This is a genomic window from Pseudomonas sp. NFACC32-1 (assembly GCF_900101215.1).
Lineage (GTDB): Bacteria > Pseudomonadota > Gammaproteobacteria > Pseudomonadales > Pseudomonadaceae > Aquipseudomonas.
This window is the reverse complement of the sequence record NZ_FMUL01000001.1, coordinates 403,201-459,480: the sequence shown is the minus strand read 5'-3', so window position 1 is coordinate 459,480 and position 56,280 is coordinate 403,201. Positions and strand designations below refer to the sequence as shown.

Below are 56,280 nucleotides of genomic sequence, written 5' to 3'. Positions count from 1 at the left end.
TGGCGGTCGACCAGGGCATCCCCGCCGATCAAGGCAATCTGCTGGGTATCCAGCCCGAGCTCTTCCCCACGGATTACCAGAGCCCCGAGCGACTGCATCGCAAACTCGCGGCCTATCTGCAGGCTGCTCGCGACCAGGGCTTTGTCAACGAAAAAACCATCGTGGTCCTGCCCGAGCACATCGGTACGTGGCTGATGATCAGCGGTGAAAAGGACGAGCTGTATCAGGCTGGGACATTGAAGGAAGCGATGAACTGGCTGGCCGTCAGCAACCCGTTGGCCTTTATCCGGGCCTTGCTCGCTGCCGAGGGCGATAAACGACTGGACGATGCGTACTTGCGCATGAAGGCCCAGGGCATGGCCCATGAGTACCAGGCGCTGTTTGGCGGCCTGGCCAAGGAGTTTGGCGTGACCCTGGTGGCCGGCTCCATCGTACTGCCCGAGCCCAGCGTCAGCGAGGGCGAACTGCGGATAGGTCCGGGCGCGCTGTACAACAGCAGCCTGGTGTTCGGTCGCGATGGCCGACCGCTCGGGCAACCTCAGCGCCAGCAGCATCCTGTATTCGATCAACACGAGGTACTGGGTAGCGAACGCTCCGACACACCTCGCGTCATCGACACCCCGGCCGGACGCCTGGGGGTGCTGATCGGCAGCGACAGTTGGTACCCGGTCTATTATCGACAACTCAACGAACAGGGCGCACAACTGATCGCCGTCCCCGCCTTTGTCCTGGGACGAGACACCTGGAACGAACCCTGGAGCGGCTATAAAGGCCTCTCCACCCCCAGCGAGGTCAGCCTCAAGCCAGGAGAAGTGAGCGAAGGCCAGGCCTGGCATCGCCTGACCCTGACCAGCCAGCTGCCCATCAGCCAGGCCAAGGGCGGCGTCAGCGTGTTCCTGCGGGGGCAGTTCTGGGACAACGGAAGCGCCGGCCAAAGCTTTATCAGCCACGGCGGCCAGCATTTCCCTGACGGCGAAGCCCGTGGCGCGCGCTTGCTGAACCTGTGGTTGTAGCATGAAACCGCAGCCGATGCGCCTGGGGGACCTGTCAGTGGCTTTCGTCCATAGCCTGGCCGATGCGGTCGCCAGCCACGGACAGGATCCCCAGCCCTTGCTGGAACAATATGGCCTCGATGCCGCACGCCTCGCGGAGCCTGGGGCACGGTTGTCGATTCCACGCTACATGCGCCTGGGCCATGCCGCGATCCAGCAGACGGCAGACCCGGCCCTGGGCCTGCGCATGGGGCGCCTCAGCCGCTTGAGCCAGGCTGGCCTGGCCGGTGTCACCGCGGCCCAGGCCCCGACGGTCCGCGAAGCCGCACGCTGCATGGTTCGCTTCGAGCCGCTCTACGGCTCCAACTACCGTGGTCAATCGAGCTTTCACGAAGATGCCCAGGGCGCCTGGGTACGGTTCTATTCCATCAGTCCGTATAACGCCTATAACCGCTTCGTCGTGGACTCGATCATCGCCGGCTGGCTCCAGCAGCTCTCCAGCGTGAGCGGCAACCCGCTGCGAGCCGAGCGCATAGAGATCGAATTCGAAGCGCCGGCCTACCTGGAAGCCTACCGGGCACTCGGTGATTGCCCGATCATATTCGGGGCCGAACAGAACCAGTTGCGCCTGGGCCTGGAAAGCCTCGCCCAGCGCAACCCACAGCACTGCCCCAGCACTTGGCGGCACCTGCTGCAACTGTGTGAACGGGAACTGGAACAACTCACCCGCACCCGCAGCCTGCGCGAGCGCATCATCCAACTGCTGGGGCCGTTGCTCAGCGGTGGCCGTGAACCCGGCCTGGAAGAAGTGGCGGCACGCCTGAAGCTACCGACCTGGACGCTACGCCGAAAACTGGCGGAAGAAGGCACACAATTTCGCGCCATTCTCAACGACACTCGGCGCGACCTGGCCATGACCTACATTCGCGACACTGAACTGGCGTTCGGTGAAATCGCCTATTTGCTGGGGTTTGCCTCAGCCGAAGCATTTCAACGCGCGTTCAAGCGCTGGAATGGCCAGACGCCCGGAGAGTTTCGTCGCAGTCATCGGAACAAATGAGCCTCGAGCCCGCCGCCTGCTGCCTTCCTACAGCTCGGTGGCGTCCTCGGCGGGTTCCGGCGGATCCAGCTCATACGCCTGATATTCCAGCAGCTCTTCCTGATAGTCGTCCATTGCGAATCCTTCCCCTGTTCGTTGAAACCGATGCCTGATGGCGCTGGTATCAGCATAAAGCTGCTTTATGAATAAAACATGAAGCAAAAGCTTCATGAATTAAACGTAGCACAACGGCAGGAAATTAAAGGGTGATCTGTGGCAAGGTATTTCAACCTCGCCACAAGGCTTCACGAGGCAGGCAGCGGCTGGATGGGTTCAGAGGGAGGCGGCAGGTCACTGGGCGGGGGCGGCGTGATGGGCTCCTGGGTCGGCTCCGGCGCTGTAACGGGCACGGCCTCCCCTGATGGCGCTACTTCACTGGGCGCGATCGGTGCAGGTTCCGCAGGAGGCACCACTGGTTCCGAGGCCGCTGGGAGGACCTGAGCCGGGGCTGGCGCAGCTTCCTGCTGCGTCGGCGCTACGGGCGCCGGGGCTGACGGCTCCGGCATCGGCGCAGGCGTCAACGCGGCAGGCTCTACCCTGGTTTCCGGAACGCCCAGCTCAGCTTTCGGTTTATCGGCACTTTCAGCGCCCTTCTTCGCTTCCGCTGGCAGGAATGCCTCCACCAGCGCAAAGAAACGCTCATAGAACTTGGCCGCCGATACCGTTTCACTGGCGACCTTGACCATCGAATCATCCGACGAACCGATGGGCATCGACACCGACCCCAGCACTCCCACGCCCAGGCTGGCGGAGTTGTTGATCTTCTTCAGCGCGTAACGGTCCTGCAGCGCGTTGGCGAACATGGTCGAACGGTGTCCGGTGCCGCTGTCCTGCGCGCAGACCAGGTTGAAGCTGATCTCCATGTGAGTATCACCGGTCTGCTGGAAGCTCTTGTGGCCGCTGACCAGTTTCGGATCGCTGCTGGTAATGATGTAGCCCTGGCTGAGCAGCGCACGGCGCCCGGCCTCGCAGGTCGCTGCATCGCTCACCGGATAGGTCCGGGAATAGGTACCGGAGTCATCGAAGTTCTCATGCTCGTAAATGGCGGCTTTCTTCGACGAGCAACCGGCTGCGACAGCCAGCATCAGTGCCAGCCCGACGGTGCGCATGTGAAATGATCTGAACATTGAACATCCTGAAGAAAACGGTCCGGGGCGCATTGTGCAACACAACGCTTCCGGTGATGTGGGGATTCGTGTCTCAAAGGGGTTACAAGTCTACCGGGGGATGTTTATCGGAAAAAGACGCAAACCCGGCGGATCGATGAACATCCTGTTAATCGCAACGCGCAGAAACAAAAAACCCCGACTTTCCAGTCGGGGTCTTTGTGAAGCGAACTACCGGAGCATCAGTACCGCTTGATGTCCGCTTCGCTCTCCAGCTGCTTGCGATAAGCCGCGAAGTCCTGCTGACCAATTCGGGAGGCCAGGTAGCGACGGTATTCGGCTTTCTCTGCGTCGGTCGGCGCCGCAGCCTCGTTCACCCCGTTCAGGCGCACGATCATCAGGCTTCCATCAGGCAAGGTGACGCTGGTGAACGTCGGCTTGTCCTTGGATTCCGGCTTGGGCATGCGGAACAGTGCCTGCAGGACGGCTGGATCGATGCCTTCCTGGCTGCGAGTCGCCGCCTCGGTGACTTTCCAGCCCTGGCCATCGACAGGCTTGTCCAGTGCGGTCTTGCCTTCGCGCAGGCTAACGATCAATTCGTCCGCCCGGGTCTTGGCTGCCGCGCTGGCATGCTCCTTCGTCAACTGGGCGCGAATGGCCGTTTCGACGCGCTCCAGGGGAAGCTGCTCGGGCTTGCGGTGTTCCTTGGCGCGCAGCACGACGACGGTTTCCGGGTCCAGTTCGATGGCGGTGCTGTTGGCGCCATCATCGAGTACTTCCGGGCTGAACGCGGCGGTGACAACGGCGCGGTTGGCCGCGATCCCTTCCCCACCTTCGCGACCGAACGGCGCGGACGTATGAACGGTCAGTTTCAGGTCCTGGGCCGGCTGGGCCAGATCGGAGGCTTCGAAAGAGGCATCTTCCAGTTGCTTGGTCGCCTCCACGAAACGCTGCTCCACTTGCTGAGTCTTCAGTTCGCGGGTCAGCTTGTCCTTGAGGCTGGCAAAACTCGGCACCTCAGGCGCCTCGACGCCCAACAGCTTGATCAGGTGGAAACCGAAATCGGTACGCACCGGCGCGGACACCTGATCCTTGTTCAAGGCATACAGGGCCTTTTCGAATTCCGGGTCATAGACACCCGGACCGGCATAGCCGAGATCACCGCCATTGTTCGCCGAACCCGGATCCTGGGAGAACTCCTTCGCCAGGGCTTCGAACGATTCGCCCTTGGCCAGGCGAGCCTGGATGTCCTCGATCCTGGCCTTGGCCTGGGCCTCGGTGACCTTGTCATTGACCTCGATCAGGATATGCGCCGCCCGACGTTGCTCGGACAGGTTGGCGATTTCCTTCTGGTAAGCCGCCTGCAGGTCTTCATCCTTGACGCTGACCTGATCGAAGAACGAGGCCTTCTTCAGTTCAAGGTAATCGATCACCACCTGATCGGGAGTCATGAACTCCTTGGCGTGCTTGTCGTAATAAGCCTTGACCTCGTCATCGGTCAGCTTCACCGCCGACGCGTCGCTCTTGATGGTGAGGGTGGCGAAATCACGGGTCTGTTTTTCCAGGCGGGCGAATGCCAGCACCTGGGCATCGGTGACAAAGCCACTGCCGGCCAGGCCGGCGCGCAACTGGCCGATCAGCATTTCCTGGGCCAGCATCTGGCGGAACTGCATACGGCTGTAGCCCAGTTGGCGAATCACCTGGTCGAAGCGCTCGGCGCTGAATTTGCCGTCGACCTGGAACTCAGGTGTCTGCAGGATTACCTGGTCCAGCGCGGCTTCGGAGAAAGCGAATTTCGCGTCATGGGCGCCTTGCAGCAGCAGCTTGCGGTCGATCAGCCCCTTGAGGGCCGAGTCGCGCAGCATTTTTTCGTCCAGCAAGGAGGCGTCGAAATCCTTGCCCAGCTGTTGCATGAGCTGGCGACGTTGCATATCGACAGCCTGGCTCAGCTCGTTCTGGCTGATTTTCTCGCCGTTGACCTTGGCCGCTTCATTGCTGTTGCTGGTGGCTTGAAAAATGGCATCGAAACCGGTCAACGCCATCAGTGCGACGATGACTCCGATGATGGTCTTGGCAATCCAGCCCTGTGAATTGTCCCTGATATTCTGCAGCATGCGTCCCCCAGAAACGGTTGAACTTCAAAAATTAGGCAACCGTGGAGCGTGGGTAGAATCCGGATAGAAGAAAGGCGCATCCGAGGATGCGCCTTCTCGTTACTGGCGGAGCGGACCGGGCTCGAACCCGCGAGCCCTGGCACGACAGGCCGTTTGAAAACCGACCGTGTTACCGCTCCGCTGCCAAGCCAGGCATGACCCCGACCCGGATAAACTCAATGAAACCTTAGTTGACGGCGTCTTTCAGTGCTTTACCAGCCTTGAAGCTTGGCTTCTTGGCGGCCTTGATTTGCAGAGCCTGGCCAGTCTGAGGGTTGCGACCGGTACGAGCCGGACGATCAGTGACGGAGAAGGTGCCGAAACCAACCAGAACAACGGAGTCGCCAGCCTTGAGAGCGCCAGTGACGGATTCGATTACAGCGTCCAGCGCACGGCCAGCAGCAGCTTTCGGGATATCAGCGGATGCAGCGATAGCATCAATCAGTTCCGACTTGTTCACTCTAAGTCCCCTTATATCTATTTGAGATGATTCTAAGTTTTTTTGGTGAAAGCAAAAACGAGTGCTGAATGGCCTACAGACACTTAAGAGCCGCTTTATAACAAGGGCTCTAAAAAACTGTCAAGGAAGCCCCCCAGGCAAATGCGTGTTAATGCGTGCTAATTCTTTCCTTAGAGTCAGACTCTCGCTTTTCGTCCTTCGCGACTATCTCCGGAGCCACATCCGGCAAGGGCTCCGGCGCGTATTGCAGCGCAATTTGCAGGACTTCGTCAATCCATTTAACCGGTTTAATCTGAAGATCCTGCTTGATGTTGTCGGGAATTTCCTTGAGATCACGAACATTCTCTTCGGGAATGATCACGATCTTGATCCCACCGCGATGCGCCGCCAGCAGTTTTTCCTTGAGCCCACCAATGGCCAGTACCTGGCCACGCAGGGTGATTTCGCCGGTCATCGCCACATCGGCGCGCACCGGAATGCCGGTCAGGGCCGAAACCAGGGCCGTGCACATGCCTACGCCAGCGCTGGGGCCGTCCTTGGGCGTCGCCCCTTCCGGCATGTGGATATGGGTGTCGCGCTTCTCGTGGAAGTCCACGGGGATGCCCAGGCTACGGGCCCGGCTGCGCACGACGGTCTGGGCCGCGGTGATCGATTCGACCATCACATCGCCCAGGGAACCGGTCTTGATCAGTTGCCCCTTGCCCGGTACGACTGCCGCCTCGATGGTCAGCAATTCGCCACCGACCTGGGTCCACGCCAGCCCGGTCACCTGACCGATCTGATCCTGCTGCTCGGCCAGGCCGTAACGGAACTTGCGTACGCCCAGGAAGTGCTCCAGCAGGTCCGAAGTAACCTTGACCGCGAAGCGTTTTTCCAGCGCATGCTCCTTGACCGCCTTGCGGCAGACCTTGGCGATCTGCCGCTCCAGACCGCGCACGCCCGCTTCGCGAGTGTAGTAACGGATGATGTCGCGGATCGCCTCCTCGTCGAACTCCAGCTCGCCTTTTTTCAGGCCATTGGCCTGGATCTGCTTGGGCGAAAGGTATTTGACGGCGATATTGATCTTCTCGTCCTCGGTGTAGCCCGGCAGACGAATCACCTCCATCCGGTCCAGCAGCGCTGGCGGAATGTTCATGGAGTTGGAGGTGCAGAGGAACATCACGTCCGACAGGTCGTAGTCGACCTCAAGGTAGTGATCGTTGAAGTTGTGATTCTGCTCGGGATCGAGGACTTCCAGCAATGCAGAGGCCGGATCGCCCCGCATATCGCTGCCCATCTTGTCGATTTCGTCCAGAAGGAACAGCGGATTGCGCACGCCGACCTTTGTCATCTTTTGAATCAATCTTCCCGGCATCGACCCGATGTAAGTCCGGCGATGCCCGCGGATTTCCGCCTCGTCACGCACGCCACCCAGAGCCATGCGAACGAATTTACGGTTGGTCGCGTGGGCAATCGACTCCGCAAGGGAGGTTTTACCGACCCCGGGAGGACCGACCAGGCAAAGGACCGGGCCACGAATCTTTTTCACGCGTTTCTGTACGGCGAGGTATTCGAGGATGCGCTCCTTGACCTCCTCCAGGCCGTAATGGTCGGCATCGAGGATATCTTCGGCGCGAGCCAGGTCCAGACGCACCTTGCTCTGGGCTTTCCATGGCACCTGGACCAGCCAGTCGATATAGGAGCGCACCACGGTGGCCTCAGCGGACATCGGCGACATCTGCTTGAGCTTGTTCAGCTCGGCCTGGGCCTTGGCAAGGGCGTCCTTCGGCAGGCCGGCAGCATCGATTCGCTTCTTCAGCTCTTCGATCTCGTTATGGCCTTCGTCTCCGTCACCCAGCTCCTTCTGAATGGCCTTCATCTGCTCATTCAGGTAGTACTCGCGCTGACTGCGCTCCATCTGCTTCTTGACCCGACCGCGGATGCGTTTTTCGACCTGCAGCAGGTCGATTTCGCCGTCGAGCAACGCCAATACATGCTCGACACGGGCGGACAGGTCGATGATCTCGAGGATTTCCTGCTTCTGCTCGATCTTGAGGGCCATATGCGCGGCCATGGTATCGACCAGGCGCCCAGGTTCATCGATGCTGTTGAGCGACGACAGGACCTCTGCCGGCACCTTCTTGCCCAACTGCACGTACTGCTCGAATTGAGACAGCAGGCTGCGGACAAACACCTCGGACTCACGCTCAGGCACCTCGGCTTCGTCGATCAGCGACACTTCGGCACGGCAATGGCCGTTTACTTCGCTGAAGCGCTCGACCGCACCCCGTTGCTCGCCTTCGACCAGAACCTTGACCGTGCCGTCAGGCAGCTTGAGCAGTTGCAGAACCGTTGCAATCGTACCTACGCGATAAAGTGCGTCTTCGCCGGGATCATCGTCAGCAGGATTTCTCTGAGCCAGCAGAAGGATCTGCTTGTCACCCGTCATCGCAGCCTCGAGGGCTTCGATGGACTTCTCGCGCCCCACGAACAGCGGGATAACCATGTGCGGATACACCACGACATCGCGCAATGGCAGGAGAGGCAATTCGATGGTTGTCTTCATGATTTCGCCTCTACGGCGGCACTAAGGCCGGAAACAGATGAATGTAAGCTTGAAACCAAGATGGGGGCAGCCTTGAAAAAAAACAAGCGCTAAGACACGTCTAAATCACGCTAAAAGCAAAGGGGCCCGAAGGCCCCTCCTTTATTCCGGCGACCGGACGCTCAGGCGTCCGGGGCAGCCTTGGCAGCCGGCTCACTGTTTTCGTAGATATACAGCGGCTTGGACTTGCCTTCTATGACGCTTTCATCGATCACGACTTTACTCACATCGGACTGCGAGGGAATCTCGTACATCGTGTCGAGCAATACGCCTTCGAGAATCGAGCGCAACCCACGGGCACCGGTCTTGCGTTCCAGGGCACGTTTGGCAACCGATTTCAGCGCGTCGGAACGGAACTCCAGGTCTACACCCTCCATTTCGAACAGCTTGGCATATTGCTTGGTCAGGGCGTTCTTCGGCTCGGTCAGGATCTGCATCAATGCAGCCTCGTCCAGCTCGTCCAACGTCGCCAGGACCGGCAGGCGACCAACGAACTCCGGGATCAGACCGAACTTGACCAGATCGTCAGGCTCGACTTCACGCAGGGACTCGCCAACCTTCTTGCCCTCTTCCTTGCTGCGGACCTCGGCATTGAAACCGATGCCCCCACGGGTGGAACGGTTCTGGATGACCTTTTCCAGGCCGGAGAACGCGCCGCCGCAGATGAACAGGATGTTACGGGTATCGACCTGCAGGAATTCCTGCTGCGGGTGCTTGCGCCCGCCCTGGGGCGGAACGGAAGCGACCGTGCCTTCGATCAACTTGAGCAAGGCCTGCTGCACGCCCTCGCCGGAAACATCCCGGGTGATGGACGGGTTGTCGGACTTGCGGGAAATCTTGTCGATTTCGTCGATGTAGACGATGCCCATCTGGGCTTTTTCCACATCGTAGTCGCACTTTTGCAACAGTTTCTGAATTATGTTCTCGACATCCTCACCCACGTAGCCCGCCTCGGTAAGGGTGGTCGCGTCGGCGATGGTGAAGGGAACATTCAGCAAACGAGCCAGTGTCTCGGCAAGCAGGGTCTTACCCGAGCCTGTCGGGCCGATCAGCAGGATGTTGCTCTTGCCGAGTTCGACCTCGTCATTTTTTTTGTCACGTTGGTTCAGGCGCTTGTAGTGGTTGTACACCGCTACGGCCAGTACCTTTTTCGCGCGCTCCTGACCAATTACATACTGGTCGAGGATGCCGCTGATTTCTTTGGGCGAAGGCAACTTATGCGCGCTGCTTTCGGCCTGGGCTTCCTGCACCTCCTCGCGGATGATGTCATTGCACAGGTCGACGCACTCGTCGCAAATGAAGACCGAGGGACCGGCAATCAATTTGCGTACTTCATGCTGGCTTTTGCCACAGAAGGAGCAATAAAGCAGTTTGCCGTTGTCCTCGCCGTTGCGGGTGTCAGTCATTCGATCGATCCAAATCCGATAGGCTTGCAACACAAGATGAAGGCAATTGCGGGCTTTTTCAAGCCCGCAGGCGGCCGGTCATCCCAACCACCTGCATTTTGAACGACTCAGGCAGGCATCTGACGCTTGTTAATCACGGAGTCGATCAGGCCGTACTCGGCCGCACGCTCGGCGCTCATGAAGTTGTCACGCTCGGTGTCTCGCTCAATGGTTTCAAGGCTTTGGCCGGTATGATGGGCCAGCAGCGAGTTCAGACGCGAACGGATATGGAGGATTTCCTTGGCATGGATGTCGATGTCCGACGCCTGGCCCTGGAAGCCGCCCAACGGCTGGTGGATCATCATGCGCGAGTTAGGCAGGCAGTGACGCTTGCCCGCTGCGCCGCCGGCGAGCAGGAAAGCACCCATGCTGCAGGCCTGGCCGATGCAGATGGTGGAGACGTCCGGTTTGATGAACTGCATGGTGTCGTAGATCGACATGCCAGCCGTCACCGAACCGCCAGGTGAGTTGATATACAGATGGATATCCTTGTCCGGGTTTTCCGCTTCAAGGAACAGCAGTTGTGCCGCCACGAGGTTGGCCATGTAGTCTTCGACGGGCCCGATCAGGAAAATGACGCGTTCCTTGAGCAGGCGCGAATAGATGTCATAGGCACGTTCGCCACGAGCGGACTGCTCGATAACCATCGGGACCAGGCCGCCTGCGGCCTGGATGTCAGAGCTCTGCTGATAAAAAGAATTGCGGGACATGTCTCGCAGTCACTCCCAAATAGTTATGTCTTGAATACGCATAAGCCAGCGCGAAGGCTGGCTTATGGTGTGTATTTCTTACCGCAGAAAAATCAATCGGCTTGTGCAGCTTCCACCGGCTTGACCGCTTCTTCGTAAGAGACCGCTTTATCGGTCACGCTAGCTTTCTGCAGAACAGTATCCACAACTTGTTCTTCCAGCACAACCGAACGGACTTCGTTCAGCTGCTGCTCGTTCTTGTAGTACCAGGACACGACTTGCTCAGGCTCCTGGTAAGCCGAAGCCATTTCCTGGATCAACTCGCGAACGCGGGCGTCATCAGGCTTGAGTTCGTACTGCTTGACCACTTCGGCTACGATCAGACCCAGCACGACGCGGCGCTTGGCCTGCTCTTCGAACAGCTCGGCTGGCAGTTGGTCCGGCTTGATGTTGCCACCGAATTGCTGGACGGCCTGCACGCGCAGACGATTCACTTCGTTGTCCAGCAGCGCCTTCGGCACTTCGATCGGATTGGAGGCCAGCAGACCGTCCATGACCTGGTTCTTGATCTTGGACTTGATGGCCTGACGCAGCTCACGCTCCATGTTCTTGCGAACTTCGGCGCGGAAACCGTCGAGGCCGGTTTCCTTGATACCGAACTGGGCGAAGAACTCTTCGTTCAGTTCAGGCAGCTTCGGCTCGGAGACACTGTTGACGGTCACGGTGAACTCGGCGGCCTTGCCGGCCAGGTCCAGGTTCTGGTAGTCCTCAGGGAAGGTCACGTTCAGAACGCGCTCCTCGCCCGCTTTCGCGCCGACCAGGCCATCTTCGAAGCCTGGGATCATGCGACCGGAGCCCAGCACCAGCTGGGTAGCCTTGGCGGAACCGCCGGCGAACACTTCACCGTCGACTTTGCCGACGAAGTCGATGTTCAGCTGGTCTTCGTTCTGCGCAGCACGATCGGTCACTTCGAAACGGGTGTTCTGCTTGCGCAGGATGTCCAGCATCTTGTCCAGGTCGGCGTCCGATACTTCGGCGCTCAGGCGCTCGACAGCGATGGACTCGAAGCCGGCAACGGTGAACTCAGGGAACACTTCGAACGTGGCGACGAACTCCAGGTCCTTGCCTTTTTCCAGCACTTTAGGCTCGACGGATGGAGCACCGGCCGGGTTCAGCTTCTGCTCGACAACCGCTTCGTAGAACGAAGACTGGATCACATCGCCCACTGCTTCCTGGCGCGCATCAGCTTCGTAACGCTGACGGATCACGCTCATCGGCACTTTGCCTGGACGGAAACCTGGGATTTTGGCCTTTTGTGCAGTCTGCTGCAGACGCTTGTTGACCTGAGTCTCGATGCGATCAGCAGGCACGATGATGCTCATGCGACGCTCAAGAGCAGAAGTACTTTCAACAGAAACTTGCATGGATATTCCTCGTTGCACAGACGTTGGCCGGGTGTTTCCGACCCCAGAATCAAGGGCATGCATTCTAGTAGGTCAAACTCAAGAAGTCACCCTACTGAAAACAACCGGAAAACAAGCACCGACATTAAGGGGAGACAAACGGTCATGCCTCGCCCGGATTGCAAATTCAGCCAGTCAAGCCAGGAGCTCTGGACCAACGCTTCTATATATAGAAGCGAGCACTCGTCGCTCTTCGGTACTCAGCCCCGCCGGAAGACCAACGGCATGCCGTGTATCATCACGAAACACAATCACCGCGAACCGCCAGCCGCGCCGAGCGAGACCGGACCGGACATGAACAGCCGATCGCCAGAAACAAAAACGGCGCAGTCCTCTTCAGGTACTGCGCCGTTCTCTGCTAATTGAATAGCGATTTGTATGGTGCGGACGGAGAGACTCGAACTCTCACACCTTGCGGCGCTGGAACCTAAATCCAGTGTGTCTACCAATTCCACCACATCCGCATGTCCAGCGACTTGTATAAACGACCCGGACATCTGGATCAGTTTGAAGCCCCTGGCTTTTAAAGCAAAGGCGCCAGACTGTTAGATCTGGCGCCTTTTAGAATATGGGGTGGACGATGGGGATCGAACCCACGACAACGGGAGTCACAATCCCGTGCTCTACCAACTGAGCTACGCCCACCATATTGCCTTGTTGCGTTACTTGTGCCAAAGCTGCCTAATGGCGCACCCGGCAGGACTCGAACCTGCGACCATCCGCTTAGAAGGCGGATGCTCTATCCAGCTGAGCTACGGGCGCCTTTTTAATCTGTATTCTTTGACGATTACAAACTAAGTGCTTTCAGCTTTGCCGAATTGAAACAACCAACTCCGCTCAACCTACTTAACCAGTGCTAGGCTGTGCCCGACAAGTGCGACGAATGTTATAGACGGCCTGACAGGTCGTCAACTCTTTTCTAAAAAAAATTCATTTAATTAAAGGGGTTAGGGGAATTTGCAGACCAAGCGCCTTTGCCCTCACGCCTCGGCATGCGAGAATGCGCTCTCTTTTTTTCCCCTCTCGATGGTTAACCACGCGCAATGACTGCACAACTTATCGACGGCAAATCGATCGCCGCCAGCCTGCGCCAGCAGATCGCCCAACGCGTTACCGAGCGTCGCCAGCAAGGCCTGCGCACCCCCGGTCTTGCGGTGATCCTGGTCGGCAGCGATCCTGCCTCTCAGGTTTATGTCTCGCACAAGCGTAAAGACTGTGAAGAGGTCGGCTTCCTTTCCCAGGCCTACGACCTGCCTTCCGAAACCACCCAGCAAGCGTTGGCCGATCTGATCGATCGTCTCAACGATGACCCGAACATCGATGGGGTCCTGCTCCAGTTGCCCCTGCCTGAGCACCTCGACGCTTCCAAGCTGCTGGAGCGTATCCGCCCGGACAAGGACGTCGACGGTTTCCACCCTTATAACGTCGGCCGCCTGGCCCAGCGCATCCCGCTGCTGCGGCCCTGCACGCCCAAAGGCATCATGACGCTGCTGCAAAGCACTGGCGTGGATCTCTATGGGCTCGATGCCGTGGTCGTGGGCGCATCCAACATCGTTGGTCGCCCGATGGCCATGGAATTGCTGCTGGCCGGCTGCACGGTCACTGTGACCCACCGCTTCACCAAGGACCTGGCCGGCCACGTCGGACGCGCCGACCTGGTGGTCGTGGCCGCCGGCAAACCCGGCCTGGTGAAGGGCGAGTGGATCAAGGAAGGGGCCATCGTCATCGACGTGGGCATCAATCGCCAGGATGACGGCAAGCTGGTGGGCGACGTGGTCTATGAGACCGCACTGCCGCGCGCCGGCTGGATCACACCGGTGCCTGGCGGAGTGGGCCCGATGACCCGTGCATGCCTGCTGGAAAACACCTTGTACGCGGCGGAAACCCTGCATAGCTGATCGCAGCTTCAGCCGCCTGCCCCCTGCGGAAGCCAGTGGCGCTTTCGCAGGCGTTTCTGCGCCTGATCGAACGACACGCACGCCCTCCCTCATCGCCACTCGATGACATATTTTTCAGGTTCGATCCTGCAGGATCGCACCCGATTAAATTTTATTCATTCACTCGCACCCGCGGCGCAGGCATGTAGCGCGGTTGTCACCCATACTCATAAAATGCAGCGCTTTTTTCAAAGCCGTTGCCGAACGGTACCTTACAACTCCATCGAGTCTACTCGCGTGAAAATCCGTCTTTCGATCCTCAGCCTGTTCTTCGCTTTCTCAGGCGCCCTTGCCACCCAGGATGTCCACGCGCAGGAAACCATCGCGACCCCACGAGACACCTCGAAACTGCAAGTCGCGTCGGGCAGCGCGATGCTGTTGGACCTGCAGACGGATAAAGTCGTCTACTCCAGCAACCCGGACGTGGTGGTTCCGATCGCGTCGGTGACCAAATTGATGACTGGCCTGATCGTGCTGGACGCCAAACAGAACCTGGACGAATACATCTCCATCACGATTGCCAACACACCCGAGATGAAAGGTGTGTTTTCCCGGGTCAAGCTCAACAGTGAACTGTCGCGCCGCGACGTACTGCTGATCGCCTTGATGTCTTCGGAGAACCGCGCCGCCGCCAGCCTCGCCCACCACTACCCGGGCGGTTACGCGGCCTTCATCGCCGCCATGAACGCCAAGGCCAAGGCCCTTGGCATGACCAGCACTCATTATGTCGAGCCCACTGGCCTGTCGATCCATAACGTCTCCACCGCCCGGGACCTGACGAAGCTGTTGATCGCCGCTCGCAAATATCCGCTGCTCAGCGAATTGAGCACCACCAAGGAAAAGACCGTCACCTTCCGCAAGCCGGTCTACAGCCTGGGCTTTCGCAACACCGATCACCTGGTCCACAGGGGCAACTGGGATATTCAGCTGACCAAGACCGGCTTTACCAACCAGGCCGGACATTGCCTGGTGCTGGTGACGAAAATGGGCAATCGCCCGATGGCGCTGGTCATCCTCGATGCCTTCGGCAAATACACACATTTTGCCGACGCAAGCCGGATTCGCAGCTGGGTCGAAACCGGCAAGAGCACCAGCGCTCCGGCCGTGGCCCTGCAATACAAGGCAGCAAAAAACCTGAAAAGCCGCCAGACCGGTGTGGTGGAAGCCTCCCAATAAGCGTGCGGCAATAAATGAACAGCCCCGGATATCCGGGGCTGTTTGCGTTCAGGGCTTGAGATTGCCCAACGGATCATAGGCCTTGGAAGAAGGCGGATCCTGCTCTTTCCTGTCGTCCCGCGGGGCCTTGGCCGGTCCTATCGGGTCGACCTGGGGATCGTCGAGATCCGGCGAATCCGGATCGAATCCCAGGTCGTCTTCGGCGGACGAGTGTTCGGAAGAATGGGGCCCTGTGGGGGTTTTCGACTGTGCCATACGTGCCTCCTCGAATCAGGGCCCGAACGTCGGAACCCTGACGATAAGAGCCCCTGGCAGCTCAGGTCGTGCCCGGCAGGTGACGAACGGGGCAGGCACTCAATGGGCCGCACCCAGGGCCTTGCTGGCCCGAGCCGCCGCTTGCTCCTGCCCTGCCCCGGCCAGCTCGTCGGCAGCCTTCAGCCAGCGCCGCGAGTCAACGTTGGCCGGCAGTTGCGTCGGTCGCTGGAGCAATACAGCCCAGCCACCGGCGTCCTTCAGGGCAGACTCGAACCCACTGAAACTCATCGACAGCCGGCGGTTCATGCCCGAACGCAGCAAGACCGTCTGCTTCTGCCGGTTGTAGCCGGCAAGGATTGCGTACCGAGGCCCGGACCAGAATGCGGAGCCTTCGGTGTAACGCAGCAATACGGGGTTGCCCGCCGCAACCTGCTCCAGCAGTGCGTCCAGGCGACTGTCGAGCGGGTACACCACCAGCCCGTACTCACGCGCCAACGTCTGCATGTTCTGCTGCAGATGGGCTTCGCCGCCCGGCAAATGCAGCGGTTTCTCCAGCAGTCCTGGCGTGATCACCGTGCCTTGCAGGGTCAGCAGGGCCGCCAGGGACTGCGGCGCGCCCAGGTAAAGCTCGCCGCGATAGAACGGCACGCTATTGAGCTCGACCCGTTCGGGCAGGCGCTGGATCTGGGGCGACACCCCACCGGCGCAACCCGCCAGGGCCACCAGACAGGCAACGGCAGATACCAATGATCGGATAGAGGGAATGACCGACGACATGATGACTCTCTTGTTCAGGCACCCGGCATCCGGGCCAGGCTTGGGGCGTCGATCATAAGATGCCCGCGCCTCCCTGGTATAGCCTTTAACCGCAGTCTGGTCGCCGCAATAGAACGATCCGGTCCGACGCCAAGGGATGCGTTCGACTGCTTGCAATACTTGAACAGCTAAACTGTCCATTGAACAGAGTGCGTTGCCCCGATCCGGGGTTGAGGAGGCCCTATGAGCCTGACGACCACCATTGTGATGCTTGTATTCGGCTGGCTGAGCGTAGCGACGGCCATGCTGTGGGGGGTCCTGCGGATCACCCGCCGTCATCATCACGCACCGCCACAAACGGAAAAAACCGCGAAACCCGCCAGGCGCCACGTCGCCGCACACTGACCGATCACTATCCAGCATGAAAAAAAACCGCCCGGGCATGGACCCGGGCGGCTTGTTCATGACCTCGTGGAATCAGGCGTTTTCGGCTTCGACCGAAGCCTTTTGCCGGGCACGGCGGGCCATCATGTTCAGCACTTCAATCGCAGCCGAGAACGCCATGGCCGCGTAGATGTAGCCCTTGGGCACGTGGGCCCCGAAGCCTTCGGCGATCAGCGTCATACCAATCATGATCAGGAAGCCCAGGGCCAGCATGACCACCGTCGGGTTGTCATTGATGAACTTGGCCAGCGGCTCCGCAGCCAGCAGCATCACCAGCACCGACACGACCACTGCGATGATCATGATCGGCAAGTGCTCGGTCATGCCCACGGCCGTGATGATGCTGTCGATGGAAAACACCAGGTCCAGCATCAGGATCTGACCGATCGCGGCAGCAAATCCGAGGGTCACGCCAGAGGTGGCCGACTTGGGATCATCCGGCGCAGGGTCCATGCTGTGGTGAATCTCGGTGGTGGCTTTCCACAGCAGGAACAGACCGCCGGCAATCAGGATCATGTCCTTCCAGGAGAAGGCCTGGCCAAGGATCTCGATGACCGGTTCCGTGAGCTGCACGATGAACGCGATGGTACTCAACAGACCCAGACGCAGGAGCAACGCCATGCCGATACCGATCCGCCGAGCCTTGGCGCGATGCTGTTCGGGCAGCTTGTTGGTCAGGATCGAAATGAAGATCAGGTTATCGATGCCCAGCACGATTTCCATGACGACCAGGGTCGCCAGGGCGATCCAGGCTGTAGGGCTGGCGACGAGTTGTAAAAGATAATCCATAGGTCAGTCCTGACTCGATATGACGGGTTAGATGGCTTGGGTGGAAGATTTGGGTTCAGCTGCCGATTCGTCAGCCTCGTCCGCTGGTTCTTTCTTTGGACTGATCAGGCCGCCCGTGGCCTCGTTCAGCGCCTGCTCGGCGGCCTTGTGGGTGTCGTCGATGGCCTTTTTGGCGGTTTCCACTGCCTGTTCCTTCAACTGCTCGGCCAGGTGCTGGGCGCTTTTTTCGGCCTGCTCGCAGCCTGCCAGCGTAAGGGAAGACATCGCAAACAGGGCTACAAGCCCCAAGGATCTGAATGTCATTGGATAAAGTGCCTCTCAGGGTAGAGGGAGCACGAAGATGCCCCACCGATGGAGCAGCATTCTAGAGAGACCGATAGTTCAGGGAAATTCGTATTTTCAGCGGTTATACTTCGGTTTTTCCGAATCGGTGCTTCCATGCTCAATTACCGGCAACTGCATTACTTCTGGGTCGTGGCCAAGACAGGCAGCATCGTACGGGCCTGCGAACAACTGAACCTGACTCCACAGACCATCAGCGGGCAGATCTCCCTGTTCGAGCAGACGTACCACATCAAGCTGTTTCGCCGCGTAGGACGTCAGCTGGAACTGACACAAGCCGGTCGCCAGGCTCTGCCCTATGCCGAACAGATGTTCCAGTTGGGAGGCGAGCTGGAGCTCATGCTGCGGGCCCAGCCCAACGAACAACAGGCGCTGTTCCGGGTCGGGGTGGCGGATGTGGTGCCCAAGTCCATTGTCTATCGGCTGTTGGCACCGACCATGGAGTTGAGCGTGCCCCTGCGCATCACTTGTCGCGAAGACAAACTCGAACGGCTGCTGGCGGACCTGGCGATCCAGCGTCTGGACATGGTGATTTCCGATAGCCCGATGCCGACCCACCTGGACATCAAGGGTTACAGTCAGAAACTGGGGGAATGCGGCATCAGCTTCTTTGCCACCACCGCCCTGGCCGAACAGTACGGGCAGGACTTCCCTCGCGGCCTGCAAGACGCCCCCTTGCTGATTCCCGGTCCGGAAACCGTGGTGCGCAGCCGCCTGCAACGCTGGTTCGCCGAGCAGCAGATCCAGCCACGTATCGTCGGCGAATTCGACGACAGCGCGCTGATGCAAGCCTTCGGTCAGTCAGGCAGCGGGATCTTCATCGGCCCGAGCGTGATCGCCGAAGAGGTGATACGCCAGTACGGCGTGCGGGAGATCGGCCGGACCGATGCCGTGAGTGAATCGTTCTATGCCATTTCCGTGGAACGCAAGGTCAGTCATCCGGGCATTGTCGCAATTGCCGAAGGGGCTCGGCGCGAACTGTTTGGCCCTGACTGAACGTCATCAGCAACAAGGCCAGCAGGATCGAGACCAGTATGAACCCGGCCGCCGCGAACCCGACACTGCCCAGGCCCAAGGTATCGATGACGCGTCCACCCACCATCCTTCATCAGACGCACATGACTGACCAGGAACAGGGCGGCCTGGGTCACGCCCCAGATGCCCATCGCCGCCGCCAGCCCCAGGGTGGAATGAATGCTCGGCACCAATGCCACCATGCCGCCGATCATGAACAGACAGAAGACCATCGAGGCGATCAGCGGATGCCGGTCCACCGCGCGGCCTCCCAGGGAGTTGCCCAACAGCCCCACGGCCCCGAAGCCCATCAGGCACCAACCCACCAGCGTGCCGTCGAAACCGGCGAGACGTTCGAGAATGTCGGCCAGGTAGGTATAGGCCGTGAACATGCCGCTGAACACCAGGATCGACAGCAGGACATGCCCCTGCATCAACGGGCTGCGCAGGATCTTGAACTGCGAGCGGAAGCTCACCTGATGCAGGCGCAGGCTGGTTTTCGGCAGATAGACGAACAGCAGCAACGCCTTGGCAAAGGCGATGACCGCCAGGATCGCGAAAGCACTGCGCCAGCCGAACATGTCGGAAATCAGTGTGCCCACTGGAATCCCGAATACCGTGGCGCAGACGATGCCGAATCCGATCCGGGCTATGGCGCGCCCGGCATGTTGCGGCCCGACGATATCCACGGCCGTTTCGCTGGCCAGTGCCCAGAACACCGGCAAGCCCAGGGCCGGGACCAGCCGGGCGATCGCCATGACCCAGATATCGGGGGCAACGGCCGCCAGTGTGTTGGCCAGTCCGAACATCAGCAGTACGCTAATGAACAGCTTGCGCCGTTCGAAACGGGCGAACCAGGCAGTCAGGAACGGCCCGAACGCCGCCACCGTAAATGCGAAGAGCGTCACCAGCAGCCCGGCCTGGGGAATGCTGACATGCAGGTCGCGGGCAATGGACGGCAGGAGGCCGACAATGATGAACTCCGTGGTCAGCACGGTGAAACCGGCGGCCGACAACAGGAAAATGGGTAACAGCATGCATAACTCCAGCAAAACGACGACACCAGCGTTGGCCCAGGGGCCCGCTGGCGGAATAGAAAGATGAGAAGCCCAAAGCCTAACAGAATGTCCGCGACAGACAAATTCACTTGAACACCGGGTGACGGATCGTCACAGGTCCGTCAGATTTCTTCCCGGGCTGTGCTAAAGTCCGCGCCCTCAAATACGTAACACTCTTCCGGCTCCGCTCATGTGGCCTGCCCGCCTGTTGCCCTGATCGTCGCCCGTTGCTCACAAAAAAAATATCTGGATGGTCGTCATGACTGCTTTATCCCCTTCCCTGTTGCAACGCTTCAAACGCACCGGCCTGGTGACGCAAATCGTCATCGGCCTGATCCTGGGTATCGCCCTGGCCTGGCTGGCGCCGGACGTGGCGAAGTCCACTGCCTTCATCGGCAAGGTCTTCGTGTCCGCGCTCAAGGCCGTGGCGCCAATCCTGGTGTTCGTGCTGGTCATGGCCTCGATCGCCAACCACAAGCACGGCCAGGAAACCCATATCCGGCCGATCCTGTTCCTGTACCTGCTGGGCACCTTCGCCGCGGCCGTGGTCGCGGTGGTAGCCAGTACGCTGTTTCCGTCCAGCCTGGTACTGTCCACCCAGGACGTCGCCGTTACCGCTCCCGGTGGTATCAGCGAAGTGCTGCAGAGCCTGCTGCTCAGCGTGGTGGACAACCCTGTCCGGGCGCTGATGGACGGCAACTTCATCGGCATCCTGGCCTGGGCCATCGGCATGGGGATCGCCATCCGTCATGCCGGCCAGACCACCCGCACCGTACTGGAGGACCTCTCCAACGGCGTGACGGTGATCGTACGCCTGGTGATCAGCTTCGCGCCGCTGGGGATTTTCGGCCTGGTCGCCTCGACCCTGGCGACCTCCGGCTTCAGCGCCCTGCTCGGCTATCTCCATCTGCTGACGGTCCTCATCGGCTGCATGCTGTTCGTCGCGTTGGTGGTCAACCCGCTCATCGTGTTCTGGAAACTGCGTCGCAACCCCTACCCGCTGGTGTTCACCTGCCTGCGCGAGAGTGGCATCACCGCATTCTTCACCCGCAGCTCGGCGGCAAACATCCCGGTCAACCTGGAACTGAGCAAGCGCCTGGGCCTGCACGAGGACACCTACTCGGTATCGATTCCCCTGGGTGCAACCATCAACATGGCGGGCGCCGCCATCACCATCACCGTGCTGACCCTGGCGGCCGTACACACCCTGGGCATCGTGGTGGACGTGCCGACCGCCGTGCTGCTGAGCGTGGTGGCGGCCATCTGCGCCTGCGGTGCGTCCGGCGTGGCCGGCGGATCGCTGTTGCTGATTCCCCTGGCATGCAGCCTGTTCGGCATTCCCAGCGAAATCGCCATGCAGGTCGTGGCCGTCGGTTTCATCATCGGCGTCCTGCAGGATTCGGCGGAAACCGCATTGAACTCGTCTACGGATGTGCTGTTCACGGCGGCGGCTTGCCTGGGTGAAGAAAAGAAGCTCGCACGCACGGCCTGATGCATTGGAAGAATCCCAGCCTGGGCCGTGGATGAACCCGCCCCTTCGCGGGCATGGTCACGCCCATGAAGCTAGACAGGGCCCCCCAGGCCCGGCCCACACCCATCGAAAGTCATGAAAAAGCCCGGGACGGCCCACACCGTCCCGGGCTTTTTCATGCTGCCAGGGCTTAGAACGCGCCCATGTAGTCGCGCTTGCCGATTTCCACACCGTTGTGACGCAGCAGTGCGTAAGTGGTGGTGACGTGGAAGAAGAACTGCGGCAGGCCGTAGGTCAGCAGGTAGTTCTGGCCGGTGAAGCGCTTTTCCTTCGGCGTACCCGGACGGGTGACGATCTCGATATTTTCCTTGCCGTCGATCTGCTCGGGGCGGATGCCGTCGATGAAAGCCAGCACCTTGGCGATCAGGGCCTGCAGTTCGGCGAAGGTGGTTTCGCTGTCGTCATATTTCGGCACTTCGATTTCAGCCAGCCGCGCGGAGACGCCCTTGGCGAAATCCACCGCGATCTGCACCTGACGCACCAGCGGGAACATGTCCGGGTACAGCCGGGCCTGCAGGAATGCGTTCGGCTCGATGTTTTTCGCGCTGGCATGGGCTTCGGCCTTGCTCAGGACGTCACTCATGGCGTTGAGCATCTGCTTGAAAACCGGGATGGAAGCGGCGTACAGGGAAATAGTCATGGGGATCTCATGCAGGTGATGGAAAAAAGAGTCTTATCAAGCGTCGGCGATTATAGACACGCTGTCGCGCAGCTTGTCTTTTATTGCGCAAGGATTAGGCTAGGCGGCTTCACAGCATAGGGGACGCGCGATGAGCATCGAAGAACAGGATCAGGCCGAAGCAGCACGGCTCAACAGCACGGAAATCCGCATCCTCGGGGCCCTGATCGAAAAGCAGGCCACCAATCCCGAAACCTACCCACTGACCCTCAACGCCCTGGTTTTGGCCTGCAACCAGAAAACCAGCCGCGAACCGGTGATGAACCTCACCCCAGGCCAGGTTGGCCAGAGCCTGCGGGCGCTGGAGGGCCAGGGTTTCACCCGGCTCGTGATGGGCAGCCGCGCCGACCGTTGGGAACATCGGGTCGAAAAGGCCCTGGAGCTGGTGCCGGCCCAGGTGGTCCTGATGGGGTTGCTGTTCCTGCGCGGTCCGCAAACCGTCAACGAACTGTTGACCCGCAGCGGCCGGATGCACGATTTCGAAGACGCCGAACAAGTGCTGCATCAGCTGGAGCGCCTCATCGCCCGCGGCCTGGCCCTGCTGGTGCCGCGCCAGGCCGGCCAGCGGGAAGATCGATACGTCCATGCCTTGGGCGATCCGGCGGACATCGAGGCGATTCTCGCCGCCCGCCAGCACCCGGTGGAGCGCGGGACGGGCAGCGGCGTGTCGCTGGAACGCATCGAAGAGCTCGAAGCCCGCATCGCGGCGCTGGAAGAGCGGCTGGCCCGGCTGGAATAACCAGGCAAGGCCCGCGTCTAGACCGCGCGGGCGAAGGCCACGGCTTTTTCGAACTGTTCCAGGCTCGGCCGTACACCGGTGTACAGCACGAACTGCTCCAGGGCCTGGATCGCAACCACTTCCAGCCCGGTGATGACGCGCTTGCCTTCGGTTCGAGCGCGCACGATCAACGGTGTTTCCGATGGGATCGCCACCACATCGAACACCGTCTCGGCTGCCGCGATGGCGTCGGCCGAAAACGCCAGCTGATCGGCTTCCGGCCCGCCGCTCATGCCTATCGGCGTGACGTTGATCAGCATCTGCGGCCGCTGCTCGCCCAGCTCCGCTTGCCACTCGTAGCCCAGGGACGCGGCCAGCGCCCGGCCAGCGGTTTCATTGCGGGCAACGATCAGCCCCTTGCGGTAACCGCCATCGCGTAACGCGCTGGCCACGGCCTTGGCCATGCCGCCGCTGCCGCGCAGGGCAAAGGTCGATTCCTTGGGCACGGCATGGGTTTGCAGCAACTGGGCGACGGCGATGTAGTCGGTGTTGTAGGCCTTCAGGTGCCCATCGGTATTGACGATGGTATTGATGGACTGGATCGCGGCGGCGGAAGCATCCAGCTCGTCGACCAGAGCGATGCAGGCCTCCTTGAAGGGCATCGACACCCCGCATCCCCGGATGCCCAGGGCGCGGATCCCACGGACAGCACCTGGCAGGTCCTGGCTGCTGAAAGCCTTGTAGTAGAAATTCAGGCCCAACTGCTCATACAAATGATTATGAAAGCGCAGACCGAAGTTACCGGGGCGCCCCGAGAGGGACATGCACAGCTGGGTGTTCTTGTCGTGATGAAATTGCATGCGTGTTCCTTGCGTTCACTTTCGGACAAACGGATGACCGTCTCGTTGGACCTTACACAATATTTACCCAACGGCGTTGCAGATCCTGGGAAAATCGTTGTCAGAGCAAGTATCCCGGCGACCCTCATCGGGTTTGTTCCAGACCACAGCCGCCGGGGTTGAAACGAGGAACCGACATGAATCGTAAACTCCCCATCATCGCCCTGCTCGTGGGGGCACTCGCGGTCACCGGCCAGGCATCCGCCCATGGTCGCGGTGGTTGGGAGGGGCCCGCAGTGTTCGGCGCAATCGTCGGCTCGGCCATCGTCGGCTCGGCGCTCATCAACCGCGACCGTCCGGTGTATGTGCAGCAGCCGGTCTATGTCCAGCCGCAGCCGGTCTACGTACAGCAGCCACCACCGGTCTATTACCAGCCACAGCCGGTGTATATAGAGCGGCCCATCTATTATCGTCCGGCACCGGTGTATTACGGGCCACCACGGGGCTATTACTACGGCCCACCCCGGGGCCACTACGGTCGCTGGTAACCTGGACCCGGCATAAAAAAACAGCCTGTGACTGGCCAATCACAGGCTGTTTTTTCATGAGCGCTACATCACCCCGTCAGACGTGCTCGCGGCTTTCAAGCCGCACCGGGGCATGCTCTGCCGTCGAATGAGCAGGCTCCGCCACCACGGGGATCTCATTGCCGTCGCAGTCATGCAGCTTGCCATCGCTGAAATAATCGCCTTCGCGCAACGCCGCGAGATCCTGGTAGCGCAACACCCGCTCGGTCCCGGCGGCGAAGACCGACTGCTGGTCGGAATTGCCCGTGGTGAAGTGGTTGAAGGCCAGGTTCAAGACGATCGCCATGATCGCCGAAGAGCTGATGCCCGAATGGAAAATGGTCGCGAACCAGCTGGGGAAATGATCGTAGAAGTTCGGTGCGGCGATGGGAATCATGCCGAAGCCGATGGAGGTGGCGACGATGATCAGGTTGACGTTGTTGCGGTAATCGACTTTCGACAGGGTGCGAATGCCGCTGGCGGCAACGGTACCGAACAAGACGATGCCAGCACCGCCCAGTACCGAGGTCGGAACCGCCGCGATCACCCGCCCCATGAACGGCAGCAGGCCGAGCACCACCAGGAATACCCCGCCGGTGGCCACGACGAAGCGGCTCTTGATTCCGGTCACCGCCACCAGCCCGACGTTCTGGGCAAAGGCGCTCTGGGTAAAGGACCCGAAGATCGGGGCGATCATGCTCGACAGCATGTCGGCCCGCAGGCCATTGCCCAGGCGCCGGGAGTCTACCTTGGTGTCGATGATCTCCCCCACCGCCAGGATGTCGGCAGAGGTCTCCACCAGGGTCACCATGATCACGATGCACATGGACAGGATCGCCGCGATGTGGAACGTGGGCATGCCAAAATGAAACGGTGCGGGGAAGCCGAACATCGGCCCTTCGCTGACGGAAGAAAAATCCGCCATGCCCAGGAACACCGCGATCACGGTGCCGACCACCATGGCCAGCAGGATCGACAGCCGGGAAATGGTCGCGCTGCCCATCTTGCTGAGTAACAGCACCAGCACCAGCGTGACGGCAGCCAGCCCGATGTTCGCCATGCTGCCAAAATCGGCGGCATGGCTGTTGCCTCCCATGGCCCAACGTGCCGCCACCGGCATCAGCGTCAGGCCGATGGTGGTGATCACGATGCCTGTAACCAACGGTGGAAAGAACCGGGTGATGCGTGAAAACACCGGGGTGATCAGCAAACCGATCAAGGATGCGGCGATGACCGCCCCCAGGATGGCCTGGAAACCACCCTCCCCGCCGGTCCCGACAATCGCCACCATGGTCGCGACGCCGGAGAAGGATACGCCTTGCACCAAGGGTAGCTGGCACCCGAAGAACGGCAGGCCCAGGGTCTGCAGCAAGGTAGCCAGCCCCCCTGCGAACAGCGACGCCGCAATCAACAGGCCGATGTCCGCCGACGACAGGCCGGCTGCCTGGCCAATGATCAAAGGCACCGCGACGATACCGCCGTACATGGTCAACACATGTTGCAGGCCGTAAGCCATATTCGCGCCGACACCAAGGTTTTCGTCCTCGGGCCGTGGGAGTGAAACATGGGGCGTTTTCATGGTTCGGGGGTTCCCTGTTTTTTGTTATGGGCACACTGTATTCAAAAATCAGGACAAATGTCCAGATAGTTGTATACAACTTTCAGCCCACATCATGACCAAAGGGTCATCACCTCATCCGTGACCCCATTGCCTCCAGGCTCTGCCTGAAAAGCCTCGATACTCGTTCAGGCGGCGGTGAAAACCGGCTCGTGCGCGAGTCGATCGCAATGCTCATTTACTCCAGTAAAAACGAGCGCGACCCCGGCCGTTCCTCGCCGGTTTTCGCCTTGCATGACCTTTGCCTCAAGTCTTTTCAAACAGAGCCTAGAGCAGCCCCTTCACCGCGGGCCGCAGCACTTCTCGCGGCGGAACGCGCAGGCTGAATTCCTCCTCCAGCAGCTCGATCAGTTCATCGGCGTGCGCGATGATCCGTCGCTCGCTCTCTTGTCCCAGCCGGTGCACGGCATAGCTGTTGCCGTTGAGGGTCTTGCGCAAGCCGTCTCCCGTGCGGGCCACCATCAGCCGGCCCATGAACGGAGACTCAGGGTGGCTGCAGACGTACCAGTTGCCCACGGCGTAGTCGATGTCCTCCTGGCGTTGCAGGTCGAACAGGTACATCGGCCGCCATTCGCCCGCGACATTGGCTTGCAGCAGATAGCCGTCCTCATGCACCTCGATGCGGTACGGTTCATGGGGCGTGGCCTGCACGTCCCGGCTATCGAGCAACAGCGGGGCGGTGGGCACCATGCCGCCGAACCCCACATCAGTGATATAGCGCACGCCATCGATGACCACCAGGGTAATGCGGTGGGTACGCGCTGGCCACGCTCCTTGTGAGGCGTTCATCAGAACCCTGCCGGTGATGCCACGAACGTCGAAGCCCAGCTCCAGCAGGAGCGCCATGAACAAGTGATTGAGCTCATAGCAGTAGCCACCGCGACCTTGCTCGAAGACTTTTCGCTCGATCGATTCAAGGTCGATATGCACCGGTTGACGCAGCAGCGTGGAAAGCGTTTCGAAAGGGAACTCGGCGGTGTGGCGCCATTGCAGCTGACGCAATGTCTCGAGGGTCGGTACGGGTGGGGCGTCGAAGCCCAGGCGATGCAGATAACGGCCCGTATCGCTCAGTCGTGCGGTGTCCATGAGGGTGTCCTTATCCGGTCCGGCGCAGGGCTTGCAGCAAGCTCACTGCAGTTGGCAGCAGGTATAAGGCATTACTTGTGCACCGACAACACCCCGGCCCGCCGGGTTTCGCCCTTCAGCGTCGTTTTCGTGAGGCGAGCCGGATCCAGGTGGGGGCATGATCGCTGGGATGAGGCTGGTTCCTGACCCAGGCGTCTACCCCTGCCTCGCTCAGATAAGGACTGGCCGCCGGGTTGAGCAACAGGTGGTCGATACGCAGCCCGGAGTTCTTCTGCCAGTGCTGACGGAAATAGTCCCAGAAGGTGTAGATCCTCTCCTGCGGATACAGATGGCGCAACGCATCCGTCCAGCCCTGGTCCAGCAGCCGCTGGTAGCACTCCCGGCTTTCAGGCTGCAGCAACGCATCCTTGAGCCAGGAGCGTGGGTTGTAGATGTCCATGTCGGTGGGCACTACGTTGTAGTCCCCCGCCAGCACCACCGGGTGATCGCTGGCCTGCAGGTCCTTGGCGTAGTCGATCAGCCGGTTGAACCACTCCAGCTTGTAATCGAACTTGGGGCCTGGCTGTGGATTGCCGTTGGGCAGGTACAGGCACCCCACCAGGACACCATGCACGGCCGCCTCCAGGTAGCGGCTGTGACTGTCGGCATCACCGCCGGGCAAGCCCCGGCGGCTCTCCAGGGGTTGCGCATCGCGGGCCAGGATCGCGACACCGTTCCACGACGCCTGGCCATGCCAGATCGATCCATACCCCACCGACTCCAGTTCCGCCGCCGGGAAATCCTTGTCGGCCGCCTTGAGCTCCTGCAGACAGACGATATCGGGGCTCTCCCGCTCCAGCCATTGCAGCAGGTTGGGCAACCGGGCCCGGATGCCATTGATGTTGAAGGTCGCGATCCGCAGGTTTTTCATGGGCCAGAACTCGAATGCCAGGACACTCCTGTGTGACCGACAACAAACCGCAGTGGTTGCAACGATGTTCAGGATCCGGTTCTCGACGAGGGCCGAGCACTTTGCAGCAGGTGCGTGAAAGCCGCCTTGTCGATGGGTCGACTGAGGAAATAGCCCTGGACCTCGTGGCATTGGTCCGTTCCCAGCGAACCGAGCTGATCCAGGGTTTCCACCCCTTCGGCCGTGACGGTCAGGCCCATGGCCTTGCCCAGGTTGATGATCGCCTGCACCACCGCGCGGTCGTTGCTGCTGTTGCTCATGGACGCGATGAAACGCTTGTCGATCTTGATGCCATCGAACGGATAGGTGCGCAGGTAGCCGAGTGAAGAATAGCCGGTACCGAAATCGTCCATGTTCAGGCGCACGCCCAGCTCCTTGAGGGCATTCATGACCTGGAGGGCACCGTCCACATCGTTGAGCATCACGTTCTCGGTGATTTCCAGTTCCAGGCGGCTGGCCGGGAAATGGGTTTCGATCAGCACCTGGCGCACATCCTCCACCACATCGCTGCGTTCGAACTGCGCGGGAGAGAGATTGACCGAGACCATCAGGTCCCCCGGCCAGGTCAGCGCGGTTTCGCAAGCCTCGCGCAGCACCCAGCGCGAAAGCGGAACGATGAGATCGGTCTGTTCGGCCATTGGAATGAAGGCATCCGGCCCCAGCAAGCCCTGGCTTGGATGCTGCCAGCGCACCAGGGCCTCGACGGCGACGATCTCGCGACCGTCGACCTTGTAGCGAGGCTGGAAATGCAGGACGAACTCGTTTCTCTTCAAGGCCTGGCGCAGGTCGTTTTCCAGCTGGCGTCGATGCTGGATCTGGTCATTCATGTGCGGGGCAAAGTAGCACCAGGTCTTCTTGCCTTCGGACTTGGCCTGGTACAAGGCGATATCGGCACAACGGATCAACTCACCGGGCACGTAGCCCTGGCGACGGCTCACCGCAATGCCGATGCTGGCGCCGATGTGCAGGGCATGAGTCTCATAGTGGATCGGTTGCTGCAGGCTGTCGATCAGCCGTGCGCAGAACCGATCGATCTCGGTGGTGTTCTCCATGCCGCTGAGAACCACGACGAACTCATCGCCCCCCAACCGCGCCACCAGGTCCTGCTCACGGGTACTGTCGCGCAACCGCTGGGCCACCTCCAGCAGCACCGCGTCGCCGGCCGGATGGCCGAGGGAATCGTTGATCGGCTTGAAGTTGTCCAGATCCACCATCAGCAGGGTCAAGGGTGCGGAATGCTCCTTGGCCAGCAGGGCGTCGTCCAGGTGCCGCGCCAGCTTGTTGCGGTTCGGCAGGCCAGTCAGCGCATCGTGCAATGACAAGTGCTGGACCTGGGCGTGGGCGGCCACCTCGTCGGTGATGTCGCTGGCGGTGCCGCGATACCCCACCACCTCGCCCTTGTCCTGGATCGGCCGCGCCGAAACCCGACAAAAGCGCAATTGCCCGGAGTGATCGCGGTAGGAGCAACGCAGGTTGCTGGCATTGTGTTCCTCCGTCAGGTTGCCCAGCCACAAGGCAATCGGTGTCGTGTCGCAGAACAACAACTGTTCGATGTCCTGCCCCAGCCATTGCCGGTCGGAAAACCCGGTAACGGTACTGAAGCGTCCCGACAGGTAGGTGATGCGACGCTGGCCGTCGATTTCCCAGATCCAGTCGGAAGCCGCCTCGGCCACGGCCCGGAACCGCTCTTCGCTGGCTTCAAGGGCCTGGGTCGATCTCTCCAGGCGATCATGGCTGGCGTCCACATGCCGTGCGGTACGCATGGCGTAGCGGAAAAACCAGGCGGTGAGCAACGCCAGGATCAACAGTGCCGCGCCCAGCGGGGGTACCAGCGACCAGAGCAACTGCCGGCCCGGTCGTTCGAGCCGAGACACCAGGCTGTAGCCGGTACTGTCCAGCGGTACCGCCGGCTGGCCTGGCTCCAGCGTCGTATCCTGCTTGAGATTCAAATCGATCAAGCCGTAGCTCTGGCCCAGCTTGCGCAGCTTGACGGGTGTCAGCTGATCGACAAACAGCAGGATCGACGTGCCCTTGGGATCGATCCGGGGGCGCTCGTCATTGGGCAGGATCACCGCAGCGGTGACGATGGCCGGCCAGCCCTCGAACAAGGTATAGCGGATCCGGGGCGTCGACAGATCGGACTGGTCCTGAAGTTGGTTCATCAGTTCCTGCAACGGCATGTCCATGAAGGCTGACACGTCGGCCTGGACAGGCTGTCCCCGTATCAAGGCGTACTTGGTGCGCTCACGGTCGATGACGAACACGCCTTCGTATTCGTCGTTGGTGAACAGCGTCTTGCCCATGTTCTGTTCGGCGTAGGCCCAGTTCACATCGACCTCGCCATTGAGATGTTCGTATCCCGTGGTCCAGAAGGCGTAGCTGGTGATGTAGTTTTTCGAGGCGGTGATGCGATTTTCCACCGCGCGCTCGGTGTAGAAATGTGTCTTGCGCACATCCTCGGCATCCAGGTCGCTGGCGATGTCGAGCAGCGCCGCGACGGTCAACAGCACGCCGACGACGAACAGCCCCGCAACGGCGGCCACCAGGCGACGGGTAATGGGGGTATGGCGCATGACGTTTGAAGGCGTATCGGCAGAAGTGTCCATTCACCTGCTCCTGTACATCGACCCTGACTTCGATGTGCAGTTGACCGTCTTCAGCGGTCGATGACTCCAACGAACCTCAACGGTCGGATCGCTCCAGCACACCGCGCCCATCTTCCGTCGACCACACCGCCACGCGATTGCGGCCGCTGTGCTTGGCCTGGTAAAGCGCGGCATCGGCCCTCTGGATGAAGACTTCGGTACTGTCCAGGCTGCTGGGCACGAAGGCATAGCAGCCCAGGCTCACCGTCAGGTAGCCGGTCGGGGAGCCGGAATGGGTGATGTGTTTCTCGATCAGGCTGCTGCGGATCTGCTCGGCCAGCGTCACGGCGCCCTGCAGGTTGGTGTCGGGCAGCAACACGGCGAACTCCTCCCCTCCGTAACGCACCGCCAGGTCGGCCTTGCGATGGCAGCAGCTCTTGAGGACCTTCGCCACTTCGGCCAGGCAATGGTCCCCGGCCACGTGCCCGTAGGTATCGTTGTAGCGCTTGAAGAAGTCGATATCGAGCAGGATCAGGCTCAACGAACTGCGCTGGCGTGCGCCCCGGCCAAATTCGATGTCCAGGGCCCGCTCGAACAATCGCCGGTTCGCCAGCCCGGTCAGGCTGTCGTGGGTGGCGATCAATCGCAAGGTTTCCTGGGCCTTGCGCAGGTCGGCCTCGATCCGCTCGTTGTTACGCACCTGGCGTACGAATACCCAGCCGAACAGGCAGATACCGGTAACCACCAGGGCCACGATGAGGCTGGATTGAAAGGCCTTCGCATACCAGCCCGCCAGGATCGACTGCTTGGACATCGCGACCGTGACCATCAGCGGATAAGCCTGCAGGTGTTGGTGGTCATAGAGCCGGACGACGCCGTCGGTGGTGGAGCGGATCATCGCGCTGTGAGGCTGCGTACCAGCCAGGTCATGCCGGAACAGACGCTCCTGGGCCAGGGAGCGCCCGATCATCGTCTCGTCGAAAGGCCGGCGGGCCAGCAGGGTTCCATCGGACAAGGTCAGGACCATCTCGCTCTTGTCGTCGAGACTGAAACTTTTGAAGAACCTGTCGAAGTACGACATCTTGATGCCGGCCATGAGCACGCCCTGGAAGTTGCCGTCCTCATCATTCAGGCGCCGCGAAATGGGGATGATCCAGTCGCCGTTTTGCCGGCTGCGGATCGCCGGTCCGATATGGGCGATCAAGGAGGCGTTCTGCTGATGGAAGACGAAGTACTCCCGGTCCGCCACGCCGCTGCCTTTCTTCAGATTGTCGAAGGAGGTGACGACCCACTGCCCGTCCTTGTCGAACAGGAAAAGGCCATGCAACTGCTCCAGCGATTGCACACGCCGGGCGAGTATTTTCTGCAGGCGCGGTTGCAGCGAAGGTCCGAAACCATCGACCTGGATCCAGTCCGTCAGGCTGTCCAGCACCAGGTCGGCCTGACGGAACGTGTCCTGGGCCTGCTGGGCCATGGCCCAGGTCAGGTTGGCCGAAGCGATTCTCGCCGACTCCAGGTCGTGCCGGCGAGACTGCTCCAGTTGCAGGTACAGCAAACCGCACAGGCACAGGCAGACCGCTGCAATAAAGGCCACCGCCGCCTTGAGCAGCGGCAGGCGCTTCAGTGCACCGCCAGGGGTGTGGAGCGGATCATGGATGGGGATAGGCAAGCGAATTCCTGGGGAGGGCAAAACATGAGCGAATCGCTCAAAGCCCCCAATATCCGTGAGCTTAGCCTACCGCCTGTGGGGCGGCAATTTGCCTTAGCGATGAAGGCGATAGATGGCGGGGTTGGATCCAAAAAGCAGGCTCGCAGCACCGATGCGAGCTTGCTTGCGATAGCATCGGACCTGCCCGAATCGCTACCTTCTGACCTGTCGCCTTCGCGGACAAGCCCGCCTCTACAACGGCTGAGGCGGGCCGGCCTCAGGCCGTTTCCGCTGCAATCAGCGTACTGGCGGCACGCGGATTTCTCCGGCCCGGCATTGCGTCCGTACGCCCTTGCCGCATGCACTGAAGCCCAGGTCCTTGTCCATGCACACTCGCACTTCCGACAATTGCGGCCCGCTGCAAATCACGGCGATCCCCTTGTCCGGCATACCGGGATTGCTCTGCCGGAACAGTCGGGCAATCTCCTCGGCCTCGAAATAGTAGGACGAGCTCAGAGGCTGCAACTGTGGCGGAATCTTCACCGCCCCCAGGGCCTTGTCGGAAGCCTCCAGGTAGCCCATCGCGCCGAGGCCGCTGCACGTGCCGTGCTTGGACCATTCATGCTCCATCAGTTTCGGCGTGGGGAACAAGGTCAGGCCCTTGTCCCGCTCGGCTGCCGTCAATGGCACCCGCGGCGCGCAAGACTGTGGCCAGCCGCCCTTGGCGTATTGCGGCCAGAGCCCATGGAGCACGAAACCGTAGCCCTTGCCGGAGCATTGCGAATCGCTCGGGTGTGTGAGGCAGAAAGTCGGCGACCAGGACAGTGCCAGCACGTAATAATCGAATACGCCCGCGACGGATTCCGCCCGAGCATTGCGCGACTCCCGGGCATTGCCCGTGTGGATGCAGCCCAGTGTAAAGGCGAGCAGCACCGCGATTGCAAAACGTTGTTTCATTGACCCACTCCTTGGGTAGCGATGGAAATAATCATGACGACGACTCGGCCGGCGATTGTGCCAGGGTTGTGTTTCAACCCCATGAAAGGACGAGTTTTTTACAGGTAAACCTTGCCCGGGGCTATTCAAATTGCATGGCGCCCCCTAACGTAGACCGTCCCCGGCCTCAAGCACCCATCGCCCATGAACATCCAGCCCCCAATCGCCGACGCCCCTTCGGCTGTCAGCCTGCGTGAAGCCTTCTGGTTCTGGCTCAAGTTGGGCTTCATCAGTTTCGGCGGACCGGCGGGACAGATTTCGATCATGCATCAGGAACTGGTGGAGCGTCGCCGCTGGATTTCCGAGCGGCGTTTCCTGCATGCCCTGAACTATTGCATGCTGCTGCCGGGCCCCGAGGCGCAACAATTGGCGACCTACCTGGGCTGGCTGATGCACCGGACCTGGGGTGGGGTCATCGCCGGGGCGCTGTTCGTATTGCCTTCGCTGTTCATCCTCATCACGTTGTCCTGGCTGTATGTCGCCTTTGGCGAAGTACCGGTGGTGGCGGGCATTTTCTATGGCATCAAGCCGGCCGTGACGGCGATCGTCGTGCATGCAGCCCACCGTATAGGCTCCCGCGCCCTCAGGAACAACTGGCTGTGGGCAATCGCCGCTGCGTCGTTCACCGCGATATTTGCCTTCAACCTGCCCTTCCCGCTGATTGTGCTGGGGGCGGCTGTGATCGGTTACCTGGGAGGCCGTTGGGCACCGGAAAAATTCAGCCTGGGGGGACACGATACCGGGCATCGCTCCTTCGGCAGCGCCTTGATCGACGACGATACCCCTCCCCCGGAGCATGCCCGGTTCAGCGTCGGCAGGCTCACCCGGCTGGTCATCGTCGGCGCGCTACTCTGGACGTTACCCATGGGCCTGTTGACCCTGGCGTTCGGCTGGGGAGGCACGCTTACGCAAATGGCCTGGTTCTTCACCAAGGCTGCCTTGCTGACCTTCGGTGGCGCCTATGCGGTCTTGCCCTACGTCTACCAGGGCGCAGTCGCACACTTCGGCTGGTTGACACCGGCCCAGATGATCGACGGCCTGGCCCTGGGGGAAACCACGCCCGGCCCCTTGATCATGGTGGTGGCGTTCGTCGGTTTCGTCGGCGGCTACGTCACGCAGGTGTTCGGCCCCGAACAGGCTTTCCTCGCTGGCGCCGTCGCGGCCACGCTGGTGACCTGGTTCACCTTCCTGCCCTCGTTCCTGTTCATCCTGGCCGGCGGCCCATTGGTGGAGTCGACCCACAACACCCTGAAATTCACCGCACCGCTGACGGCCATCACCGCGGCGGTGGTCGGCGTGATCCTCAATCTGGCCTGCTTCTTCGGCTACCACGTTCTGTGGCCCAACGGCTTTGCCGGCGCACTGGACTGGCCGTCGGCAATCATTGCAATCCTTGCCACGATCGCTCTGTTCAGGTACCGACGTGGCGTGATTCAGGTCTTGCTGGCGTGCGGGCTGGCCGGGTTGGCGGTGCATCTGTTGCGTCAGTGACTGCAAGCGAAGCCTGGATGCCTGCGGGCAAAAAATTGAACACCCTTTTCCGTTGGTCACCTAATGAAGTTCATGGCCCTGCCACGCCCTCGCGCAACAACGGCAAGGGCTCGAACCAGAACAGCAATGACGCAGTCGCTCGCTGCCTGATTGCCTGGCCCAGGTGACCGATCCATGGAATCAAACGCTCTCGACATCCTCACCACCACCCAATTGCTGGGGATCTCCATCGCCAACTGGCTGCTCGCATCGGGCGTGATGACGGTGAGTTTTATCGTCGCCCGGGCAGGCATCGGCTTCCTGCTGCGCAAGGTAGAGGTCCTGGCACAGAAGCCCAACGCCCACGTCAGTCACATCGCCGTCGAGGTATTGTCCAGCACCAGCAATACGCTGTTGTTGCTGGCTTCGATCCTCATCGGTGTCGGTGTGCTGGACCTGCCCGAGCGTTGGCTGGGCCGCGTCAGCAGCCTCTGGTTCGTGGTGGCCGCCCTGCAGGTCGGCCTGTGGGCCAACCGGGCGATCGCCCTCACGCTCCTGCATTATTTCGCTCGCCACAGCCACAGCGACATTCATCAGAAAAGCGCCTTGGCAACCCTGAGCCTGTGGGGCGCCAAGGTGTTCCTCTGGGCCGTGGTGCTGCTGGCCATGCTCTCCAACCTGGGTGTGAACATCACCGCGTTCGTCGCCAGCCTCGGGGTCGGGGGAATCGCGGTGGCCCTGGCTGTGCAGAACATCCTCGGAGACCTGTTCGCCTCGCTGTCCATCGCCGTGGACAAGCCTTTCGAGGTCGGCGACTTCATCGTCGTGGGCTCCCTGGCCGGTACGGTGGAACATGTCGGCCTGAAAACCACACGGATCCGCAGCCTGAGCGGCGAACAGATCGTGATGGCCAACGCCCAGATGATCAGCATCACCATCCAGAACTACAAGCGTCTGCAGGAACGACGCATCGTCTTCGAGTTCGCCCTGCCCCACGAATGCTCGATCGAACAGATCAAGCAGGTGCCGGCCATTGTCGAGCGCATCATCAGGGCCCAGGAAAAGACCCGCTTCGACCGCTCCCACTTTCGCGGTTTTGGCGAAAGTGCGCTGGAGTTCGAGACGGTCTATATCGTGCTGGACCCCAGCTACAACATCTACATGGATATCCAGCAGGCAATCAACCTCGGCATGATGCAAGCATTCGCCGAAATCGGCGTACGCCTGGCCACACCGGCGCGCACCGTCCACGTGGCCTCGTTGCCGGACATGCCGCAGCGCTCCACAGACACCGGACACGACACCTCGATGCAGAACTCGCCAGCGTATGGCGCGCGGCATTGACCAGACAACGTCGCTTCATGACCCAACGCAATGAGCCCCCTTGCCCTTGAGCTAAGCTTTTTGCATCACAACGACAGGGAATCGACATGAACAAGGCAGACGCGCTCGCGGCGAAATTGCGGCAGACCCGGCAAACCCGCGCCGACACCGACAACTGCGCCGACCTGGCCATCGAACACTGGCCCGCCCAGGTCTACGAGTTGTACCGCCAGATCGAAACCTGGCTGGCGCCGGTCTGCGAGGCCGGCCTGAACATCCGGCGCAACCCCACCCATGTATTTGAAAGCCACTCCAGCGGTTCGACCTACCATTACGCCATCGACCAGTTGGTGATGGAAGGCAACCACCATCGTATCGAGCTCGACCCGATCGCCCGCTTCTCTTCCAGGGGCGAAGGCTGTATCGAGGTTCACATGAAAGGTCAGACCCACTGCATCCTTCGTACTGTCGGCGAGCACGGTGAATCGCTCTGGCATCTTCAGGCTGCGCAGCCGCCAGCGCAGTCGCGCCCCGAGCTGTTGACGCTGGATGAGGACCGCCTGCTCACGTTGGTGGAGCAAGGCTTGGGGCTTTGATGCAAGCCGGGCGCTTCGACGCAGGCAGCAACCGCCCCGAGGTCACGGCTCGCTTCTGCCAGAAAGGCCCAAGGCATTGTCGATAGCGCCTTGGGCCTCACGGTGCCTTCTGGACGTTGCTCAATTCACCACACCGTAATCGGCCGCGTTCGAAGCGCCTGAAGACGCCCGAACCGTCGCTCGTGCGGCCATCAGGGTGAGCATGGCGGCAACCACCAGCACCGCCGCGCTGGTCTCGAAGGTGGCCTGGTAGCCGCTCAGGTCAAACAGGACACCGCCCACCGTCGCGCCCGCCGCAATGGCGAGCTGAACGATCGCCACCATCAGACCACCACCGGCCTCGGCTTCTTCAGGCAACGCCCTGGATAACCAGGTCCACCATCCAACGGGCGCGGCAGTCGCGATCAGACCCCAGAGCGCCAGCAGGACAGTCGTGATCAACACCGACTTACCGAACCCTACGAGCGCAATGGCAATGACCGCCATCACCAGGGGGATGATCACCAGGGTGCGAAACACTCCGTTGCGCAGCAATGCGCCAATCAGGAAGGTGCCGAGCAATCCGGCCAGGCCGATCACCAGCAACATGAACGAAAGCATGGAGACACTCACCTGGGTCACCGATTCAAGGAAAGGTCGCAGATAGGTGAACAACATGAACTGCCCCATGAAGAATGTGCTGACGGCCAGCATGCCCAACGCAATCGGAGGACGGGTCATCAGCGCGAGGACATTGCCCGAGCCCTGCTTCGTCCGGGTCTGCATGGACGGCAGTCGCAGCACAAGCCAGACCAGCGCCACCAGCGCCACCGGCACGATGCAGAAGAAGGCTGCGCGCCAGCCGATGATCGCACCCAGGAAACTGCCCAACGGCGCTGCCACGACGGTCGCCAAGGCGTTGCCGCCGTTGACGAGGGCCAAGGCTCGCGGGACCTGGTCCTGCGGCACGAGTCGCATGGCCGTGGCCGCCGACAGCGACCAGAAGCCGCCGATTGCCACGCCGATCAGCGCACGGCCTGCCATGAACGTCAGATAGCTGGGCGCCAGTGCCACCACGGTCCCGGAAACGATCATCAGGAGGGTCAGCGCCAGCAGCAGCCTCTTGCGATCGACCCGGGCGGCGATGGACGCAATGAACAGGCTGGTGATCAAGGCAAAGGCGCCGGACACGGCAATGCCCTGCCCGGCCTGCCCCTCGCTGACCTGAAGGTCCGCCGCGATCGGCGTCAGCAGGCTGACCGGCAGAAACTCGGAAGCAACGAGGGCGAACGCGGCCAGCGACATGGCGAATACCGCGCTCCAGGCGGGTGGGGTTTGGGTTTTCATCCAATAGCGATCAGTCATCGGGGCTACGTTTACTCCGTCGGCAAGGGGCATGTCATCGATTTGCAAGCGATAGTTTCAGCGCCAGACCCTGATGTCCGGTAATGCATTCCGGTTGAATGCTTGCCTGATCCTGTGAGGCGGTCGGTGCACCATGGGCAGCGCCTGCCGGACGGGTTAATGTTCGCTGCATCACTGTCAACCCGAGATGACTGCAACCCGACATGGCAACCCAGCGCAGCTCCTTGCAAGCAGCACTCGCCGACCTCATCGGCGCACGGACGCCCCACACCGGCGACTTCCAGACGCCCATCGCCGGCCTGGGCTTGTTTCGACGTGAAGCCCCGGCGCCGCCGGCCATTTGCATGATCGAGCCGAGCATCGTGCTGGTGGCCCAAGGCGTGAAGCAGATCTGGATCGGCGGCCAGGCCTATGGCTACGACAATACGCGCCTGCTCATGACCTCCCTGGACCTGCCCGCCAACTCGGAAGTGCTCCAGGCGAGCCCGGAACAGCCCTGCCTGGGCCTGCTCATGAAGCTCGACTTGCGCCTGGTGGCCGACCTGATTGCCCAGGACAGCATGGCACCGTCCCGTGACCGGCCCTCCGGGATTGGCGCGAGCATTGGCCAGGCGACGCCGGATCTTCTCGCACCGTTCGTACGCCTGCTGGCCCTGCTGGACGAACCCGAAGCGATCCCGGTGCTGGCGCCGCTGATCCAGCGCGAGATCCACTACCGACTGTTGATCAGCGACCAGGCGGCCCGGCTGCGCCAGATTGCGTCCGTCGACAGCCAGGGCTACCGCATCGCCAAGGCCATCGACTGGCTGAAGTTGAACTACACCGACCCTGTCCGCGTGGAAGACCTTGCGGCGAGGGTGCAGATGAGCCCACCGACTTTCCACCATCATTTCCGCCAGCTCACCGCGATGAGCCCGCTTCAATACCAGAAATGGCTGCGATTGAACGAAGCCAAGCGCCTGATGCTCGACGAAAACATGGACGTGGCCAGCGCGGCCTCGAAAGTGGGCTATGAAAGCCCCTCTCAGTTCAGCCGCGAATATGGTCGCCTGTTCGGCCTGCCGCCCAAGCGGGACATCGCGGCATCGCGGGAGGCCGGTCGCGATATCAGCGTGGTCTGACAGCCAGAACCTGCCAGGGCATCAGCTCTTGTCGCGGTAATACTCCGCCATATGCTCGACGAACGCCCGGACCTTGGCCGGCAGGTGACGAGCATGGGGATAGAGCGCATAACAATGCCTCGACCCCAGGGTGTAGTCCGGCAGGATCCGCACCAACCTCCCCGCCAGCAGGTCGTCCTGTACCGTCGCCAGGGTAAACGCTGCGATGCCTGTACCAGCCAGGGCGCCGGCGTGCAGAGCGGTGATGGTGTCCGAATGAAAGAAACTGGCGCAATCCCAACTGAACGACTCCCCTTCTTCGTTCACCAGCGACCAGCGGGTCGCCGACGCGTAGGTCAGGAGCCGATGTGCGTCCAGTTCAACCACGCTCCGAGGCAGGCCATGCTCGAACACGTAAGCCGGCGCCGCGACCAGCACTTGCGGCGACACGCCGAGCAAGCGGGCGACCAGGCTGCTGTCGGCCAGCGGACCGCAGATGCGCAACGCCACATCGAAACCGTCGGCCACCAGGTCGACCAGCGGGTCGGAGCAGGACAGATCAATCCGGATGTCTGGATAGCGCTGTTGGAAAGCCGGCAGCCAGCGGCCCAGTTCCAAGGTACCCAGGGTCAGCGGGACGCTGATCCGAAGCAACCCGGAGGGACGTTCATGTTCCTGCGTCACGGCTTGGGACGCCGCGTCGACGCGATCCAGAATGTCCACGCAAGCGGCGTAATAGCGCTCCCCGGCTGCGGTGAGGCTCATGCGCCGGGTGTTGCGATTGAGCAGACGCACGCCCAGCGCGGATTCCAGCTGCTGCAAATGCCGCGAGACGGAAGAGTGGGTTGTATCGAGCCGCTCGGCCGCCGCCGAAAACCCCTGGGCCTCCACGATGCAGCGGAACACGCGCATGGCGAGCATCTGGTTCATGGCGTCAGCGCACCGGTAGCTTGAGGATCCGGGCAGTGGTCATGACATCGCCGAAAGTGTCCTCGACTTCGGCCAGCGCGGCTTTGTGCAACGCATCCTTGTCGATGGAGTCACCGTTGGTTCGGGTAATGGCACGGGTGGCCGATGCGTCGGACGCGACCAGCACGTTGTAACCCAGTGGCGCGGCGTCACGGGCGGCGCCGGCGACACAGGCGTGGGTCATGAGGCCGGAGATGATCAGGTTTTCGATACCGGCGCGCTTCAAGCGCTTGTCCAGGTCGGTACTGCCAAAGACGCTGACAGTGGTTTTCTGCAATACCCCATCCCTGGCCCTGGGCTGCATCTGCGGATGGAACTTCACGCCTTCACCCCCCTGGGCAAACACTGCCGATCCTGGGGGTGCAATGTGTTGAATGTGATAGACCGGCATTTTGTGCTCGTCGGCGAATGCAATCAGCTCACGGGCCTTGTCCAGCGCCGCTACGCCATCGGGAATCGGCATCTTGCCAGTGAAGTATTCGTTCTGGAAATCGATGATCAGTAACGCGGTCTTACCGGCGGGCAGTTGGCTCACCGCCTGGGCACCCGACATGGCGCGGATGGTTGGATTGCTTTCAGCCAATGCCCCGGCACTGGCGATAATGCCGGAAAATGCACAGGCGGTGAGAAAACGGCGAGTAAAACGTTGCATGGAGAATTCCTTCTGGACAATGGACGAAGGAATGCTAGGGGGACCGGCGGAAATGGAACACAGCGCGGCCAAGACAGGACATGTTTGATTCTTGCACAAATGACGCCGCCCAATGGAATTTCGTCAAGTGGCTGGCCTGAGGACCTGGGCATCCACGACGATCCGCTTGCCGACCTTTTCCCCCACCTCCAGCGCCTGTCCATCCCGCTGCTTGCCCTGGCGCGCCTGCCCCACCAACCGGGGGATCAAATCGCCCTCCGGCAGATGCTGCCAGAACCGCCCGGGCATATGCTGGCGCAACGCCTGGGGATTGAGCCTCGCCGGGTTGAAAATGTGCCGGTAATAGGTGCGCCACAGTTCCGCGCCGGGGTCTTGGGCATGCTGCGCCCACTGCCGCCACTGTTCAGGGCAATGACGCTGGTAGTCCAGCTTGTGACCATCGTAGCGGATGCCGTCGCGGGGCGTTGCGATCAACCAGCGTTGGCGTCCCAGTCGCTCGGCAAAATGACCGCTCGCGCTTTCAAGGATGTCATGGGCCGGCTCGTGGAAGGACACCAGGTCCAGTTGCAACTGACCGGCGACTTCCTGTGGCAACGGTATGAAGCGCACGAAGGCGTGCAGATGATGGGCCTCGCGGCTGACCTGCTTGATCCGTCGCTGCAGCTCGCTTCCCAGGCGGTCACCGGCGAGCATCGCGGTGCGGTCGCCATGAGCCACCCGCCAGAGCACTTCATACAGCAGGTTCCAGCGTTGCTCGCCCCGATAACGACTGGCCTGTTCGAGCAATGGCAACAAAGTGGCCGGTACCCGTGTGCGAAACGGCCCCGGGTCTCGTGGCAATGGCGCCGGCACGGCGAGCAGGTCAACCATGGGCCCCTGGGCCCAGGTTACCTCGACCGGGTCGATACCGTGACCCAGCAGCGTTCGCGCCTGTTCCCGCCAGAGGGAGAAACTGTCGTCACAATCCAGCGCAATCATCCCCACAACCCCATCTGCACGGGTCGCTGGGGATCACGCAGACGAGCCCTCAACAAGCCGCTGCGCACCTGCGCATCGGGCGGCCGATAATCACTGGTGACGATGAACGGTCGCGCCTTCTCCAGTACACAACGCAACTGCACCAGGTCGTCATAACGAACGCGACGCTCCCTGCGCAGCGCAACCAGACGCTGCACACTACGCAGGCCAATACCGGGAATTCGCGCCAGCAGGGCCGGCTCGGCACGGTTGAGATCCACCGGGAAGACCTCACGATTGGCCAACGCCCAGGCCAGCTTGGGGTCGATATCCAAGTCCAGGTTGCCGGTCTGCCGCAACAACTCGCCGGCCTTGTAGCCATAGCCGCGCATGAGGAAATCAGCCTGGTAGAGACGATGCTCGCGCAACAGCGGAGGCGCCGCCAGGGGTACGCTGGCAGGGCTGTCAGGAATCGGGCTGAACGCCGAATAGTAGACCCGCCGCAGGCCATACCCCTGATAGAGCGACTCGGCATTGCTGAGGATGGCATGGTCATCGGTGGCATCGGCCCCGACGATCACTTGGGTACTCTGCCCGGCGGGAGCGAACCGGGGCGCCCGCGCTTCGCCAGCCACCGCTTGCTGTCCCTCCTGGATGGTGCCCATGGCCTGGCGGATCGTCGACAACTGCTTCTCTGGCGCCAGGCGCCTGAGACTCACCTCGGTGGACAGTTCGATGTTCACGCTCAGCCGGTCGGCCAGCCGCCCGGCCTCTTCGATCAACAGAGGATCGGCATCGGGAATGGTCTTGAGATGGATATACCCGCGAAACTGATGCTCCTCGCGCAGCAGCCGCGCCACCCGGATCAACTGCTCCATGGTGTAGTCGGCCGAACGAATGATACCGGAGCTCAGGAACAGGCCACTGATGCAGTTGCGACGATAGAAATCCAGCGTCAGGCGCACCACCTCCTCCGGCGTGAAGCGCGCCCGCGGCACATTGCTGGAACGACGGTTGACGCAGTATTGGCAGTCATACAGGCAGAAATTGGTCAGCAGCACCTTGAGCAACGAGACGCAACGCCCATCAGGCGTGTAGCTGTGACAGATCCCCATACCGTCCGTGGCCCCTAGCCCATCGCGGCCTCGCGAACTGCGCTTGGGGGCTCCGCTACTGGCGCAGGAGGCGTCGTACTTGGCGGCATCGGCAAGAATGCCGAGCTTGGCGATCAGTTGCATGGAAGCGATTCTCGATACTGGACATAAATACAGTATTTTGAGTCGCACGGCGATGCAAGCCCCGTCGGTCCACTCATCGCGCCAGAGGCTTTGGGGCCAAGCCGCGAGATGGGCTATAATCGGCTCACCCACGCAATCCGAGGTCCAGCCCATGGGCACTATCAGCCTTGAAGCCAAAAAGGCCTATGCAGCCAGAACCCGTAGATCCAACTATGCGGCCAGCCTGCGCCTGGAAGGCTTCAAAGTGGACTTCGCCGACGGCAACCTCAAGATGCCGACCCGCGAAGAAATCCTCAAGACCTTCACCAAGCCCAGAACCTGATGCTGGACAAATATGGCGTCGGTGAAGACGCCTACTGCTATCCCGGCTCCACTGTCCTTCGAAACAAACTCGACATTCGCGACGACGCCACCCTGAGCGAAGCCGAGCAGCAACTCACGGCCATCGCGGCGGACAGCGTCGAATTCAACCCTCCTCCCTACGACCTCGTTTACCTCCAGAACATCCATCGACGACTGTTCTCGGACTTGTATGAATGGGCTGGAGAATTGCGAACCGTCGGGATGGCCAAGCAAGATACGCGCTTCTGCCAACCACAGTTCATGGAAAAGGAAGCCGGCAAGATCTTCAGCCACATGGCCGCCGCCCACTGGTTCGAAGGCCTGCCCCGGGCAGACCTGATCATTGCCGTGGCCGACGCCTATTCCGATATCAACGTCGTACATCCTTTTCGCGAAGGCAACGGACGAGCCCAGCGCATCCTCTTCGAACACCTCATCATGAACGCCGGATTCGAGATCAGCTGGTGGGGGATCGAGAAGGAAGAATGGATCGTTGCGAACATCTCGGCCTACAACTGCGTGCCGGGCCCGATGCAGCAGGTATTCGAGAAGTGTATCGGGCCGGCCATCCAGGCCTGACGATGGGTTAGTCGGGAGGCGGTGATGGCTTCAAGGGATGAACGCCTACCGGCATCCCCGATACAACCCTGATAAACTGCGCCATTCGCCTCGTTGACTCAGATTGCCAATGTCCCTACAAACCGCTCCGCTCTCCCGTCGTTTTTCTGTTGCTCCGATGATGGACTGGACAGACGCCCACTGCCGCTTCTTCCTGCGCATCCTCTCGAAACACGCCTTGCTCTACACCGAGATGGTCACCACCGGGGCGTTGCTCAACGGCGATCATGAGCGTTTCCTGCGTCACCACGAAGCCGAGCATCCCCTGGCGCTGCAACTGGGTGGCAGTGTCCCGGTTGATCTGGCGGCCTGCGCGCGTATGGCCGAGGCCCATGGTTATGACGAGGTGAACCTCAACGTCGGCTGCCCCAGCGACCGGGTGCGGAACAATATGATCGGTGCGTGCCTGATGGGGCATCCGGGGCTGGTGGCCGATTGTGTGAAGGCGATGCGTGATGGGGTATCGATTCCGGTGACGGTCAAGCATCGCATCGGAATCAATGGGCGCGACAGCTACGAGCAGCTGTGCGAGTTCGTCGGGACGGTGCGCGAGGCGGGTTGCAGGAGTTTCACCGTACATGCGCGTATCGCGATTCTGGAGGGGCTATCCCCCAAGGAGAATCGCGACATTCCGCCCTTGCGCTATGACGTGGCGGCTCGGTTGAAGGCAGACTTTCCGGACCTGGAGATCGTGCTCAACGGCGGCATCAAGACGCTGGAGGCCTGCCATGAGCATCTGCAGACGTTCGACGGGGTGATGCTGGGGCGCGAGGCCTATCACAACCCTTATCTGCTGGCCGAGGTGGACCAACAGCTGTTCGGCAGCATGGAACCAGTCATCACCCGGGCCGAGGCCCTGGCGCGGTTGCGACCTTACATTGCCGATCATCTGGCCGCAGGCGGGGCGATGCATCACATCACTCGCCACGTACTGGGGCTGGGCACCGGGTTTCCGGGCGCGCGGCGGTTTCGGCAGTTGTTGTCGGTGGATATCCACAAGGCCAAGGATCCGCTGGCATTGCTGGATCAGGCCGCTCAGTTGCTGGAAGGGCGTTGATCGTCACTGGGTTTGAACCTGCGTGGTGTTTTGGCATCGTATTTACGGATACTCGCCCCGCCCATTCAAACAGCCGTTTTCAGGTTGTTGCCGCCGGGGCTGTCGATACCTCTTCACGCCCTTGAGTGGCTGTCAGCCCTCGGGTAATGTCAACAGACCCATAGGACAGAGCACGCTCATGACTTCCAAGCTGGAACAACTCAAGCAATTCACTACCGTCGTGGCCGATACCGGCGATTTCGAAGCTATTGCCCGCATCAAACCCGTGGACGCCACCACCAACCCTTCCCTGTTGCTCAAGGCTTCGGCGATGCACGGTTATGCCGAGCTGCTGAACGCCTGCGTGGCGGACTGCAAGGGTGATGTCGGCCTGGCCAGCGACCGTTTTGGCGTGGCGGTCGGCCAGGAGATCCTGAAGGTGATTCCGGGGCGTATTTCCACTGAAGTGGATGCGCGCCTGTCGTTCGACACCGACGCCATGCTCAAGCGTGCCCATCGCCTGGTCGATCTTTATGAGAAGGCCGGCGTCGGCCGTGATCGCGTCCTGATCAAGATCGCATCGACCTGGGAAGGTATCCGCGCCGCCGAGCAGTTGGAGCGCGAGGGTATCCAGTGCAACCTGACCCTGCTGTTCTCCTTCGCCCAGGCCGCGGCCTGTGCCGACGCTGGGGTATTCCTGATTTCGCCGTTCGTAGGCCGTATCTACGATTGGTACAAGAAGGCCAATGGCAACGATTACACCGGCGCCGATGATCCAGGCGTGCAGTCCGTGACACGCATCTACAACTACTACAAGGCCAATGACTACAAGACCGTAGTCATGGGCGCCAGCTTCCGTAACATCAATCAGATCGAACAACTGGCCGGTTGCGACCGCTTGACCGTCAGCCCGGAACTGCTGGAGAAACTGGCCGCCGACGAAGGCAAGCTGGAACGCAAGCTGGCGCCTGGACAGGCCGGTGAAGCACGCCTGAGCCTCAACGAAGCGCAATTCCGCTGGCTATCCAACGAGGACGCCATGGCCACCGAGAAACTGGCCGAAGGTATCCGCCAGTTCGCCCGGGACCAGGAGAAACTCGAGGCGCTGCTGCAAGCCAAGCTCTAAGCGCAGTCGAAACAAGAAGGGGGCGAACCTGGATGGGTTCGCCCCCTTTTTTCATTGCATCAATCCGCAAGCCTTGATGTCGGCCCACGGAGATGAATCAAGAGCCAGGTCGTTCCAGCGCATTCACCAAGTCATGGAACGCCTCACGATTGGACTCGTTGAGCCCCATCAGGATCTTGTGGGCTTCCAGTACCTTGATCCGCACGTCTTCTTCGGATTGGTCCTGATCAGGCAGGTCGTCCAGGCACTCGGGGCACGGCACCGGGTCACCGACGATGTTGAACACCTGGTCGAAGCCCATCGACTGCAAGAGGCGGGTAATGTCGCTGTGGGTGGTGACGACGGTCGGCAGCAGGCCGACCTTTTGCCGCGACAGGATCGACAACTTGGCCAGCAGGCCAAGGGTGGTGCTGTCGATACTGCGGGTTTCAGTCAGGTCGATCACGATGGCATTGAAATTCAATGCAGTGAAGATCCGCTCAATAGTCGCATCCAGCGCCGAACAAAGGGTCAGACGCACTTCACCGACAAACTTCAGGACAAATGTGCCGTCCTGCTCGGCGAACTGGATTCTACCGGTACTCATCAAAGGTTCCTGCTCAACACTAACAGGGCGATATCATCCGGCATCTCCCCTAGCGTAGCTAATCCAAACACTTGCCGCAGACCTTCCAGGCTGCCGCCCGCAGCACTCACCCGTTCAGGCAAGGCCGCTTCTTTCTCTTTGAGTGTAGGCTCCGACAAAAGATCCAGAATGCCATCAGACATCAGCGTCAGGCTGAATACGGGTGGCAATTCCAGTACGTGGTCCTCGTAGGTCGCCTCGTTGAAAAGGCCCACCGGCAGACCACGCCCTTCCAGATACCGAACACTGTCCGGGGTGTACAACACAGGCAACGGCAGATGGCCGCCGATGCTATAGGTCAACAAGCCCGTCTCCTCGTCGATGACTCCACCGACCATGGTGACATGTTTACCCAGCTTACAACTGATCAGGCCCCGGTTGATATGCCCCAGGACCTCCGAAGGCTTGAACTCCGGCAACGTGCCATTGCGCTTGGACTCGAACAGCAGGCGCGTGGTCATGAATTTCAGCAGCACCGTCACGAACGCCGACGAGGCGCCATGACCGGAAACATCTGCCAGGTAAAACGCTACTCGCCGCTCATCGACCCGAAAGTAGTCCACGAAATCACCCGACAGGTATAACGACGGGATGATCTGGTGGGCAAAATGGAAGTCGTCGACCGACCAGGGGCTGACCGGCAGCATGTTCATCTGCACCTGACGCCCGGCGTTCTGGTCTTCCTGCAGCAGGTTCAGGCTGGCTTCCAGCTCGCGGTTGGCGGTTTCCAGTTTTTCGCGGTAGCGCTGGTTTTCCACCATCAGCCGCGAACGGTCCAGGGCCCGGCGCACCGAGTGTTCTAGCACGGCCAGGTCTTCCAGGGGTTTGATCAGGTAATCCGCCGCGCCCAGGCGCAAAGCCTCGACCGCGTCGTTCATCACACCCGCGCCCGAGACCACGATGACGGGTGTCTGCGCGGAGATCTCGGCGACCTGGCGAATGAGTTCGAGTCCGCCCATCTGCGGCATGCGCAGGTCGCAGATGACCAGGTCGGGCTTGTCTTGCTCGAATACCTGAAGACCCTGTTGGCCGTTGCTGGCCTGCAGGACGCTGAAACCACTGTCTTCCAAGTAGGCTGCGAGGCTGGCTCGCACCACTTCGTCATCATCGATTATCAGCAGCGTGGCACTGGTTTTTGGCATGTGGGCAAACGGCGCCAGAATTAGGTTGGCGTAGCGGGCTGGGCTGTCGGGCCGGGCGCGCACTACTGGATTCGCTTTCTAGCCTCTCTGTCGTACAGCTTTCAGGCGTTTGCCCTACACACGTTTACATCAGAGGTGCCCTTCTAAGGCGCAGACGGTACTCCCATCCGCGGGGCGTTTCAAGCTCATGCGGATAGCCGCTTGCCGTCTTTATTTGTCAAAGTACAGAGAGTTATAAGAACCGAGCGAAGCGTAACTCAATGGAAGGATAAATCCCGCCCGATGCACCCCGAAAGCACGAAAGGCGGCCTTTCGGGGCCGCCTTTCGTGCGCAGCAGGGTGGATCAGAAATCGTCCACTACCTGACCGTCCTTGACCTTGAACTCACGGTTCTGCAAGAAGGCATTGCGGATGAATACGTACTTGTCACCGGTCACCATCTTCTCGGCCGACAGCAGGCTGGCGCGGGTGTCGACGATGTTCAGGCCGAAGATCGAGTTACGCACCGAGACGTTGTCGATATAGGGATACGGCGTGGTGTAGCTGTCGACAAACCTGGCCGGGGCATCGCGCAAGGTGCTTGGGCCCAGCAACGGCAGCATGACATAGGGACCACTGTCGAGTCCCCAATAGCCCAGGGTCTGGCCGAAATCCTCGTCGTTGCGCTGCAGGCCCATCCTGGTGCCTACGTCGAAGAAGCCCAGCAGGCCGAAGGTGGTGTTGAAGAGCAGTCGGGCGGTGTCGACCCCGGCGGCGGCCGGCTTGCCTTGCAGCACATCGTTGGCCAGGTTGCCCACGTCGCCGATGTTGCGGAACATGTTGTGGATACCGTCTTCGAGGAATTGTGGCGTTACATATTGATAACCCTGCGCCAGCGGTTTGAGCGCATAGGTGTCGACGGTATCGTTGAATTTGAAGATCGGCCGGTTGATGCTTTCCCAAGGATCTTCTTCCGTGGCGGCCTGGGCGGCGAACGGTACCAGCAGAACACTGGCAGAAAGACACAGCTGAGCTAGACGATGGCTCCAGCGCATAGGGGAAAACTCCTTGGATTGTTCAGGCAAGGGCGCCGAGCCCAGGCGGTGAGGTGGCTAGTATAAAGCGGAACGTGTCGATAGGCAGCAGGGTAAAGGAATATGCCTGTAGGACCTTTCTTTCATCCAGCGCCTTCATTTCCCTGTCACAGAGCTGTCATCGAGGGCCGGTAGGCTCCAGGTTATTTCAAGGACGTTCCCATGCCCCGCGCCGAAGCCCTGCCCCTTCCCGCTCCCAGTCTTACCGCCGTACTGTTTGGCCTGAGCGGGTGCCTGGTGGATTTCGGAGCGCGGGTTCGTCAACCGGGTGCGAAACCGGCCGAGCATGCCCACCCGACGCCCGGTGCGCTGGAAAGCCTCCACCGCCTGCAACTTCAAGAGATACCCTGCGCCTGGCTCGATGAACTGCCTCCCGCCGTCAGCCATGGCCTGGCGGCGTCCTTGCCGGCGTGGATCAAATCGCCGCAACTTCCTGCAACAAATAATCCGTGGCCAGCGCCCCATGCCTGCTGGCAAGCATTGATGGCCCTGAACGTCCAGCAACTGGACGGATGCGTCCTGGTGAGCGGCGAACCCCGGTTGTTGCAGTCCGGACTCAACGCCGGCCTATGGACCATCGGTCTCGCATCCTGCGGCTCGCTGTGCGGCCTGGCGCCGGCGCAATGGCAGGCCCTGGACCAACAGCAACGCGAAATCAGGCGGGCCAAGGCCACCGTGCAATTGTTCGGGCTGGGGGTGCATTCGGTGATCGATCATTTGGGCGAACTCGACGCCTGCCTGGCCGATATCAGCCTGCGTCGGCTCAAAGGCGAGAAGCCCTGACCCGGATCATGCAGGTTGTGCGGGGGTGGATTACTCTTAAAGCAGGCCATGGACCTTTGACGAAGCGTCGCGGTCCATGGCTGTGCCGATCAATAAGGAGTACGCCATGCCTGGCCGCGACGATTTGCAAAAACAGCTCGACCAATTGCGCGATCAATTGGAACAGAACCCGCCGCTGTCCGAACCAGAACGCGAGAACCTGCACCAGTTGATGACTCAGATCGAGGCCGAAATCGAACTGGAAAACACTCTTCAGGACAACAGCCTGGTCGACGGCGTGAACCTGGCCGTGGAACGATTCGAAGTCGAACACCCTACCATCGCCGGGACCCTGCGCAATATCGTGCAAGCCTTGGGCAGCATGGGTATCTGACCCCTGCGCATGTAAAAAGCCCCACTTTCGACAGTGGGGCTTTGCGTTACTCACGAACTCAAATGCGATCCTTCGTGGGGCCTGCTCGCGATTGCGTACCGTTGCTCAACCCCAAGGCTGAATGCGGCGCCCTCATCGCGAACAGGCTCGTTTCCCCGTCGGCGTTTCATTGACGGACCAGACGACGATTCGGCAATTGCATCGCTTCGGTGCTGCGATACGGGTTGATGTCCAGTCCACCACGGCGCACATAACGCGCATACACCGTCAATTTCTCCGGCTTGAGCAAACGCTGCAGGTCGAGGAAGATCCGCTCCACACACTGCTCGTGAAAATCCGAATGCTGGCGGAAACTGACGATGTAGGCCAGCAGGCTGGCGTGATCCAGGGCCGCGCCGCGATATTCCACCGCCACGCTGCCCCAATCCGGCTGGCTGGTGACCGGGCAGTTGGATTTGAGCAAATGACTGTGCAGGCTTTCCTCGACGATGCGCGACGCGTCGCAACGCAGCAACTCCGGGCGCGGATGCGCGTAGGAATCGACGCTGATGTCCAGGTCGTCGATGCAAGTGCCGGGCAGTGCCACGATGCCTTCGCTTTCCACCTCCTGGAGGCTGCGAACCCGCACCGCCACCGGCTTGCCGGCCGCGGCCGAAAGGTCCTGGCGCAAGGTCGCCTCCAGGCTTGCGGTATCGGCGAACGGGGTCTGGTTCAAGGAGTTGAGATACAACTTGAAGGACTTGGACTCGATGATATTCGGCGAATCCGCCGGAATCGCGAACTCACCGATAGCCACCACCGGCTTGCCGGAAGGCAGCAGCCACGACAACTCGAAACAGTTCCAGAAATCCACGCCCTTGTACGGCAGGGTCTCGGCCGTCAGGCCCAGTTCCGCCCATTTCGCGGTGCGCGGGATCGGGAACAGCAGTGATGGCGTGTACGTGGCGATGTATTCGCTGGATTTGCCCAGCGGCGAATGTTCGGCTGCGGGATGCATGACGGAAACCTGACTGAATAATCAGCGGATTCTATCAGCCTTTGCCAGCGCCTTTGAGTGCTTACTGTCTGACGGTCAGGTCACCCTTCATTCCCGCCTGGTAATGGCCGGGAATATTGCAAGCGAACTCCAGGCGAGTGACCTTGCTGAAGGTCCAGGTCAGTTCGGCTGTCTTGCCCGGCTCCACCAGCACGCTGTTGGGATCGTCGTGGCGCATGCCTGCCTGGCCGTGGCCCATGGCGCCGTGGTCCATGCCCTGCTTCATCGCGGTCGGCATCAACTGTCCGTTCTGTTGCATCTTGAGCATCTGCTGCTGGTGTTCGGCATGCATGGCCGCGTCGCCCAGGTTGAATTCGTGGAGTAACTGGCCTTTATTGATCAATACGAAACGCACGGTCTCCCCGGCCTTGATATCGAGGGACGCGGGCGAAAAGGTCATGTCCCCCATCACCACTTCGATACTGCGACTGGCCTTGGCCGCCGGCGCTGGCTGGCCAAAATCGACATGGCCTGGCGAGGCCCATGACGGCGCACTGAGGACGATTGCACAAGCAGCCAGGATCAGGCGTTTACCCATTAACATGTTCAGACTCCCAAGGGATGAGGTTCAGCTTGTGCGAAACTCTATCGCCGTGCGCCTGCCAATCGGCTGACGGCTCGATTACAACTTTGTCAGGTTGCACCATGGCCCTGCGTGCCACGGTATAACGCCCTCGTTCCAATCCTGCCTCGAGCCGCCACCATGAAATTGCTGATCGTCGAAGACCAAACGAAAACCGGCCAATACTTGCGCCAGGGCCTGAGCGAAGCCGGGTTCAATGCCGACCTGGTGGCCGATGGCATCACCGGCCAGCAACTGGCCCTGAGCGGTGAATACGCCCTGTTGATCCTTGACGTGATGCTGCCCGGACGCGATGGCTGGCAGATTCTGCAGGCCGTACGCGGCGCCGGGCTGGATACTCCGGTGCTGTTTCTCACCGCGCGGGACGCTGTCCAGGACCGGGTGCATGGCCTGGAACTGGGCGCCGACGACTATCTGGTCAAGCCCTTCGCGTTTTCCGAATTGCTGGCACGGGTCCGCAGCCTGTTGCGTCGCGGCGGTTCGTCGCCCCAGGAAACCAGCCTGCAACTGGCCGACTTGCGCCTGGATCTGATCCGTCGCCGCGTCGAACGCAGCGGTCGGCGCATCGACCTCACCGCCAAGGAATTCGCCCTGTTGGAGATGCTTTTGCGGCGCCAGGGCGAGGTGCTGCCCAAGTCCCTGATCGCCTCCCAGGTCTGGGACATGAACTTCGACAGTGACACCAACGTCATCGAAGTCGCGATCCGCCGCCTGCGGATCAAGATTGACGACGAATTTCCCAGCAAGCTCATCCACACGGTGCGCGGCATGGGCTATGTGCTCGAAGAGCGAAGCCTGTGAAGGCCCGGTGGTCCTTGAGCAGTCGCCTGGCGCTGCTGTTCGCCGCCTGCACCGCCGTGGTGTCGCTGTTTGCCGGGGTGCTGTTCAGCCGCGGCAGCGAGGCGCACTTCATCGAGCTGGATCAACAGTTGCTGGAAGGCCGGCTGATCGGCTTGCGCCGGGCCTTGCAGGATCTCGACGCCGAGCAGACCCGCAGGCGCCTGGAGGATGAACTCAGCCGCCAGGCCGACCTGGCGTTGCGTATCAAGGACAGCAATGGTGTGCGCTGGTACGACAGCTCGATCCGGATTCCACAGCAACTGCCGGAAAGTCCTGGCCTGTCGACCCTCAGCGATGCAGACACCGACTACCGGGTGCTGAATGCGCCACTGGACCCCAACCGTCCCGGCTCGCCACAACTGACGCTGCTGCTGGACATCACCCACCACCAGCATTTTCTGCAACGCATGCAGCGCCTGATCTGGTTGACCGTGGGCCTCTCCGCCCTCGCTACCGCCCTGCTGGGCGCCTGGGCCGCACGACGCGCCTTGCGGCCGTTGCGGCGCATGGGGGCCATTGCCGGCAGCGTCTCGGCCCGCTCCCTCAACGCCCGCCTGCCCGAAGAGCAGATGCCTGCCGAACTGGCCGAATTGGCCCACAGCATCAACGCCATGCTCGAACGCCTTGACGATGCGTTTCAACGGCTCTCGGCGTTCTCCGCCGATATCGCCCATGAATTGCGCACGCCGCTGTCGAACCTGTTGACCCACACCCAGGTCACCCTCACCCGGGAACGTCCGCTGGAGGACTACCGCGAAGCGCTGCACAGCAATCTCGAAGAACTGCAATGGATGGCGCAAATGGTCAACGACATGCTGTACCTGGCCAAGGCCGACCATGGCCTGCTGGCGCCCAACCGTGAGCCGCTGTTACTGGCGGCGGAAGTGGATGTGCTGCTGGAGTTCTTCGCACCCTTGGCCGAAGACGTCAATGTACGGCTGAACCGGGAAGGCGACGGTCGCGTGGAGGGGGATCGCAGCATGTTGCGCCGGGCCTTCTCCAACCTGCTGGACAATGCCTTGCGCTTCACCCCCGGCGGCGGCGAAGTGCGCCTGCAGATCCTTGACGGCCCGCATGCGCTGAAGATCTATGTGGAGAACAGCGGCGAAGGCATTCCAGCAGACCTGCTGCCGCGCCTGTTCGATCGCTTCTATCGCGCCGACCCGGCCCGCCGGGAAGGCAGCAGTGAACATGCGGGGCTGGGCCTGGCCATTACCCGCTCGATCATCCATGCCCACGGCGGGCATATCCACTGCGAGTCGGCCGATGGCTGGACACGCTTCATGATTGAATTGCCGAAGGCAGGCCAGCCCTGACACAAGACCCTGTGGCGAGGGGATTTATCCCCGCTGGGCCGCGAAGCGCCCCCCCCAAAACTGTCAATTCAACCTGTCTGATGTACCGAGCTTTCAGGTTCAGGGCTGCTTCGCAGCCCAACGGGGTAAATTCCCTGGCAACAAGGGCCCTGCAGCCGGTCCTGGATATCAGGAATACCGCAACGCCTGCGCCGGCTCGGTCTTCGCCGCACGCCAGGCCGGGTAGATCGTGGCGAGGAAGCTCAGGATAAAGCCGGCGGCACAGATCAGGATCACGTCGCCACGCTGAAGCTCCGACGGCAGGTTGCTGATGAAATACACATCGGAACTGAAGATGTGCTGGCCACTGACCCGCTCCAGCCATCCCACCAGCTCGCTGACATTCAACGCCGCGATCACCCCCAGCACTCCGCCGATCACCGTACCGACGACGCCGATTACCGTACCCTGGACCATGAAGATCGCCATGATCTGCCGCGGCGTGGCGCCGATGGTCCGCAGGATCGCGATGTCCGCGCCCTTTTCGTTCACCACCATGATCAGGGTCGCGATGATATTGAACGCCGCCACTGCGACGATCATCAGCAACAGCAGGCCGATCATGGTCTTTTCCATTTTCATGGCACTGAACAGGCTGCCCTGGGTGTGGGTCCAGTCGTCCGCCTTGTAGCCTGCACCCAGGCTGCTGGCGATATCGCCAGACACCTTGGGCGCGGCGTACAGGTCCTTCACCGCCAGACGCACGCTCTGCACCTGGTTCGGCTGCCAATGCTGCATCTGTGCGGCGTCGGCCAGGTGGATCAGCGCCATGGAACCATCCAGCTCGGCGCCCACCTTGAACACACCCACCACGTTCAGTCGCTGCATGCGCGGAGTGATTCCCCCCGGCGCGGTGCTGACTTCCGGCACGATCAAGGTCAGTTTGTCGCCGACGTTCAAACGAAAGCGTCGAGCCGTGATCTCACCGATCACCACACCATATTCGCCCGGTTTCAAGGCATCGAGACGCCCCTGGACAATATGCTGGGCCACGATGGACACCTTGCCTTCCTGGGCCGGATCGATACCGCTGATCTGGATCGGCTGCATCGAGCCCTTATGGCTGAGCATGCCTTCCATTTCGGTGAACGGCACGGCCGCCGTCACCTGGGGATTGTTCAATGCCGCGGCGGCCACCGGTTGCCAGTCATCGATGGGATTGACCCCGACGATGGTGGCGTGGGGCACCATGCCAAGGATGCGCGAGCTCATTTCGCGCTGGAAACCATTCATGACCGAGAGCACCACGATCATCGCCAGCACGCCCAGGGCGAGGCCGATCATCGACGTCATGGAGATGAATGAAACGAAGCGATTGCGACGCTTGGCGCGGGTATAGCGCGTGCCGATAAAGATCGATAACGGTCTGAACATTCGGGGCACCGTAAAAAGATAAATGACCCGGCGCATGGATGCTGCGCCGGGTTCCGGTCGGTCAGATAGGGGTCAGGCAACCTTCCTGCAGATGCAGCACGCGGTCCATCTGCCGGGCCAGATTCATGTCGTGGGTAACCACCAGGAACGCGGTGCGCAACGAGGTGCTGAGCTCCAGCATCAGGTCCTGGATGCCTTGGGCGGTGTGGGAATCGAGGTTACCGGTCGGCTCGTCGAGCATCACCAGGCCCGGCTTGTTGACCAACGCCCGGGCAATCGCCACCCGCTGGCGCTCGCCACCGGACAGTTCGGCCGGCTTGTGTTCAAGGCGGTGCCCCAGCCCGACCCGCTCCAGCAACGCCGTGGCCCGCTGGCGAGCTTCGGGAATCGCGGTACGGCCGATCAGCAACGGCATGCAGACGTTTTCCAGTGCGGTGAATTCCGGCAACAGATGGTGGAACTGGTAGACGAAGCCCAGGGAACGGTTGCGCAGCAGGCCGCGGCCCTTCTCGTTCAGCGCCGAGAGTTCCTCGCCCGCCAGCCAGACACTGCCGGCGGTGGGCGTGTCGAGACCGCCCAGCAGATTGAGCAAGGTACTCTTGCCCGACCCGGACGTGCCGACAATCGCCACGCGCTCACCCGGGAACAGCTCCAGTTGCAGGCCCGACAACACCACTACCGACTCCGGGCCCTCCTCGTAGGATTTACCCAGGTTGCGGCAGCTCAAGATCGCTTTTTCACTCATGCCCGACTCACTCATAACGTAACGCCTCCGCAGGCTGGGTGCGTGCGGCACGCCAGGCTGGATACAGGGTGGCGAGGAAACTCAGGATCAACGCGGCGCCGCAGACCATCACCACGTCATCGGACTGCAATTGCGACGGCAGGTAGTCGATGAAGTACACGTCGGCGTTGAGGAACTTGTGGCCGATCAGGCCTTCGAGGGCGGCAATCGCGGCGCTGACGTTCAGCGCGGCGAACATCCCGACCAGGGCGCCGACAATCGTGCCGATCACACCGATGACCGTGCCCTGGACCATGAAGATGCGCATGATCTGCCCCGGCGTGGCACCCAGGGTGCGCAGGATGGCGATGTCGCCCTTCTTGTCGTTCACCACCATCACCAGCGTGGAAATGATGTTGAACGCGGCCACGGCGACGATCAGCAGCAACAACAGGCCGATCATGGCTTTTTCCATGCGGATCGCCTGGTACAGGTTGCCGTGGGTACGGGTCCAGTCGCGGGCGTAATAACGATCTTCGCCAAGCTGCTGGGCGATGTTCCAGGCGACACGGGGCGCCTGGAACAGATCGTCGAACTTCAACCGCAACCCCTGGACCTGATCCG

At 61.1% G+C, this 56,280-nt stretch carries 55 protein-coding genes and 3 tRNA genes (2 of these 58 cut by a window edge); 21 read left to right on the top strand and 37 right to left on the bottom strand.

Annotation, left to right across the window (positions count from 1 at the left end; all coding sequences use genetic code 11):
• Both BLP99_RS02005 and BLP99_RS02000 read left to right on the top strand, forming a co-directional pair.
• On the top strand, positions 1-1,013 hold the 3' portion of the coding sequence (locus BLP99_RS02005) for a carbon-nitrogen hydrolase family protein (RefSeq protein ID WP_072388879.1). 118 nt of this gene lie to the left of the window's left edge; 1,013 of the gene's 1,131 nt are visible here — the last part of the coding sequence; the start codon falls outside the window, past its left edge; its stop codon occupies positions 1,011-1,013.
• A gap of 1 nt (position 1,014) precedes the next feature.
• Complete coding sequence (locus BLP99_RS02000) at positions 1,015-2,052, top strand: AraC family transcriptional regulator (RefSeq protein WP_092179578.1); 1,038 nt, start codon at positions 1,015-1,017, stop codon at positions 2,050-2,052.
• Positions 2,053-2,079: 27 nt separating this feature from the next.
• Here the strand turns inward: BLP99_RS02000 and BLP99_RS26060 are convergent, their stop codons facing one another.
• The 11 genes from BLP99_RS26060 to BLP99_RS01950 all read right to left on the bottom strand — a co-directional run bounded on the left by BLP99_RS26060 (position 2,080) and on the right by BLP99_RS01950 (position 12,753).
• On the bottom strand, positions 2,080-2,262 hold the full coding sequence (locus BLP99_RS26060; RefSeq protein WP_143007925.1) for a hypothetical protein: 183 nt from the start codon (positions 2,260-2,262) through the stop codon (positions 2,080-2,082).
• A 74-nt stretch (positions 2,263-2,336) separates the two neighbouring features.
• Positions 2,337-3,218, bottom strand: a complete 882-nt coding sequence (locus BLP99_RS01995; RefSeq protein ID WP_072430382.1) for a DUF2242 domain-containing protein — start codon at positions 3,216-3,218, stop codon at positions 2,337-2,339.
• A gap of 221 nt (positions 3,219-3,439) precedes the next feature.
• Positions 3,440-5,311: a SurA N-terminal domain-containing protein gene (locus tag BLP99_RS01990; protein ID WP_072430381.1), complete on the bottom strand. Its 1,872-nt coding sequence runs from the start codon at positions 5,309-5,311 to the stop codon at positions 3,440-3,442.
• 226 nt (positions 5,312-5,537) lie between these two features.
• Positions 5,538-5,810: an HU family DNA-binding protein gene (locus BLP99_RS01985; protein WP_072388887.1), complete on the bottom strand. Its 273-nt coding sequence runs from the start codon at positions 5,808-5,810 to the stop codon at positions 5,538-5,540.
• A 148-nt stretch (positions 5,811-5,958) separates the two neighbouring features.
• Complete coding sequence (lon, locus tag BLP99_RS01980; protein ID WP_072388888.1) at positions 5,959-8,355, bottom strand: endopeptidase La; 2,397 nt, start codon at positions 8,353-8,355, stop codon at positions 5,959-5,961.
• Between the two features lie 161 nt (positions 8,356-8,516).
• A complete protein-coding gene (gene clpX, locus BLP99_RS01975) occupies positions 8,517-9,800 on the bottom strand; it encodes an ATP-dependent Clp protease ATP-binding subunit ClpX (protein WP_030140022.1) in 1,284 nt (427 codons plus the stop codon).
• A gap of 107 nt (positions 9,801-9,907) precedes the next feature.
• Positions 9,908-10,549 (bottom strand): ATP-dependent Clp endopeptidase proteolytic subunit ClpP, encoded by a 642-nt coding sequence (gene clpP, locus BLP99_RS01970; RefSeq protein WP_003183177.1) that lies wholly within the window; start codon positions 10,547-10,549, stop codon positions 9,908-9,910.
• Positions 10,550-10,641: 92 nt separating this feature from the next.
• Complete coding sequence (tig, locus tag BLP99_RS01965) at positions 10,642-11,952, bottom strand: trigger factor (RefSeq protein WP_072388890.1); 1,311 nt, start codon at positions 11,950-11,952, stop codon at positions 10,642-10,644.
• A gap of 418 nt (positions 11,953-12,370) precedes the next feature.
• Positions 12,371-12,455 (bottom strand) — tRNA-Leu (locus BLP99_RS01960).
• Positions 12,456-12,560: 105 nt separating this feature from the next.
• Positions 12,561-12,636, bottom strand: a tRNA-His gene (locus BLP99_RS01955).
• 40 nt (positions 12,637-12,676) lie between these two features.
• Positions 12,677-12,753: transfer RNA gene (locus BLP99_RS01950), tRNA-Arg, on the bottom strand.
• 281 nt (positions 12,754-13,034) lie between these two features.
• On the opposite strand from BLP99_RS01950, the gene folD reads away from it, so the two are divergent.
• Both folD and pbpG read left to right on the top strand, forming a co-directional pair.
• Entirely contained in the window at positions 13,035-13,889 is an 855-nt protein-coding gene (gene folD, locus BLP99_RS01945) for a bifunctional methylenetetrahydrofolate dehydrogenase/methenyltetrahydrofolate cyclohydrolase FolD (protein ID WP_072388893.1), read from the top strand.
• Between the two features lie 276 nt (positions 13,890-14,165).
• Entirely contained in the window at positions 14,166-15,104 is a 939-nt protein-coding gene (pbpG, locus tag BLP99_RS01940; protein WP_072388895.1) for a D-alanyl-D-alanine endopeptidase, read from the top strand.
• A gap of 48 nt (positions 15,105-15,152) precedes the next feature.
• Here the strand turns inward: pbpG and BLP99_RS01935 are convergent, their stop codons facing one another.
• Entirely contained in the window at positions 15,153-15,359 is a 207-nt protein-coding gene (locus tag BLP99_RS01935) for a DUF6021 family protein (RefSeq protein WP_072430378.1), read from the bottom strand.
• A gap of 99 nt (positions 15,360-15,458) precedes the next feature.
• Positions 15,459-16,136, bottom strand: coding sequence for a hypothetical protein (locus BLP99_RS01930; RefSeq protein ID WP_072388899.1), 678 nt, complete (start codon positions 16,134-16,136; stop codon positions 15,459-15,461).
• 222 nt (positions 16,137-16,358) lie between these two features.
• On the opposite strand from BLP99_RS01930, the gene BLP99_RS26360 reads away from it, so the two are divergent.
• Positions 16,359-16,520 (top strand): hypothetical protein, encoded by a 162-nt coding sequence (locus tag BLP99_RS26360; RefSeq protein WP_165887621.1) that lies wholly within the window; start codon positions 16,359-16,361, stop codon positions 16,518-16,520.
• Positions 16,521-16,592: 72 nt separating this feature from the next.
• On the opposite strand, the gene BLP99_RS01925 is transcribed toward BLP99_RS26360, so the two are convergent.
• Both BLP99_RS01925 and BLP99_RS01920 read right to left on the bottom strand, forming a co-directional pair.
• Complete coding sequence (locus tag BLP99_RS01925) at positions 16,593-17,348, bottom strand: TerC family protein (RefSeq protein ID WP_072388901.1); 756 nt, start codon at positions 17,346-17,348, stop codon at positions 16,593-16,595.
• Between the two features lie 27 nt (positions 17,349-17,375).
• Positions 17,376-17,651, bottom strand: a complete 276-nt coding sequence (locus BLP99_RS01920; RefSeq protein ID WP_072388903.1) for a hypothetical protein — start codon at positions 17,649-17,651, stop codon at positions 17,376-17,378.
• A gap of 135 nt (positions 17,652-17,786) precedes the next feature.
• On the opposite strand from BLP99_RS01920, the gene nhaR reads away from it, so the two are divergent.
• A complete protein-coding gene (nhaR, locus tag BLP99_RS01915; protein WP_072388905.1) occupies positions 17,787-18,686 on the top strand; it encodes a transcriptional activator NhaR in 900 nt (299 codons plus the stop codon).
• Here nhaR and BLP99_RS01910 read toward each other — a convergent pair.
• Positions 18,626-19,741, bottom strand: a complete 1,116-nt coding sequence (locus tag BLP99_RS01910; protein WP_371128573.1) for an MFS transporter — start codon at positions 19,739-19,741, stop codon at positions 18,626-18,628. The two genes, nhaR and BLP99_RS01910, sit on opposite strands and share 61 nt — an antisense overlap.
• A gap of 280 nt (positions 19,742-20,021) precedes the next feature.
• Between BLP99_RS01910 and sstT the strand changes: the two genes are divergently transcribed.
• Positions 20,022-21,254, top strand: a complete 1,233-nt coding sequence (gene sstT, locus BLP99_RS01905; protein WP_072388907.1) for a serine/threonine transporter SstT — start codon at positions 20,022-20,024, stop codon at positions 21,252-21,254.
• 169 nt (positions 21,255-21,423) lie between these two features.
• Here sstT and BLP99_RS01900 read toward each other — a convergent pair whose 3' ends face one another.
• On the bottom strand, positions 21,424-21,933 hold the full coding sequence (locus BLP99_RS01900; protein WP_072388909.1) for a DUF1993 domain-containing protein: 510 nt from the start codon (positions 21,931-21,933) through the stop codon (positions 21,424-21,426).
• A gap of 130 nt (positions 21,934-22,063) precedes the next feature.
• Between BLP99_RS01900 and BLP99_RS01895 the strand changes: the two genes are divergently transcribed.
• Complete coding sequence (locus tag BLP99_RS01895) at positions 22,064-22,711, top strand: YceH family protein (protein ID WP_072388911.1); 648 nt, start codon at positions 22,064-22,066, stop codon at positions 22,709-22,711.
• A 17-nt stretch (positions 22,712-22,728) separates the two neighbouring features.
• On the opposite strand, the gene BLP99_RS01890 is transcribed toward BLP99_RS01895, so the two are convergent.
• Positions 22,729-23,550: a shikimate 5-dehydrogenase gene (locus BLP99_RS01890; protein WP_072388913.1), complete on the bottom strand. Its 822-nt coding sequence runs from the start codon at positions 23,548-23,550 to the stop codon at positions 22,729-22,731.
• A 176-nt stretch (positions 23,551-23,726) separates the two neighbouring features.
• Between BLP99_RS01890 and BLP99_RS01885 the strand changes: the two genes are divergently transcribed.
• On the top strand, positions 23,727-24,077 hold the full coding sequence (locus tag BLP99_RS01885) for a hypothetical protein (protein WP_072388915.1): 351 nt from the start codon (positions 23,727-23,729) through the stop codon (positions 24,075-24,077).
• A gap of 76 nt (positions 24,078-24,153) precedes the next feature.
• On the opposite strand, the gene BLP99_RS01880 is transcribed toward BLP99_RS01885, so the two are convergent.
• The 6 genes from BLP99_RS01880 to BLP99_RS01855 all read right to left on the bottom strand — a co-directional run bounded on the left by BLP99_RS01880 (position 24,154) and on the right by BLP99_RS01855 (position 32,938).
• Positions 24,154-25,674, bottom strand: coding sequence for a nucleobase:cation symporter-2 family protein (locus BLP99_RS01880; RefSeq protein ID WP_072388917.1), 1,521 nt, complete (start codon positions 25,672-25,674; stop codon positions 24,154-24,156).
• A gap of 306 nt (positions 25,675-25,980) precedes the next feature.
• On the bottom strand, positions 25,981-26,799 hold the full coding sequence (locus BLP99_RS01875) for an arylamine N-acetyltransferase family protein (RefSeq protein ID WP_072458043.1): 819 nt from the start codon (positions 26,797-26,799) through the stop codon (positions 25,981-25,983).
• Positions 26,800-26,914: 115 nt separating this feature from the next.
• Positions 26,915-27,709, bottom strand: a complete 795-nt coding sequence (gene xth, locus BLP99_RS01870) for an exodeoxyribonuclease III (RefSeq protein WP_072430375.1) — start codon at positions 27,707-27,709, stop codon at positions 26,915-26,917.
• A gap of 68 nt (positions 27,710-27,777) precedes the next feature.
• On the bottom strand, positions 27,778-30,354 hold the full coding sequence (locus BLP99_RS01865; protein ID WP_072458044.1) for a bifunctional diguanylate cyclase/phosphodiesterase: 2,577 nt from the start codon (positions 30,352-30,354) through the stop codon (positions 27,778-27,780).
• Between the two features lie 76 nt (positions 30,355-30,430).
• A complete protein-coding gene (locus BLP99_RS01860; protein WP_072388925.1) occupies positions 30,431-32,002 on the bottom strand; it encodes a sensor domain-containing diguanylate cyclase in 1,572 nt (523 codons plus the stop codon).
• Between the two features lie 276 nt (positions 32,003-32,278).
• Positions 32,279-32,938 (bottom strand): ribonuclease T2 family protein, encoded by a 660-nt coding sequence (locus BLP99_RS01855; protein ID WP_072458045.1) that lies wholly within the window; start codon positions 32,936-32,938, stop codon positions 32,279-32,281.
• A gap of 183 nt (positions 32,939-33,121) precedes the next feature.
• Between BLP99_RS01855 and chrA the strand changes: the two genes are divergently transcribed.
• The 3 genes from chrA (at position 33,122) to BLP99_RS01840 (ending at position 36,366) form a co-directional block, all read left to right on the top strand.
• Entirely contained in the window at positions 33,122-34,468 is a 1,347-nt protein-coding gene (gene chrA / locus BLP99_RS01850) for a chromate efflux transporter (protein ID WP_072388929.1), read from the top strand.
• A 174-nt stretch (positions 34,469-34,642) separates the two neighbouring features.
• On the top strand, positions 34,643-35,791 hold the full coding sequence (locus tag BLP99_RS01845) for a mechanosensitive ion channel family protein (RefSeq protein WP_072388931.1): 1,149 nt from the start codon (positions 34,643-34,645) through the stop codon (positions 35,789-35,791).
• An 86-nt stretch (positions 35,792-35,877) separates the two neighbouring features.
• Entirely contained in the window at positions 35,878-36,366 is a 489-nt protein-coding gene (locus BLP99_RS01840) for a hypothetical protein (RefSeq protein ID WP_072430371.1), read from the top strand.
• Positions 36,367-36,486: 120 nt separating this feature from the next.
• Here BLP99_RS01840 and BLP99_RS01835 read toward each other — a convergent pair whose 3' ends face one another.
• On the bottom strand, positions 36,487-37,710 hold the full coding sequence (locus BLP99_RS01835; RefSeq protein ID WP_256327591.1) for an MFS transporter: 1,224 nt from the start codon (positions 37,708-37,710) through the stop codon (positions 36,487-36,489).
• A 203-nt stretch (positions 37,711-37,913) separates the two neighbouring features.
• Between BLP99_RS01835 and BLP99_RS01830 the strand changes: the two genes are divergently transcribed.
• The gene (locus tag BLP99_RS01830; RefSeq protein WP_072430369.1) at positions 37,914-38,831 is read left to right on the top strand and encodes an AraC family transcriptional regulator; all 918 of its coding nucleotides are present in this window, start codon (positions 37,914-37,916) and stop codon (positions 38,829-38,831) included.
• 21 nt (positions 38,832-38,852) lie between these two features.
• Here the strand turns inward: BLP99_RS01830 and BLP99_RS01825 are convergent, their stop codons facing one another.
• From BLP99_RS01825 to BLP99_RS01810, 4 genes are all read right to left on the bottom strand, one after another.
• Complete coding sequence (locus BLP99_RS01825; protein ID WP_072388939.1) at positions 38,853-39,740, bottom strand: LysR family transcriptional regulator; 888 nt, start codon at positions 39,738-39,740, stop codon at positions 38,853-38,855.
• A 4-nt stretch (positions 39,741-39,744) separates the two neighbouring features.
• A complete protein-coding gene (locus BLP99_RS01820) occupies positions 39,745-40,431 on the bottom strand; it encodes a cysteine hydrolase family protein (RefSeq protein ID WP_072388941.1) in 687 nt (228 codons plus the stop codon).
• Positions 40,432-40,554: 123 nt separating this feature from the next.
• A complete protein-coding gene (locus tag BLP99_RS01815) occupies positions 40,555-41,415 on the bottom strand; it encodes a TIGR03915 family putative DNA repair protein (protein ID WP_072458049.1) in 861 nt (286 codons plus the stop codon).
• A complete protein-coding gene (locus BLP99_RS01810; RefSeq protein ID WP_072458050.1) occupies positions 41,406-42,626 on the bottom strand; it encodes a putative DNA modification/repair radical SAM protein in 1,221 nt (406 codons plus the stop codon). Before BLP99_RS01810 ends, BLP99_RS01815 begins: the two co-directional genes overlap by 10 nt.
• A 151-nt stretch (positions 42,627-42,777) precedes the next feature.
• Here BLP99_RS01810 and BLP99_RS01805 point away from each other — a divergent pair, with 151 nt between their 5' ends.
• The 4 genes from BLP99_RS01805 (at position 42,778) to tal (ending at position 45,748) form a co-directional block, all read left to right on the top strand.
• Positions 42,778-42,948: a YhfG family protein gene (locus tag BLP99_RS01805; RefSeq protein WP_092179576.1), complete on the top strand. Its 171-nt coding sequence runs from the start codon at positions 42,778-42,780 to the stop codon at positions 42,946-42,948.
• Entirely contained in the window at positions 42,948-43,547 is a 600-nt protein-coding gene (locus tag BLP99_RS01800; RefSeq protein WP_072458051.1) for a putative adenosine monophosphate-protein transferase Fic, read from the top strand. The genes BLP99_RS01805 and BLP99_RS01800 overlap by 1 nt, the downstream gene beginning before the upstream one ends.
• Before the next feature lie 109 nt (positions 43,548-43,656).
• Positions 43,657-44,643, top strand: coding sequence for a tRNA dihydrouridine(20/20a) synthase DusA (dusA, locus tag BLP99_RS01795; RefSeq protein WP_092179570.1), 987 nt, complete (start codon positions 43,657-43,659; stop codon positions 44,641-44,643).
• A 178-nt stretch (positions 44,644-44,821) separates the two neighbouring features.
• Positions 44,822-45,748 carry a transaldolase gene (tal, locus tag BLP99_RS01790; protein WP_072388951.1) on the top strand — a complete coding sequence of 309 codons (927 nt, stop codon included), beginning with the start codon at positions 44,822-44,824 and terminating at the stop codon, positions 45,746-45,748.
• Positions 45,749-45,845: 97 nt separating this feature from the next.
• On the opposite strand, the gene rssC is transcribed toward tal, so the two are convergent.
• The 3 genes from rssC to BLP99_RS01775 all read right to left on the bottom strand — a co-directional run bounded on the left by rssC (position 45,846) and on the right by BLP99_RS01775 (position 48,549).
• Entirely contained in the window at positions 45,846-46,334 is a 489-nt protein-coding gene (gene rssC, locus BLP99_RS01785; RefSeq protein ID WP_072388953.1) for an anti-sigma factor antagonist RssC, read from the bottom strand.
• The gene (rssB, locus tag BLP99_RS01780; protein WP_072388955.1) at positions 46,334-47,515 is read right to left on the bottom strand and encodes a two-component system response regulator RssB; all 1,182 of its coding nucleotides are present in this window, start codon (positions 47,513-47,515) and stop codon (positions 46,334-46,336) included. Before rssB ends, rssC begins: the two co-directional genes overlap by 1 nt.
• A 344-nt stretch (positions 47,516-47,859) precedes the next feature.
• Complete coding sequence (locus tag BLP99_RS01775; RefSeq protein ID WP_076407219.1) at positions 47,860-48,549, bottom strand: MlaA family lipoprotein; 690 nt, start codon at positions 48,547-48,549, stop codon at positions 47,860-47,862.
• A 201-nt stretch (positions 48,550-48,750) separates the two neighbouring features.
• Here BLP99_RS01775 and BLP99_RS01770 point away from each other — a divergent pair, with 201 nt between their 5' ends.
• Positions 48,751-49,371 (top strand): HAD superfamily inactivated hydrolase PcrP, encoded by a 621-nt coding sequence (locus BLP99_RS01770; RefSeq protein ID WP_072388960.1) that lies wholly within the window; start codon positions 48,751-48,753, stop codon positions 49,369-49,371.
• Positions 49,372-49,477: 106 nt separating this feature from the next.
• Positions 49,478-49,744 carry a DUF4404 family protein gene (locus BLP99_RS01765; protein ID WP_072388962.1) on the top strand — a complete coding sequence of 89 codons (267 nt, stop codon included), beginning with the start codon at positions 49,478-49,480 and terminating at the stop codon, positions 49,742-49,744.
• Between the two features lie 166 nt (positions 49,745-49,910).
• Here the strand turns inward: BLP99_RS01765 and queF are convergent, their stop codons facing one another.
• On the bottom strand, positions 49,911-50,741 hold the full coding sequence (gene queF / locus BLP99_RS01760; RefSeq protein WP_092179568.1) for an NADPH-dependent 7-cyano-7-deazaguanine reductase QueF: 831 nt from the start codon (positions 50,739-50,741) through the stop codon (positions 49,911-49,913).
• Positions 50,742-50,802: 61 nt separating this feature from the next.
• Entirely contained in the window at positions 50,803-51,324 is a 522-nt protein-coding gene (copI, locus tag BLP99_RS01755; RefSeq protein WP_072458053.1) for a copper-resistant cuproprotein CopI, read from the bottom strand.
• Positions 51,325-51,483: 159 nt separating this feature from the next.
• Between copI and BLP99_RS01750 the strand changes: the two genes are divergently transcribed.
• Both BLP99_RS01750 and BLP99_RS01745 read left to right on the top strand, forming a co-directional pair.
• The gene (locus BLP99_RS01750; RefSeq protein ID WP_072458054.1) at positions 51,484-52,164 is read left to right on the top strand and encodes a heavy metal response regulator transcription factor; all 681 of its coding nucleotides are present in this window, start codon (positions 51,484-51,486) and stop codon (positions 52,162-52,164) included.
• Positions 52,161-53,519 carry a heavy metal sensor histidine kinase gene (locus BLP99_RS01745; RefSeq protein ID WP_076407220.1) on the top strand — a complete coding sequence of 453 codons (1,359 nt, stop codon included), beginning with the start codon at positions 52,161-52,163 and terminating at the stop codon, positions 53,517-53,519. Before BLP99_RS01750 ends, BLP99_RS01745 begins: the two co-directional genes overlap by 4 nt.
• Before the next feature lie 168 nt (positions 53,520-53,687).
• On the opposite strand, the gene BLP99_RS01740 is transcribed toward BLP99_RS01745, so the two are convergent.
• The 3 genes from BLP99_RS01740 to BLP99_RS01730 all read right to left on the bottom strand — a co-directional run.
• Entirely contained in the window at positions 53,688-54,932 is a 1,245-nt protein-coding gene (locus BLP99_RS01740) for a lipoprotein-releasing ABC transporter permease subunit (protein ID WP_072388972.1), read from the bottom strand.
• Between the two features lie 61 nt (positions 54,933-54,993).
• Entirely contained in the window at positions 54,994-55,677 is a 684-nt protein-coding gene (gene lolD / locus BLP99_RS01735; protein ID WP_165887691.1) for a lipoprotein-releasing ABC transporter ATP-binding protein LolD, read from the bottom strand.
• A gap of 7 nt (positions 55,678-55,684) precedes the next feature.
• Positions 55,685-56,280, bottom strand: partial view of a lipoprotein-releasing ABC transporter permease subunit gene (locus BLP99_RS01730; protein ID WP_072388976.1) — the final stretch only. It continues 655 nt past the right edge of the window; 596 of the gene's 1,251 nt are visible here — the last part of the coding sequence; its start codon lies beyond the right edge, outside the window — the gene reads right to left on this strand; it ends in the stop codon at positions 55,685-55,687.

Coding starts and splice junctions, on each gene's coding strand:
- BLP99_RS01830 (WP_072430369.1), top strand. CDS start 37,914: ATGGCAACCCAGCGCAGCTCCTTGCAAGCAGCACTCGCCGACCTCATC.
- dusA (WP_092179570.1), top strand. CDS start 43,657: ATGTCCCTACAAACCGCTCCGCTCTCCCGTCGTTTTTCTGTTGCTCCG.
- BLP99_RS26060 (WP_143007925.1), bottom strand. CDS start 2,262: ATGAAGCTTTTGCTTCATGTTTTATTCATAAAGCAGCTTTATGCTGAT.
- BLP99_RS02000 (WP_092179578.1), top strand. CDS start 1,015: ATGAAACCGCAGCCGATGCGCCTGGGGGACCTGTCAGTGGCTTTCGTC.
- nhaR (WP_072388905.1), top strand. CDS start 17,787: ATGCTCAATTACCGGCAACTGCATTACTTCTGGGTCGTGGCCAAGACA.
- BLP99_RS01800 (WP_072458051.1), top strand. CDS start 42,948: ATGCTGGACAAATATGGCGTCGGTGAAGACGCCTACTGCTATCCCGGC.
- lon (WP_072388888.1), bottom strand. CDS start 8,355: ATGAAGACAACCATCGAATTGCCTCTCCTGCCATTGCGCGATGTCGTG.
- BLP99_RS01805 (WP_092179576.1), top strand. CDS start 42,778: ATGGGCACTATCAGCCTTGAAGCCAAAAAGGCCTATGCAGCCAGAACC.
- BLP99_RS01900 (WP_072388909.1), bottom strand. CDS start 21,933: ATGACTATTTCCCTGTACGCCGCTTCCATCCCGGTTTTCAAGCAGATG.
- lolD (WP_165887691.1), bottom strand. CDS start 55,677: ATGAGTGAAAAAGCGATCTTGAGCTGCCGCAACCTGGGTAAATCCTAC.
- BLP99_RS26360 (WP_165887621.1), top strand. CDS start 16,359: ATGAGCCTGACGACCACCATTGTGATGCTTGTATTCGGCTGGCTGAGC.
- BLP99_RS01880 (WP_072388917.1), bottom strand. CDS start 25,674: ATGAAAACGCCCCATGTTTCACTCCCACGGCCCGAGGACGAAAACCTT.
- BLP99_RS01855 (WP_072458045.1), bottom strand. CDS start 32,938: ATGAAACAACGTTTTGCAATCGCGGTGCTGCTCGCCTTTACACTGGGC.
- BLP99_RS01990 (WP_072430381.1), bottom strand. CDS start 5,311: ATGCTGCAGAATATCAGGGACAATTCACAGGGCTGGATTGCCAAGACC.
- chrA (WP_072388929.1), top strand. CDS start 33,122: ATGAACATCCAGCCCCCAATCGCCGACGCCCCTTCGGCTGTCAGCCTG.
- rssC (WP_072388953.1), bottom strand. CDS start 46,334: ATGAGTACCGGTAGAATCCAGTTCGCCGAGCAGGACGGCACATTTGTC.
- copI (WP_072458053.1), bottom strand. CDS start 51,324: ATGTTAATGGGTAAACGCCTGATCCTGGCTGCTTGTGCAATCGTCCTC.
- xth (WP_072430375.1), bottom strand. CDS start 27,709: ATGAAAAACCTGCGGATCGCGACCTTCAACATCAATGGCATCCGGGCC.
- BLP99_RS01770 (WP_072388960.1), top strand. CDS start 48,751: ATGCCCCGCGCCGAAGCCCTGCCCCTTCCCGCTCCCAGTCTTACCGCC.
- BLP99_RS01840 (WP_072430371.1), top strand. CDS start 35,878: ATGAACAAGGCAGACGCGCTCGCGGCGAAATTGCGGCAGACCCGGCAA.
- BLP99_RS01925 (WP_072388901.1), bottom strand. CDS start 17,348: ATGGATTATCTTTTACAACTCGTCGCCAGCCCTACAGCCTGGATCGCC.
- BLP99_RS01890 (WP_072388913.1), bottom strand. CDS start 23,550: ATGCAATTTCATCACGACAAGAACACCCAGCTGTGCATGTCCCTCTCG.
- sstT (WP_072388907.1), top strand. CDS start 20,022: ATGACTGCTTTATCCCCTTCCCTGTTGCAACGCTTCAAACGCACCGGC.
- BLP99_RS01895 (WP_072388911.1), top strand. CDS start 22,064: ATGAGCATCGAAGAACAGGATCAGGCCGAAGCAGCACGGCTCAACAGC.
- folD (WP_072388893.1), top strand. CDS start 13,035: ATGACTGCACAACTTATCGACGGCAAATCGATCGCCGCCAGCCTGCGC.
- BLP99_RS01920 (WP_072388903.1), bottom strand. CDS start 17,651: ATGACATTCAGATCCTTGGGGCTTGTAGCCCTGTTTGCGATGTCTTCC.
- BLP99_RS01910 (WP_371128573.1), bottom strand. CDS start 19,741: ATGCTGTTACCCATTTTCCTGTTGTCGGCCGCCGGTTTCACCGTGCTG.
- BLP99_RS01750 (WP_072458054.1), top strand. CDS start 51,484: ATGAAATTGCTGATCGTCGAAGACCAAACGAAAACCGGCCAATACTTG.
- clpP (WP_003183177.1), bottom strand. CDS start 10,549: ATGTCCCGCAATTCTTTTTATCAGCAGAGCTCTGACATCCAGGCCGCA.
- BLP99_RS01935 (WP_072430378.1), bottom strand. CDS start 15,359: ATGGCACAGTCGAAAACCCCCACAGGGCCCCATTCTTCCGAACACTCG.
- clpX (WP_030140022.1), bottom strand. CDS start 9,800: ATGACTGACACCCGCAACGGCGAGGACAACGGCAAACTGCTTTATTGC.
- BLP99_RS01740 (WP_072388972.1), bottom strand. CDS start 54,932: ATGTTCAGACCGTTATCGATCTTTATCGGCACGCGCTATACCCGCGCC.
- BLP99_RS01845 (WP_072388931.1), top strand. CDS start 34,643: ATGGAATCAAACGCTCTCGACATCCTCACCACCACCCAATTGCTGGGG.
- tal (WP_072388951.1), top strand. CDS start 44,822: ATGACTTCCAAGCTGGAACAACTCAAGCAATTCACTACCGTCGTGGCC.
- BLP99_RS01810 (WP_072458050.1), bottom strand. CDS start 42,626: ATGCAACTGATCGCCAAGCTCGGCATTCTTGCCGATGCCGCCAAGTAC.
- BLP99_RS01865 (WP_072458044.1), bottom strand. CDS start 30,354: ATGGACACTTCTGCCGATACGCCTTCAAACGTCATGCGCCATACCCCC.
- tig (WP_072388890.1), bottom strand. CDS start 11,952: ATGCAAGTTTCTGTTGAAAGTACTTCTGCTCTTGAGCGTCGCATGAGC.
- BLP99_RS01775 (WP_076407219.1), bottom strand. CDS start 48,549: ATGCGCTGGAGCCATCGTCTAGCTCAGCTGTGTCTTTCTGCCAGTGTT.
- rssB (WP_072388955.1), bottom strand. CDS start 47,515: ATGCCAAAAACCAGTGCCACGCTGCTGATAATCGATGATGACGAAGTG.
- BLP99_RS01825 (WP_072388939.1), bottom strand. CDS start 39,740: ATGAACCAGATGCTCGCCATGCGCGTGTTCCGCTGCATCGTGGAGGCC.
- queF (WP_092179568.1), bottom strand. CDS start 50,741: ATGCATCCCGCAGCCGAACATTCGCCGCTGGGCAAATCCAGCGAATAC.
- BLP99_RS01875 (WP_072458043.1), bottom strand. CDS start 26,799: ATGGACACCGCACGACTGAGCGATACGGGCCGTTATCTGCATCGCCTG.
- BLP99_RS01765 (WP_072388962.1), top strand. CDS start 49,478: ATGCCTGGCCGCGACGATTTGCAAAAACAGCTCGACCAATTGCGCGAT.
- BLP99_RS01885 (WP_072388915.1), top strand. CDS start 23,727: ATGAATCGTAAACTCCCCATCATCGCCCTGCTCGTGGGGGCACTCGCG.
- BLP99_RS01820 (WP_072388941.1), bottom strand. CDS start 40,431: ATGCAACGTTTTACTCGCCGTTTTCTCACCGCCTGTGCATTTTCCGGC.
- BLP99_RS01835 (WP_256327591.1), bottom strand. CDS start 37,710: ATGACTGATCGCTATTGGATGAAAACCCAAACCCCACCCGCCTGGAGC.
- BLP99_RS01995 (WP_072430382.1), bottom strand. CDS start 3,218: ATGTTCAGATCATTTCACATGCGCACCGTCGGGCTGGCACTGATGCTG.
- BLP99_RS01930 (WP_072388899.1), bottom strand. CDS start 16,136: ATGTCGTCGGTCATTCCCTCTATCCGATCATTGGTATCTGCCGTTGCC.